Genomic DNA, 57,671 nt, shown 5'->3' with positions numbered 1-57,671 from the left:
TTAAGTAATAAAAAAAGTGTAGAAAGGTTTTATTTCTACGCTTTTTTTATTTGATATCAAATTTATTGCTATTCTAAATTTTTTATATAAGATTTTACAGCTTGCAATAGAAATTCTTCCTGTCCCATACCTGCATCCGCTGCCATTTGCACTACTTTTTGCTTGAATTCATAATCTGCATGAAAAGTTAATGGCTCTACATTACTTTTAAAGTAAACTCCCTCTACATGTGGAAGAATAGTACCTGATTTCATATGAGAATATAAGTATTTAATCTCTTCTTGAAACTGTATTGGATCAACTTGTAATACGAAAGGTTTAATTTCTAATTTAATAGTATCAGATGAAATACTCAATCGCATATTTGTGACACCTAGCTCTTTGTAAAATAAATTTATTAGATTATAAGTAATGGAATTAAATAGCTGAGGTTTTTTAAATGAAAAAGATAAATACCCTCGTTTGGTAATTACAGCTTGTTTATGGAAAGGTTCAAAGGAGTAATTATGTTCCTTATAAGTGGATAGAGGGAAAATTTCTTCGTCTTCTGTAAGAATCTTGCCGTCTGCTCCATTGATTTCTATTACCCTAGCTATTTTTCCGGTATGTTGATGTGTTAATAATTGATATAAATATATCTCTTCTTGTTGAATCTTAGTAATGAATGTTTTTCGCTCTTTTGTTTTAGTTTTTTCATAATCAAGCATAAAAATCTCTAGCTCTTCTTCATCGATAAGATAGACTTGTTTTCCACGTTTTTCTACCATTGTCGCGGGTAATTTTCCAGATTTGATGTATGTAAAGATAGTAGATGGTGCAACATTAAGAATTTCAGCTACTTCTTTCGTGCTAAGGCCTTTAACCTCATTTTTATTTTTTAAACGTTCAATGTCCTCTAAATAGAAAATCTTACTACCAAATTGCTTCCAGTTATCTTTATATACACATTCTATAAATCCATCTTTTTCTTTTTTTAAAATTGTTTGTACCGTTACTCCCAATAAGTCGGCTGCCTCTTTTGTCGTTACAGTAGGTTTGGTAATGAACAATAAATCTTGTGTCATGCAAGGACACCTCCATAACTATTGTTTGCTAGTAATTTAGATATGTATATATCATAACAGAATATGACTTACATTTAAAATAAGAAATAGAATTTATCAAAGTTCTTATAAGATTTTATAGTTTAATAAAGTTTTATAGTTAATTTAACAGTATATAAGTTTTTAAAGGGAATTGGTTAATTATTAAACAACATCTATTCACTAAAAAATTATAAAAAAACATAAGTATAGGCTAATAGAGAAGAATGTAGGATTCTTACAGAAAGAATATGAATTATCATTTGTATAATAGATAGAAGTGAAATAAAATAATACTTATAGGTAATAAAGTATATTATATTCATAATCTTCAATAGGAGAGGTGAATTCGAATTATGGGTAATAACAATACAAAAGAAAATGTACCTATTATAAACAATCAAAGTAAGTATATGGATACATATGTAGAGAATATAAGTGGTATCATTCCATTTCTGCATAACAATCGTTATGTAGATAAAGTGGAAGAGAAGATGGAGGTTGCAGAAAAAGAGGGAAAGAGTAAATATACGTATTTAAGTGATATAGAAGTCATTTATCATTTTGTACATTTACAAAAAGATATGGATGAAAAGAAGAATAGAAAAGAGGGTACGAAAAAGAGTTATGTATCCGAAATCTTGTCATTTTGTCAGTGCATGGTGCAGCATGCAGAGGAATTCGAATTGAATGGGGAAGAGGTACAGCAAAACGACTCTTTATTAAAAACATTGCAACCTTGGCATATTCGTAAATATAATGCTTGGTTGAAGCAGGTAGAGAACGGTAGAAAAGGAGATATGTACGCGGTCGCAACACTTGCGAAGAAAACAGTGCTCATTCGTTCTTTTCTAAAACATCTTCATGTATTTTCTTACATTGAAAAGCCTCTTCATGAAGAACTGCAGCGCGCTAATGTAAATGAACAGGATCGGCCAAATCGAGACCTATCCTATGATGAAGTGATGAAAATTTTAGGATTTTATAAAGAACAAGGGCATTTAGTAAACTATACAATTTTACTCGCTCTAGCGAGTACCGGTGCAAGAATTCAAGAATTGTGCACCGCGAGAGTGAAAGACTTACATTATGACGGAAAGTATTGGTTAAAAGTCACAGGAAAAGGGGATAAAGTACGTGAACTTTTCATTCCTGAGCATTTATTCCAATGTATTAGCGAAATGAGACGGAGAAGAGGATTCCAAACTGTATTGAATCGTGGAGATGAAAGTCCTGTATTTATCAATCAAAGAGGTAACTTTTATAATCCCAAAACGTTATCAAACCAGGTAACAGATATGATAAAAAAGACAAATTTAGAGTTTCTACAGTATCGTGAAAATCCTGTAACAGCACATACATTCCGTCATGCTTTTGCAATTATGGCAGTTGAACAAGGAAATGCGGATCTATATCATTTAATGCAAACACTTGGGCATGAAAATATTCAAACAACAAAGATCTATTTAGAGAAGCATATGAAACGAAAGAATAATGTGGGGACTTCATTTGCGGATATGTTGGTTTGAAATTTTAATATGAAAAAATGTTTAATTGTGTATTTTTTACATAATTAAATGCACATTATTTAACAAGTGAGAGGGTTTTAATTATATAGTACTCAAGAATTATACATTAAGAAATGGCCAAGATAAATCAATAAAGGTAGATTCCTGGCGTTCATTTAGAGAAGAAATGAATGTGTTAGGAATTCAGGATTCAGATGTGTTTCAAATTCAGTTAGTGGAATATGGTAAAGAGAGAACAAAAAAGAGTTCTCCTAAAAATAATAGAAGAAAATAGTTTACTTACGTATAAATATTATAATTAAGCACATGTTATATACAAATATAGTGGAGGTGCAATTATGAATATTCAAAGACACGAAAGTAATACAAATGAAATTCTTATTTCTGCCGCTGCAAGTGCTATTGAACAAATGAAGTATGAAATTGCCCGTGAATTAGGAGTTACACTAGGACCTGATACATCATCACGTGCAAATGGGTCTGTCGGTGGAGAAATTACAAAACGCTTAGTTTTAATGGCTGAAGAGCAATTATCTGGACAACAGAGATTACATTAAGTCAAAATAAAAAGGAAAAAATATCCATAAAACGGATTATTTTTCCTTTTATTTACACTAAATCCGAAAATTAGTTTTTATAACTTAAAAACGACCTTCCAGATTCCTTTATAAGAGGTTTTATTCAACGAGGGAATACAATAAGGGCTAATTTTAAAAAATTCATTACAAGTAGATTAAGGGCTGTTTAACATATTCTTATTATATTTTATTGTTTTTTAACTAGTTTATTAAAAACTTATAATTAGTGAAGTCATCGTTTTAATTTACCATTGATATTGATCGATAAATAGGGGGCACCATTTCCTACACGGTAGCCTTTAGAAAAAAGAAACAACCTTTTACTATAATTGACGTTGTATGAGCTTAGCTTGATAGCAATGTGGCGGTACCCCTACAAACAAAAAAAGATAAGATCCGGGAACACGATCTTATCTTTAGCACAAGGAGTAAACAAAAACACCCAGAGAAAAAATTTTAATTTATTTTTAATGTGAAATGGAACAATTGGTTTCCCTTTACTACCAATCTGTTTCATTTCCATTGCAATACCCCATCTTTCTTAATTGAATATGTTTTCTATTACCCGTTTCAAGCTTTTTCCCATACCTTTTACTGCCCATACTAGTTTAATGAACACTTTAAAGATAGCATCCCATACGTGTTCATTAATAAAAAATTCATATACTTTCTTTAACCACTCTTTCGGGGATTTACTCTTACGTTTAAACCTTTGCCAATGCGTTTCTTCACTAGTATTCATAACTACCCCTTCTTTCTTAATCGAATATGCTTTCTATTAGAAGTTTTAACACCTTTCTAATACCCCAAAACACCCAACCTATTAGTCTAAAGAAACCTCTGAAGATGAAATTCCATATGATATCGCTTATAATGAAGTCTATTACTTCCAGTAACCAGTTTCCAAAGGATTTACTCTTACGTTTAAACTTACTCCATCTTGACTCCTTATAAAAATACATCATCCCCCTCCTTTACGGAAGATACACATCTATTTTACGTTTATGAAGACCTCGTTTTGAGTTCTTTCTTAGATTTAGTTTTAATTTAAAAGTATGTTGTTTGATACACTTCTTGCAAACTACTGGATTGTTTGGCATACCATAGCATCCACACTCGTAACTGCTACAACATACTTCAGGTTTATAGTCTTTTTCTACTACCGTAAGGTCTTGACAGAAATCATATAACCGACCCTTTGTATCTTTTGTCTTTCTCCATCTTTGTTTCACCAAAACTCTATCTTTATTAATTTCCATTTTAGGAGGATTCTGTTGTATTAGCTTGATAGCGATGTGGTGGTACCCCTATTAGATTATGATAGTCGATATGCTTCCTATAGCCCAGAAAAGAACTAAAAACTCTAGTGAAATCCAAAGTACTTTTTCTCAGGTTTTTGAAATTCTTTTATTAAATAAAAAACAGTACTAATCGCTATAATGATGAAAAAAACGAGGTTTATCATATCTGACAATTTAATCACTCCTAATTTTAAATTAAATTCATTATATAACGATTCCTAAATTTTTAGTTAATTACCGGTGAGAATTAAGCAAAATTTAAACAAAAACACCTATATTAGGCTTTAGTTACAGGTTTTCCCCCTATAAAATCAACTATTTGTGCCCCAAACTATAGGGTACGCGAATTACTTTGATATTATCTTTGAAAGAACAAAATAACTCCTTTCGAAAAACAAATGAACTGATATTAATCAACTTCCAATAACGAATTTTATGTAAATAAGCTGTCCATATGGACAGCTTATTATATTTTTGCTTAGCGTATATTTTCGTTAAAATGTTGGTGGTACGCCTAGTGGAGCAAAATTAATACAGATATTTTTATATTGATGAAATTCATTTTTATTTTGAGCTCAACCGGTATTGTTAGCTTAATAGGGTTACGTGTGTACTATAAATAATAAGCTTCGTTAAAGTGCAGGGAAAAAGGAAGTGAAAAATATGGCTAAATACACTGAAGAGAAATTTATATATTTTACAACAAAATCAATTTATTTAGAATCAATTAAAGGGACCCAGGAAACATATTGGGATGAATATAGAAAACTACAAGACTGGCTGCAAGAACAGCAACTAAGTACCAGTTTTATTAGTTGGGTTGAAAAGAGGATGAAGAAATAGTTCTTAATTTATCCTTTAGAAGTATTCCTTTATATCATCATGATGAAAATGTATTTAATAAATAGGGTAAGTTAGGCATCCTGAGGGATGCTTTTTCTTTTGGCATAAGATCATACGCTTCTTCAAAATAAGCCCCATAGCTTCAATTACAGCCTCTTTAATATTGTCTGGAAGCTCATTTGGATTACTCCATCTCTCTACGTATAACTATAATTGGGTACAATGTTTAATTATCATTGGAATACCAGCTATCGCTCAAATGTTTTTTTCTAATATTTAAAAATATTCATATGGGATACATACTTCACTTCAATTACAATTTAATCATTATACTTTTTAACTATATGGCTTCAATTTAGAATGATGTATCACTAAAAAGTAAAAGAAAAGGCACCCCTGCTGCAAGGTACCTTTTCTAAGGGGTATAACTCATTAGCTAAGCGGCCGTTGGTTAAGTATACCGCCTAGACTATTACATGAGTTATGTTTTTATTATACATTGATCATATCAAAAATATTATCATTAGTGAAATTAACTTTTATTATTTTTTAATTTTAAAGCTGCCACCATAATAATTATGTTTATCAATTTTCATAACATCTACAAATAATCCTGGCTTATAAACTGATGTAATAGGTGTTACAAAGCTCCCATAAATATGCGCAGTACCAGAATCATAATTTATTTTTTATCTTTGTGAGATAGTTTTAGAGATAAAAACACTAGAAATGGAAACAGAAAGGATAAAAGCAATTTATATACGCCCTAATGTAAAGTATATATTGCATTTATTTTGTTTGTAATTTAATATATAGAATATAAGATAAAAGAAGTAAAGATTATCTTTACAAACGGGGTGTATTTAATGTCAGTAAGCAAAATAAAAATTGCTAGAACAGAAAAGGGGCTAACTCAACAAGAATTAGCTGGGCTTGTAAATGTTACCCGGCAAACCATTGGCCTTATTGAACTTAATAAATACAATCCATCTTTAAAGCTTTGTATTGATATAGCTAAATCACTCGATAAAACTTTAGATGAATTATTTTGGGAGGAAAAATAGAATGGAAAAATTTAAAGCTTTGTTTTCACTCAGTACACATTCAGATGAAAGAATTCAACAAATCGAAATGAAAATTTGGGCTCAATCTGGAATTGTGGTTTTATTGCTAGCCTTCTTAGATTTAATAATAAGGGGCGTATACTTACAAAGACCGTTTCTAGAATGGGCTACAGCTCTTGGTATCATTATCTGTTATATGGTATTCTTCTTTATTAGATCCATTTTAGCTGGTGTTTACGAACCAGAAATCGATAACAAGGAAAAATTAAAACAAAAATTAAAAGCTAAATTATCTTATACTCTTATTTTATCTTTTTCTGGTGTAGCCTACACTACATATCATAATCAATTACCTCAAGATATTGTTGGATGGATCTTAGTATGTATTAAGTTTATTCTACTTGTTACTATTTTGTTTGGTATTCAATATTTTATTACTGTATTAGCATGGAATAAATCCAATAAAATTTAATAAGTTTAGACAAAAAAGCTTATCTTTTAGTACATAATGATAAGCTTTTTATTATTTTCTTCATCTCTTTTTCGTTTTAGGGGATATTTTGTTTTGTTAGCTTGATAGCGATGTGGCGTGCCCCTAAATGCTTTGAAAATCCGTATTGAATTAACACTAAAAAGAATCCATTTTGAATAAAGATTAATCAAAATGGATTCCCATGTTAAAGTCTGAATGTAGGTTTTATAAAAACGCTTGATCAAAACTTATGAAAATATCAATTATAAAAGTTAACTTATTTGTACTAGAATTATTCTATTCTTCAAACCAAAACAGAGTCTCGATAGGCGCTTCTAAAACCTTTGCAATATCATAAGTAAGTTTGAATGAAGGGTTATATTTTCCGTTTTCGAGATTGCCAATTGTTTCTCTTCTAACCCCAACCTTATTAGCTAAATCTTCCTGAGACATATTTAACCTTACTCTATATTCTTTCATTCGAGTCTTAAGTGGCATCTTGCATTCCTTTCTTTTCTCTACGCTCAAATATTTCTAAATTAATTAAGAAGGTACCTAATGGTGCAAAAACTGCAATAATAACAAGTAAACGAATTATATGTAGATTTTCAAAAATAAAAATACTCAAAACTAGTATGATACCTAGTACCAATGCTACGAAAAAAGCTCTTGTAGCAGAGATGCGAACATGTAGTATAAAAAGCTCATCTGGTACCACTTTTGCATATGCAAAGAAGAAAAAGAAATTGAATAGGAGACCTGCCCACGTAATATCACCTAAAAATGAGAAAGGTGCCAAAAACCCTAAAAAACCGATAAATCCTAAATAAGCCATTTTATTTTTCATACAATCCTCCTACGTGATATATTTCGCTCTATATGTTAAAAATATATCACATAGTTTTGCAAATTGAAAGGACTTACAACATTACAAATTTGTTTTAAATTGACAGCAAAACCACAAAAAGATACGTGAAATTGCCGCTAACAGCACCCTTCAAAAGAATCGTTATAACAAAAAACTCACAATATTGATACAATATAATTATTAAATGAAATCAAGAGAAAACAAAATATAAATTTAGGAGGAGAAATACTTTGGAAATAGATCAAATAAAAAATATCCTAAGAAAAAGAGCAACTATCTTTCAAACAGGTGGAAAAAGGCCCGATTTATCTATAAATGAAAGTTGGATTGGAAAGATTCACTATTCATTACCAAATGAAACTTACCCAATTGACCGCTATGGAGAAAAAATGTATGCGATCATGATGCTTAATTTAACTCAAATACCTTTTCTTCCAGAAGTAGTAAAAGATTTGAAAGCCATCGCAGTATTTCTCTCTCCAAACTTTGCTAAAGATTTGTCCAACTTATCGAGGAATTTTTGTATTAGAGAATATGATTCTTTAGAGGAACTAGTACCCAATGAGATGTCACTTACGTTTCCAAATCTAAAACCTTTTCCCTTAATCCCTAGATTAGTAACTGATGAGTTTCCACAATGGGATACGGAAGATTTTCCAAACAACATTCAAGATAGAATTTTAGAACTTGAAAACACAATTGATATTGACTACTACGAGGATATTTTTGAAGAAAATTATTACATACATAAATTAGGTGGCTATGCTTCTTTTGCCCAATCAGGTATCCAATGGCCTGCGGATTATGAATATATTTTTCAAATAACAGATGACCCAAAAGCACATTTAAAGATTATTCATGGCGGCGGAATTTATTTTGCTAAAAATAGTAAAACAAATGATTGGATTGCACACTGTGATTTCTTATAGGAATAAGAAATAAAGTAACGTTTTCTTATGTGAAATCTTGCTTAGCTTATATTCTCGTTAAAATGTTGGCGGTATGTCTATAAAACTACACACTTTAATGGATTAAAAGGAAAAAGAGAATTTACAATGAAGAAATATGTCAAATTAGAGGTGTCAGCTAGACCACCTAGTCTCATTGGTTAAAAGAACTTGAATAAAGTTCTTTTTTTATTTCTAATTAATGCCAATAGTGACACTTCATACCTAGAATCGTTTCCTTATCCCTATAATGGTTCTTTCATTAATAATACTCTAGTTAATAAATATCTTGAAAATAAATTGTTAAATTTATCAATTTGATAACCTAATCCCACAGAGTAGTAAAGGATGAACAATTAGACATGCCCATAATACGATCTACGTAAAAAGGCGAAAAGCCTATCTCTTGTGTTGATAAAGCTGTAGAAATATAAAACAGAATATTCTGTTTTATATTTCTACAACTTCAAGATATTTACATATTTAGGAAACGAAGTTATGTTTGTGATGATATACAATAAATGGAGGGAAGGGATCTTATTATGTTTAAAAAAGTAGCATTAGGGATTTCGTCGTTAGCAATCACTACATTTGTAAGTTTAGGAATGGCAACAGAGGCATCTGCTGGTCCTGCAGCACCATTGTCTTCCTTAAATGTTGTACAAGTAGAGTCTGAGCAAGGTGGGGTAGAGACAATCAATACTAATAGCTTTAGTACAACAAGGAACCATGGAGGAAGTTACCTATATATTTACACAAAAGAAATTGGATATGGACAAAATCCGATTGCAAAAATGAATGGTTCAGCAGTAAAGAGTATTGGCTCAACTGTAATTGGCGGCAACCCAATTGTTGGTTGGTATTATAAGTGGGATGCATCTGGACATCAACAGGGGACATTTGAATATCAAAAAACCTCTATTAATTTCCCATTCAATACAATGCGCACTTCACTTTATATACAATAAATAACCAGGGGTAAATTATAGGAATAACTATTAAGGTACGAGTTCTAATGGGGTAGTTTATTCTTTGAATTGAATACTATTTCTATAATAATACTTTTCTATTGTTTTATGACTATGTTACCCATTTGTAAAAGTTCATAGTCATGATAGCTCTACGGATCTATATAAACATAGTTTTGGAGAATGGAAACCTTTAATTTTAAAAAAATACAGAATAAGAGGAGTTTTAGTATGAAAAAACAAAGTCTAGCTATAGCTACTATTCTATCATTAGGTTTAACTGTATTTGGTGGTACTACCTCTACATTTGCGATGACTGAGCCAAATGATAATGTGACGTTTCAATTTACATCAAAATATATAGGAAATATACCGTCAAAGCCCAAGGACTGTAATAATGTAGACAAATATAAGCTGTGTACAAACAAAGAAGAAGCTGATGCTTGGGGAAAAAAACAATTTAGTAAGTGGAGTAAAGAAGAGAAATCTGCCATAAGAGATTATACAAAAAATGCAAGGCCGTATAATGAATTCTTAAGAACGCATGCGGGTAAATTAGATTCTGATCTTACAATGAAGAAAAAAATTGAATCCTTAGATAAAGCATTAAATAGAAAAGAGGCAAAAATGAATGACAATATAAAAGTGTATCGAGGGGATGATGCATGGATTTTTGGAAAGGAGTATGATAATTCCATAATAAAAAATGGCAAGGTTGATAGGGAGAAATTCAAGGAAATACAAAAAAAATTCCAAGGAAAAACAATAACTGAGTTTGGATATATAAGTACTTCTATACTTATTGATGCCGGATATGCCAAAACAAGACCAGTTATGACAGAATTTAAGGTAGGCTCTGGGACTCATGGTGCTTATATGAATTCAGATGACTTGACTGCGTATCCAGGGCAATACGAATTGTTATTGCCAAGAAATACCGTCTATAAAATTGAAAAAATATATATAGCTATAGATAACAATACCCAAAAAGAACAAATAAAAGTGGAGGCTACAATTAAATAAATCTAATGAAGTTAAATTTTAAAAAATAAAGTGATTCAGAATAACTATATAAATCCGAATACGCAACGCATGTAAATAATCCAAATAAAAACCGTAAGGATTTCTAATCTTTACGGTTTTTAATCATCTTAGCCAAGAAGACTCCTTCCTCAAGGAGCGTGAAGGGTTTCAGCCCAGTGAGTAGGCGGGAGATGAATTGGCTTCGAACAAGGGATGGTAGGGATCCATCTTAATTGTTCGACATATATAAAATGTTACTTTGCTATCTATCGAATATATTTTAGATAAGTTTAATTTGATATTCTTGAAGCCAGCTATTTACTTGAAGTAGATAATCAATTAAACCTCTAGCTTCATTACCAGTAATGATTTCATCTGTACCTAGTGCAACTGAACGAACCTTTTCTACGTTAATAAGAGGTAGAATAGGAGAGGTATTATCGTTTAATACATCTAGCATCCATACACTAATTCCTTGTAAATAGGCGTTATCTTTTGTACTTGGATATGCACTTTTTTTACGATAACATACATCTGTGGGAAGAACAGTCTGGAAAGCTCGACGTAAAATTCCCTTTTCAATATTATCGATACTTTTTATTTCAAACGGTACATTCCAGAGATATTCAACCAGTCGATAGTCACAAAATGGAACACGTACTTCAAAACCTGTCATCATGCTAGTACGATCTTTTCTCTCTAACATAACATGATGAGATTTTTCATGAAGGGGTCCTACCACACATCCATCAACTTCAGAATTTTATAAGGCCCCAAAATAAGATTTTCACCTAGAAATATCAATTTTACTGTTTTTGGGGCGTTCGTTTTATGGATACAATTTTTTAGCTTGATGGTACAGGCGGGATATCTGATTATTAAACAATTTAAACCTGGCTACCGACCCTTGAAATTATTAAGGGGATAGAGAATGTAAATTGCCGCTGTTTCTCTGATAGATATCCCGTGTTCATTCATATAATTAAGTACGTCTAGTTTATACTGGGTAGAGTAGGATGTATATCGTTTTTCAAAAGCATATTTACCTGAAAATTTATATCGTCTAATCCACTCACGAAGTCAGCTAGGAGTAAGTTCTATAGATTTAGCAATTGTTTTTCCGCTTTCTGTACCATCTAAATAGCGTTTCACTGCTTGGATCTTCTCTGTTGAAGAAAATTTAGCCATAAAAAATGCACCTCCAATTGTTAGACTGTGTCTAACAATTGGGGTGCACTTCAAAAGAATTGAAGAGACTTTTCTAATTTTAAGAATGTTAATTCTTAAAACACCTATTTCATAACAAGGACGACAAAACAAACGCAATATTTAATTGTATTTTTTAAAACGAATAAATGTTTAACCTTTAGTAAAATCTAATAACCCACTACCTTCTAAACGTCTATCATAGCCAATATCTGTAGTACGTTTAATTAATTGTGCGTAAATTTCTGGTTCTGAAAATGTTCTTCCAAATTCATTTTCACATTGTCTAATTATTAATGCACTTCCTCCAGAAACATGAGGTGTAGCCATCGAAGTACCGCTTAATTTCGCATAACCACCATCGATATAAGTTGACCAAATTCCTTCTCCAGGAGCTACTAAATCAACATTTTTATTAGAGTTACTAAAACAAGCAATTTTTTTGTGTAAATCAATAGCACCAACTTCTACTACTTCTTGATAAGAACCAGGATACATTAATTCATCAGTAGATTCACTACAATCACCATTATTACCTGCAGCACACACAACTAAAACATCATTAGCAACTGCATTTTTTACAGCTTGATATAATCTAGAATCATTAAAAGCTCCACTCAGAGACATAGAAATTGCTCTAACTTTTTCTCCATTAGAACCTCTCCAATTTACTGCATAATCAATACCATTTGCAATCCAGTCCCAGGCTCCAGAACCACTTCCAGAAAGAACTTTAACAACAAGCAATTTTGCCAATGGTGCAACACCCACAACACCCTTATTATTTTCCATAGCAGCTATTGTTCCTGAAACATGCGTACCGTGACCGTTATTATCAGAGAAATTATTAGGATCATTATTATAATCCGTTGTAAAATTTCGTCCCCCTACAATACAATCTTTTAATTCAGGATGATCAATTTGACAGCCTGTATCCAAGACAGCTATTACAATATTCTTTCCTTTTTCACTTTTTTCCCATACTGATGGAGCATTAATAAGCTCTACTCCTTTAGGAATCTCACTTACATCTGTTGCAACTTCTAAAACATCAAAAGGAATTAAATTAGCATCATTTTTAGCATCATTTAAACCCATCAATATCACTCCTATCCAAAAATTAAAAATAGAAAACATCAAGATTTAAATTCTCCTAAAAGCAAATAAATATACCCTTTTATAAACAAAACTTAAAATAATCGTTTTTTTGTATATTAACATTTTATATTTTTCTCTTAATCAATAACTTTATATCAGTTCAACCTATAATCCTTAAATTTAACAACTAAAATACAAATTCAATATACTGTAAAAAAATCACCTCTTATAAAAATTAATCAATTATCAATTTTTATAAGAGGTGATTTTATGAACTATGAAACTAATCTATATAGAGTATGTCAACAATTTGGAGCTCCAATACCACCAAACGATACACCCATTACCTCTCCTCATAATCCTGTAGATATTCAAAATATGTGCAAAAACATTGGAAGATGGACTTATCTTTTTTCAGGATACAAAACACCTTATCATTTAGTAGAAGGTTATACAAGATTAGCTTGGATCCATTATTATGCTAACCATCCAGATAATTCATTAGGGGTAAAGCTCAGTAATAAACACTCTGTTTGGTTGATTACAATGAAAAATTAATTAATTTAAACATTGAGTCTGCACAGTTACAGGAGAAGAATCTGAAGTGACTTTATCATATAGCAAATAGGAAGTTTGCTGTCAGTTCAGAATTGTTAGATTCCATGGCAATGGATTATTGACCATTTATAAAATGGAAATGAATACTTTTACTAATACAATACATCATAAATAATCTTTTATCAGGATTTCTAGCAAAAAAGGTAGATTTTTTCGTTATGGGGTATTGTTTTCTGTTAGCTTGATGGCAATGGGCTGTACTCCTTTAACCCCCGAAGCATAGCTGTTTTAAATATATGTTAAGTGTGATTCTATTGTTGATTCTAAATATAAAGGTGAATAAAATTTGTTGCTTAGGCTCAAGATACTAGGAGTATTTGAATTAACATTATTAAAAAGGAGATGTTTAACATGAGTAAGTCTGATTGGGTTAGTACAAATCCTGCTGGAGAGGATCGCGGACCAATATTCGTACCTCAAGGGAAAGTTATATCTGGGATTGAGGTAAGAGAGGCAGCCGGATACGGTATTATTGATTTGCGTCTTTCTTATCGTGACTTTAATTCAGGTGATGCTGGTGAAACAGGTTGGTTGACTAATAATGAAAATGTGAACTGGGTAAGGCAAGATGATGTTTCAGAGCAAGAAATAGTAATTGGAATTAGGACTAAAGAACAAGCAGGGCATGGTATCATTGATATGCGACTTGTATACAAAAATGCAAGAAATGGTACGAAAAGCTATGGAAAATGGCTAACAGATAACAAGGAACAGGCAATGGAAAATGAAGTCACAATTTCCGAAGGATATGTAACTGGTATTGAAGGGAAAGAACAAGCAGGTTTCGGAATTGTGAATTTAAGAGTCATAAATAATGAATAAAAATCTCCTGTTTTTACAGGGGATTTTTTCTTTGCAGGAATTTCATTCTCATCATGGAATACTCTCGCTAGGAGGTGTCGTGACGTTATGACGGACAAAATTGTTTATTCTGCTAGTGAAGTATACAAACGACTAGGAATAAGTGATAGCACCCTTAGAAAGTACATGGAAGTATTGCAACGAGAGATTTGTTGTAAAAAAAGATAATCGTGGCAGACGCCAGTACACAGACAGTGACATTATGGTTATTGAGAAATTAATTGAATTGAGTAAGCATGACGGTATGACGCTAGAAAAGACTGAGGAAACGGATTTAGTGCCATTCTACATTAAACAGCAATTAGGGGTCACCATATCAAAAAAAGAAAATTGTACGTTTACTAAATTATTATTATATCCATGTTGATTTAAAATGATTTATACAAAATTTGAAATCGATAAAGCCCAATGATGTCAGTAAATGTGCAAGATATCAATGGGTTTTATTTGAATATTTAAAGATGTGTTTTACAAATTATAAAAGATATAAACTTAATTTTACCTTTTACAAATGAATCTTCCTAAAAGTGATATTTTTAATTACTGAAAGTACAATTCCCTCAAAGTAACATGGTGACTCCAAATACAACATAAAAGAAAAAAGGATTCTTTTAATAAGAATCCCTTTTGTTAGCTTGGACTAAATTCTCTTGAAATATTAATATGTTCACCAAATATATTCATGAGATTACTATTATTTTTAATCACTTGGCGCTTAAATGCCGCAAAGGCTGAACTAGAATCAAGTTTTTCGATAATCTCTAAAAAATATCTATCTTTCCGTTGTTGAGTTGCGCTTTTAATATAATTCCTTAACAAATCATAGAAATCTAACATTTCATCAACTAACGCTTCTCTAATATATGATGCTTCTATCGTTTTTAAATGGGTACTTCCATTATAAACTTTATGTAGCAATTCAACAGTCTGAACCGTTTTATTTTCTTGATCCATTGCTTCTATATATACTTTAGCAAAAGGAACTGGTTCCACCTTGAAATTCATTCTATTTTCCACATTATCTTGAGGATCTGTACAATTTAACATGTTATCATATTGTGCTAACTTTATATTGTTACAATGGGCACATGACCAAAAAAGGTTTTCCCATGAAAATTTCAAATCCTTATTCCCTTTATGAGGTATAAAATGCTCCACATTTACACTAATAGGATTCTTAGATTCACAAATATAACACTTATTATAAAAATCTTCTCTCAGTCTATCTAAAACTTTTTCAATTCTATAAGTACCATTGGATTTCGCTCTTTCTTCGGATAACTCTGTAGGCTCGGGCTGTGATTTATCAATTAATATCATTATTCTCACCACTCAAAATCATCTGCAAGTCAATTTCCGCCAATTTTAATTGTAACTCTTTTGTGTTTTCTTTTGGTACATTAGAGAAATCTTCTCGTAATTTTTCAAGTTTTAACATCTCTTCTTCTGACAATCCGTTTACATTTTCACTCAATCTTTGATATTCCTGTAGTTTTTCTTTAAATAAATATGAATATTGATCAATTTCAAAATATCCTTCAAGTATTGCTTGAAACGGAAATAATGCCAAATCATTTACCAATAAATCCTTTTCTAAATCATAAACTACAGCATTTTCAATTGAATTAATAACAAAAGGAGAATGAGTTGAAATTATAAACTGAATGTTAGGGAACAAATCAGTTAGTAATTTCAATACCTTTTTTTGTAAACTAATATGTAGATGAACGTCTATTTCATCTATTAATACTATTCCCTGTATATCATAAAGCGGTGCGTTAGCACTAAGCATTCTAATAATAAGCTCTGTAATTATATGTAATAAAGAAGAATAACCACTGGATAGTGTGTTTAATGTATATGCTTCTTTCCCAGGCTCTTCAATTATAAAATTATAGTTAACATAGTCAAACTTTAAAACCAACTCATTATTTTCAAATATCATTTGAAAACATCTTTCTAAATTATTAAACCATTTTTCGATATCTTTAGATATATGTAAGTCACCAGCTTGTTGTGCAAACATTTGCTGTGCCTTTAAATCTACTAAGTATTTTAAAAAGATACTATTGGCATTTGTTTTTATTTGTTTGGTTGGAATTAACTGTGTTTTTTCAATACCGTTTGGAATATCCATTTGAGAATTTCTATTAGCATTGAAATACGAAATGATATATTTACCGTTTTCATAATATTTATCAATATTTAGAAGTGTATTAAATGAAAGTTTTACTTTGCCTTCATATTTTTCTATATTATCTCTGTTATTTTGAATGTAACGTTCCTGTTCCTCAATTCTCATCAATAACCCTGAATCATTAGGATTATTTTGCAACTCTATTTTCAAGTTATTTAAAGTGTTTTTGTGAACAGCAATATATTCGTGATTACGACTAAGTTGTGTTATAGAGCTATTTTCTGATATCTCCAAGTATTGTAAGATACCTTCTAGTAATGAAGTTTTACCTGAACCATTTTTACCAGTTAAAATTAAGTGTTTTCTAGTTTCTTTAGAGAGTGGAATACTAACATTTTTTAAATGTCTTACTTTATTAATATTTAATTCCGTTACAAATATATCGGTCATAAAAATCTCCTTCCTTCTTCTCGAATCATATTAATAATATCATTAATTATTAATATGATCCGAGAAGAAGATATTTTTATTTATAAAAATGTTATAATATATAGTTTTCGTTATTTATAGATGTATATCCTTACAAATACCTTTTACTTTCATATTATAAAATACACACCCTCCAGTTAAAACACTTCAAAAGGTACACCTTTTGAAGTTTATTAAAATCTAGCTAATTTAGTGCTTCGAAAGGATCAAAATTGCATTTTTAAAGTGCTAAATAATTAATGGTTCCATTTCATTAGAATCAATTCCGGCTATATAACTAAAAAATGTGATATAATATCTATTGAACATATGAATAGGATAACAACTACCTGCTGTTGGCAAGTAGCAATTTATCTAATAAAAAGATCACTTGTTTCCAAGACAAGTGATCTTTTTATATACATTACCTGTAATATTTTTGAAATTGAATAGATATTTCAATCTGTGTAATTACAGTAGACTTGATTAAATTTATAACTAATACAAGGATAATACCGTCCATATTTCTTACTCATATACTGAGCTTACTTTTAGAGCTTTAGATAGTTTTTTTGTTTTTAAGATTATTTGATTTTTTATAGGCATAACATAAAATGTTGGTTCTATTGTTTCTTTATCCTTATTGAAAGGAGCGGTTATTAAGTAATTACCACTACTGCTAATTACAATTTGGTCTTGATTGTTTTGATTGAAGATTAAATATCTCCTTTGTCCTTCAGCAGATTCTACACCTAATCTAAAAGAAATGAACCCTAACACCAAAATAAAAATTAAAACTACAATTATTTTAAATGGTTTAAATGGTGATAAAATCACCTGTATATATTTTTGTACAATGAGAGGAAGAAAATCATATGCCAATGTAAATACATAAGTAATACACCAGATTGATATGTACCAGTTACTATATATATCTATTTTAAAGATCCACCCTATTAGAGGGCTGATAAATAATAAGATCATCAATGATAGAATTATTTTACTTTTAACTCCTTTTAACTTTAACAGTAATTCTGGTATAAGGAAAACATATCTTAAAAGAATATAAATAATTAAAGAAGCTGCTAACCAAGGGAATATTGTCAAAAAATAATGAGTTAAATCACTTGTATCTATTTTTAACAAAGAATAATCAGTTAAATCATAATAAGTATGATATCCATATTTAAATAAAGCAGCATATGCGTAGGCTAAAGCTGTAAATACTAACACTATAATAGCAGCTTGATTAAATGTGGTAAGAAGCATATTACATTCTTTTGAGTTAGTGTTTTCAGTTGATACAGAAGAAGTGTTTGAATTTCCTTGTTTACGCCTTTGAACATTTTGTGTTTGTGAAGAACGTTTCTTTTTTGCCAAGATATGACCTCCTATATATTTTTAAGTATTTATATCTATATATTATTATGTTTATATTAAACGGTCAAAACAAAGGACATAAATGTTTCTTTGATATACAAATAGAGATGGGTGCAGCAAATAAAACATTAACAATTCTTGAAGAGTGGATAAAACAATTACGATTAATTTGTTAAATTTCGTTATGTTTTCTAAATACGAAGCATTCCATACAACAGGAACTCTATGGAATCAAAAATAACAGAAGGTATTAAGTGATGACATAGAAATTCATATTGTAGAGATTCCAAAACTCATGCAACAGTAGCGTAATGAACAAGTAAATCCCTGGGAAGATTCCTTTGTTCGTTGGTTATTACTACTGCCAGCGAATGAAGATGAACACTTAACCCAAACATTGGAGGATATTACGATGAAACAAGACCCTATTTTACAAAAAGCAATGGATAAATGGGAACGTATGAGTCAAGATCCTTCTTTCCGACAAGCGTATGAAGCAAGGGAAAAAGCTTTCATGGATGAGGCCGCTAAGTTCGCTCATGTAAAGCAACAAGGGATTAAAAAAGTAATGGAAAAAGGGAGTAGAAGAAGGGAAAATGCAACTTATTCGTGGTATGCACAAAAATGGAATGCCAATAGAAGATATTGCAAGGTTTACAAATTTACGTATTGAAGAAATAAAAAAATTTACAATGATAAAAAAGATTCAAATAAAAATTAATATATCGCTATACCCCTAAATTGAGACGCAGAAAAACAGAAAGAAGCTTCAATGGTATATACACTTTATTGAAGCTTCTTTCTGTATATTTATTTGTTACTTTAGATAGTGAAACACAGCTCTGTCATTGCAGCATTTACATCTTTTATAATGAGTAGCATTTCTTCATATGGTGGAATAAATTCTTGTCCAAATTCTATTGTAAAAGCGTAAACTTTCTTTTTATTTGGATCAACAAAATTACGACTATAGGCGTAATCCTCTGCAGTTGCTGACGTTGCATATAGTTCAATACCTTGTTGGACGGTATAAGATTTGCCGCGTACAGCATGGAGAGCTTCATTCATTTTTGTGGCCAAATCAAAAAAAGTGTTTTGGTCTGTACTAGATATATATTCTCGATACACAGTATCATTTGTTTTTCCGCGTTTTCCATCAAAAATTGGATTTTGGAAGTTTTGTTTCGGATCCGTTTCTTGATTATCATCATCACCCCAAGGACATAATATTAATCCCCCATGAGAATGGATATCAACGTAATATTGAATATTAGGATAAGTATCTAAGAGATACTTAACATTTTTTGTTTCAGGTTCCGAAAAAGGTGCTGTTCCTTTATAAATCTCTTCTGCGGGATTATTCGATGTTCCGATTCCACTAGTCCACAGAAAATCAAAGTTACGATTAATATCTACTCCTAAATTATGACCACCAGTACTTGTATTTGGATTTCGATTTTTTCTCCACATTGTCTCTGCTGTCTGTGAATGATGTTTTCCATCTGGATTTACATCAGGGAACACGAAAATATCAAGTTTTTCCATAAAAGTGCGAACTTGAGCAAATGTATATGTTTTGTTTCCAAAGCTAAGTGAAGTTTGAGATTGATAAGCAGTAATTAACTGCCGTAAAAAATTGATGCATATATCAGAACCGCCCCATTCTCTGGCATGCACACTGCCTGTGAACAAAACTCCAGTTCTATTCGAATTCGTTCCAGCTTTTAAACGTATAGCATGCGATGTACGACCTTCCCATGTTTGGTTAGGAAGTTGAATCAAGGTTACTAAGTTTGGAAATTGATTGGCTAATTGCTGAAGAACAGTTTCTATCTCCTCTACTGTCATATATCCTCCTCGAACTGTTTCTTCTTCTAACATGAAATCAGAAGTAATGAATCTATTACTGGAGGATATTTCTCCTTGTCTTTCCTTGATAATGATGTTTAAATCATCAATAATGTCTACTTGATAACCAGCTTGTTTGACTTTGTCAATTTGATTATCTGATAAAATGCCTGGAACTTCATAATAGTCTGTGTCTATTTTCTTTGTTACTCGATATTGTAAATCTAAATTAAAACTCTTTAAATTGAGCATTTTTTCCTTTGAATTGCTACTTATCCGAACAGAATATAAATTCATACATTCATCTCCCAATTATATTTTTAATATAAAAATTAATTTACGCAAGTAGTATAGACGTTTATTACACCCAATAAACATCCAATATGTGTAATATTTAAATTGAATTGTAGACATACATTGGTTAACTTAAAAAAAATCATTATTTTTAGGTTTTATACATTACCAATGGCTAATTTTGTGTTGTTAGATTTTACTGTTTATGCTTTTATATGCTACCGTATGTTTATACTTTGTTACAGTAAGAATAAAATCGTATATATTAATTAATAAAAAAGAGTGACATGCTATCAACATGTACACTCTCCACTTACTAAAATTAGTACTAATTTTCTTTGAATTTTATAGTGGCCATTACTTGAGCATGATCAGATTGTGTTTCATTTTCAATATCATCACATTTTAAATGCCTGTCAAACACCTTATATTCACTTACTCGACCAATGTATTCTTTATTTTTCTCATTAAGTGCATTAGATACAAAAATAAAGTCTAGTACATTTCCTAATTTCCCATAATAATGTGTAGGCAATCTTTTTGTCCGCTTTGATTTGGTGCTATTACTAGCTACTTCCTAAACATTATTCCTCATTTACCAACCTGTTTATGCTTTTTTAAAAATTTGCAACAGAACCATTAGTTATTACTTATAGATTGAAGAGTAGGCGATGCTATAAGAAGTGAAGAAATTCTAACGCCATAGTTAAAACCTTGTGCACTACTATCGCATCCTCCATTTGTATGAACTCCCACGAGTGTTCCACCTGGTGAAAGTAATATCCCGGATCCGGAAGATCCCGGAAGTGTATCAAGAGAGTTGTATCCGATTCGTTCATCACCATCTTTTAGAAACGTTACTGGTCCAGCTTCTACTTGTTTCATTTCCCCATTGGGGTGTTGAATAATGCAAAGCATGTCGTTCAGCTTAGCATCTGTTTTTGCGATTTTGGTATGACCGAAAATTTGCCCTGGTTTTCCATCTAGCCTAACGATAGCGAAATCTAATCCTGCAAGACGATATTCTATTAATTCAAGAACTGCGAAAGATTGTACAGGTTTTGGCGTGTTAGAAGAATCAACTTGATAGTTAAAATTCAATTTCATATTTTTAGCAATTTCTTGAGATGAAATAGGGTTATTTGTTCCATTGATACGGGGTACAGTCCATCCATCAGGATTTTGATCAAAGCAATGACCAGCAGTTATAAATAGTTCCTCTGAAATAAGTGTACCAGAACCCCATCTTATTCCTGAAACATTTCCAGGATGTGTAAATTTTGATGCTAAGTCATCATTCCACTGGAGTTGTCCCACAGGCCCCTGATGAGCATCGACAAATTCTTTTGTTACACCTAGTGTACCATCGTATCGTTCAACAGGTTGAAAGTCATCTGCTCCACAAAAGCTTTCAACGCCCGCTGGTTTAACAAATGCCACCGGAAACCGAGGAAGCTCTTCCGTTTCTAAAGAATGAAATTCTGCGATATCTGGTTTACTAACTTTTTCTTTTCTATCCATACACAAATAACCCCCTTCTATTATTCAATGATATTTTCTACAATGAGTATGTTTATTATACGAGAAATTCTTCTTGACGCTTTATCTCCTAAAAAAATATTTATAATTCCATACGTATAGATTTATCGAAAATTATACATTAAGAGTTACTTATAGATTGAAGGGTAGGCGATACTATAAGAAGTGAAGAAATTCTAACGCCATAGTTAAAACCTTGTGCACTACTATCGCATCCTCCATTTGTATGAACTCCGACGAGTGTTCCATCTGGTGAAAGTAGTATCCCAGCTCCAGAAGTTAGCGGAAGCATATCAAGAGAGTTGTATCCGATTCGTTCATCACCATCTTGTAAAAACGTTACTGATCCAGCATCTACTTGTTTCATTTCTCCATTGGGGTGTTGAATAATGCAAAGCGTGTCGTTCAGCTTAGCATCTGTTTTTGCGATTTTGGTATGACCGAAAATTTGTCCTGATTTTCCATCTAGCCTAACGATAGCGAAATCTAATCCTGCAAGACGATATTCTATTAATTCAAGAACTGCGAAAGATTGTACAGGTTTTGGCGTGTTAGAGGGATCAACTTGATAGTTAAAATTTACTTTCATGTTTTTAGCAATTTCTTGAGATGAAATAGAATTATTTGTCCCATTGATACGTGGAACGGCCCAACCATTTTGTTGTTGGTCAAAACAATGGCCAACAGTTAAAAATAAATCATCTGAAATAAGTGTACCAGAATTGGATTTCATTCCAGAAACATTTCCAGGGTGTGTATACTTTGATGCTAAGTCATAATTCCATTGAAGTTGTCCTACAGGAGCCTGATGAGCATCGACAAATTCTTTTGTTACACCTAGTGTACCATCGTATCGTTCAACATGTTGATTTTCCTTTTCCATACCAATCACGCACCTTCTTTAGATTAGTAGTATCAATATGTCCAAGAGTTGTAGATTTATTGCAGTTGTTCTGAAGTTTTTGCACCAGAACCAAATATTACGTATAAAAAATAAAAAGCTGTGATTTGAAGAATTGATAAGGGCAATTCTTGATTTATTAATTGTTCATAGCATAAAAATTATAAAAAAAGAAAACATAAATTTTAGTTAGTGATATCGAAGTTTTAAAGAACAAAAAAGGAGACTTTGGTTATGAAAGAGGAAAATAATAAAAAATTAGGACTTGCCCTTTCCGGTGGGGGATTTAGAGCATCTTTCTATCATATTGGAGTACTCGCAAGGTTAGCTGATTTGGGGTTGCTTCGTTCTGTTGAAATAATTTCTACGGTTTCAGGTGGCTCTATTATTGGCGCGCTTTATTATCTTCATTTAAAAAAACTACTGGAAGAAAAGAGAGATGTTGAAATTAAAGATGAAGACTACCAGAAGATTGTTGCAAAAATTGAAGTTGATTTTCTAAAAGCAATCCAAAAGAATTTGCGTTTAAGAACCTTTCTTAATCCAATAAAAAATATAAAAATGATTCTTCCTAATTACTCACGAAGTGATCATATTGGAGAGCTTTATGATAAATTTTTATACAGAAAAGTTCTTGATGCAAATAACACCCAACCTATAAAAATGAAAGAGCTAATTATCAAACCCTGCTGTGAGAGTAATTCTTTTCACCCACTTAAGGATAATAAAAATAGAAGTGCAAAAGTACCAATACTTCTTATTAATGCAACCATCTTAAATAATGGTCATAACTGGTGTTTTAGTGCTTCGGATATGGGCGAAACACAGATTGACAAATTCAGAAAAAAATTTGATAAAAACTTTCGATTAAAAAAAATAACATCATATGAAGACATATACAAACACGAAGATTTTGAATTGGGTTTAGCCGTTGCCGCTTCAGCCTGTGTACCTGGAATTTTTGCTCCTCTTGCTATTAGTGACCTTTATGATGAGAAGGTACGATTACAATTAGTTGATGGTGGTGTCCACGATAATCAAGGGATTAGAGGATTACTAGATAAACGCTTAAATTGCACACATTTTATATTAAGTGATGCATCAGCACAATTAAAAGATGAAAGGGAGCCTAATGTACAGATATCCAATGTAATCAAACGTTCAAATGGTATACTAGCGGACAACCTACGAGAGCAACAGCTGTCCAATATAATTAAGGAACATTCAGATAATGTTGCCCTATTACATTTAAAGAAAGGATTGCCCGTAAAGGAAGTTTCCTACTTTGATGAGAGACACAACCTTAAAGAAGAATCGAAATTTTATAACACGGAACAACCTTGCGAGACTTTCGGGGTCAATACAGATGTTCAAAACCTTCTTTCTGGTATCAGAACAGATTTGGACTCTTTTTCAGAAGTAGAAGCTTTTTCTCTAATGCTTAACGGCTATAGAATAAGTCAATATGAATTGGATAAAGTAAATATAAAAAATTTTGTTACAAATACTGCATTAAAAGAGGAAAGATATCAATTTTTTAAGATTGATTCTTGGATTTCATCACCTGTTATGGATTCTTATTATAAAAATCTCCTTGAAACTGCAAGCAAACGATTTTTTAAGGCTATTAGAATAAATTTGTTGGTAAAGTTTATAACTATTTTATTGGTTGTACTTATATGTGGAACTATTATAAGTACTTTCGGTTCAAAGTTTATTTGCTGGGCAGATGAATCAATATCAAAAGGTCAATTATTATTATTGATTCTCTTTTTAATCACCCTCTTTATAGTATACAAAGGATTAAAATTTTTTTCACAAAGAATTCTTTCTGTATGGTTCTTGATAAATTTGTTACCATTTCTTCTTGTATCTTTAACAGGGTTTGTATTTATTGGACTTTATCTAATCACTTTTGATCGACTATTTCTATACTTAGGTAGTTTTAAAGTATTAAAAAAGGTAAAAATAAAGTGAAAAATATAAAGATAAATAGATATAGAAAAACCGGTTCTAATATTTGAAACCGGTTTTTCTATATCTATTTGAGCATTTTGCACGTTTCCCACTCCAAAAGCTATAGGACCTCTAAGGACATAAAAAATTCACCCCTAAATATAGAAATTTTTGAAGTGACCAAACTCCGAAAATCCTGAAGGAGGAATTCACTTTGTATATTCTACAAGAAAGTCTATGTTTCTTTAAAAAACTACAACATTGTATAGGTTTGATATCCTTTTCAAGCTCATTACTTTTAATGTTGAAATTGTACCTATTGCTTTTAAGTCGTTCTCATTCACATCACCAACTAATGATATTTTTGTAAAAAGTGGATTTAACCCCATCCTGATACAAATAACTAAACGCTAAAAAACCCTTTATCTCTTAACTGTTATTGAATAATTCTCCTATTATCATTTTGGTTTAACCATAATACACACCCTTAAATCCATTCATTTTTTATTCCAAATATCTAGAATAAATATAATTCAAATGAGCATGCTAATTGATGTTTGTTAATAAAAAGGAGGTATTTACAATGACTACTTATCGAATAGCACCTTATACAATTGAAACAGCAGACGGCAGAGACGAAAAAACACCACCAGGGGTGAAGATGATTAAAGCTCCTGAAGTTTGGGATGATAGTGAGCAAGGTAAAGGCATCGTAGTTGCTATTTTAGATACAGGATGCGATAAAAATCATCCTGATTTAAAAGATCGTATTCTTTTTGGAAAGAACACTACAGAACGCGGTAATGAATCGGATTTTTCTGATATTGCCGGACATGGTACTCATGTAGCAGGAACAATTGCAGCAAATGGAACAGGCATTTTTGGTGTTGCTCCTCAAGCAAGGCTTGCTATCTATAGAGTATTCACTCCAACTGCTATCCCAAATCGACCTACAGCCTTTAATAAAGATATCATAACAGCTATACATGACTGTATTAAATGGAATCAAGAGCATAGTAAAGAAGATCACATTCGTATTATAAATATGTCATTTGGAAGTCCCGATGATGATGATGCTCTTCATAAAGCTATAAAAGAAGCAGTTAAGAATGAAATTTTAATTATTTGTGCTGCTGGGAACGAAGGGGATAGCGGTAGCGGTGGAGATGGTAGCCCTGATAAAGATGAGTGTAGTTATCCAGCTAAATATCCAGAGGTTATATCCGTTGCAGCAGTTACATTAGATCGTAAATTCGTGGATTTCTCAAATACAAACATTGATAATGATTTAGCAGCTCCTGGATCCGGTATTTTATCGACTTATCCTAAAGATAAGGATAATAGAGACGGAATTAAAGATGGTTATGCTACACTTAGCGGAACTTCTATGGCAGCGCCGCACGTATCAGGTGCTTCAGCACTTATTATTAAACAGTGTGAAGATGATTTCAAACGCACTCTAACAGAAACTGAAATTTATGCTCAACTTATTAAACGTACAGTCTCATTAGGACTTGACCGTAGAGTCGAAGGTAACGGATTATTAGACTTAACAGAGGGTTATAGAACTTTCCCAAATACAAATCAATGATAAAAAGTTTAATTTGGTGGAAAAGCTTCTTCACAATAACGTGAAGTGGCTTTTCCATCTTTCTCTCTCTTAGATCCCCATAAACGAACAGCTCTATTGATATTACTATCTTCATATGTGATTTGAACTGTTCTTAATTCCTCTCCATCCACAAATTCACGATGTACCCAACATTCTTGAAATTTTAAATTCTCATCATATTTATGCATGTTATAATTGAAAATGGCTTCTTCTAGTTCTGGAAAGCCCAAACCTTTTTTCTCTAAAGCAATATACTCAAAGTCCCAAAACTTTCTAAAATGATAGATAAGCTCTTTTTGACTTTTCATTATAACTCCTCCACCTAATATTTTTTAAATTATTATGTATATTTTATATCTGTGACATGATTGATTTTTATATATTGTACATTATCATGTTGGTTCCTAAATCTTAATTCATTACAGACCATATCGTGGTAATGAATATAGCCCACTTCGGAATATACCTTGTTCTGTTTTTGGTATGAAATACTTACTTCCTTATTTTCAGCCATTGCACAACACACTATTTCATTTATATGTTCTAATTTTTGTTCATCTAAAATAGGCATTGGTACTTCATTTTGTTTTTCATACAATTCATTTAATCCTTTAAACTGTTCTTTTATTGCTGAAAATGGAACCCATCGCATCATACCTCTATCAATCATAATCTGTATTCCTCCTTATGCTTTATGTCCACCTATTTTTCCGTTTCTGTCCCTTTGCGTAGCACCTCTAACATAGCTATTACCTCTCATAATTGAATTTTTACCATGTTTATGCCGTATACTATCCATTGTTTTTGCTAATTTCCTTTTAGTATCTTTTTGAAGAGTATCTTCAAACAATGACATTTGAATTGCATCATCCCTGGTCAAATTTTTTAATGTAATATGTATTTGGCGCACCCGATGTCCAGAGTGAAACCTTTTTAATAGTTGCAATGAGGCCTCATAAACATCTTCTGTTAAGCATGACGGTTGATCTAATGTAATTGCTCGTTTAAATCCTCCGCCGATGTATTTGCTATAACCTATAGCAAGCTCAACAGTACGACAGCATTTATCCATAGAGCGTAAACGAAAACAAGTTTCTTCAATTTGCTCTAGAAGAAGTAAGTTTAATTTATTTGGGCTAGATGGGACAAAGGTTGGAATGCTCAGCGCGAGGTGTATCGAGGAAGGACTTTATCTTTATACTAAAGATTTAATTAATGAAAAATGGAGCATACATGAATTCGATATGAGGGAAGAAAATGATTTATCATGGGGAGTAGGGTGTAATGGAATTATTTATATATTACTAGAAAAAGGGAATTATATATATCAAGAGTATTTACGAAAAGTAAGAGGATATACAGAAAAAGGGCTACGTGTCTGGATGATAAAAGATTTATTAAAATCGAAGACTCTTTTTTTAGCGAAGAAGGACATGAATTTGGAGATTGGGAAGGAGAAATTCCAGCACTTTCTAAATTAAAAAATGGTTGGTTTCAACATCTATATGTATATTGCTTTGAACCACGACCAAAATTGTTTGTAATTGGTGCAGGAGAAGATGCCAAGCCACTTGTCTCCTTAACAAAAAAACAGGATTTTTTGTTACTATTTGTGATTGGAGAGAGGGATTATGCACACCGCTACGGTTTCCAGAAGCGGATAGGCATGTTGTCGGTTTTCCAAAAAAGATTCTATCTAGGTATTTTAGGGTCCCGATATCGTACCGCACGTTTGCTAGGAGGACTGTATAAACCTAAATGGATTTTCTCTCCTGCTGGTTTACCCATTGGATCCGAGGGACCAATGGAAATTGCTATAAGCATTATGGCAGAAATGATACAAATAATGAGGATGAAGAACGATGAAAATAGTGGGGATATATCTAGCAGCTGGAAAGAGTAGAAGAACAGGTCCAGGGTTACATAAGCTGTACCTTCCAACTGGAAATACATTACTTGGGAATAAAGCATTATATACATCACTTTCGTCCAATTTGAGTGATGTTATAGTAGTTTCAAATCAACCGTCTTGGTTGTTACATTATACACAAGTTGAAAGGGTTCATATTCTCTCTTGTGAAAAATCATGTCTGGGTCAATCTTACTTTCTCCATTGTGGTTTAGAAAAGGCAGAAAGTATGAATGCTGATGGAGTAGTAGTAATGCTTGCAGATCAACCCTTTATTACAGTTAAGCTTTTAAATTCATTAATAGATAGTTATGAGCACCTCCCACAGCTCGATTATGTAGCTGCTAGCTTTCAAGGTGCGCGCTCCATTTTCTTTGACAAGTCTTTTCAAGGTAAGATTACTGTATATAGCGATGCTAAATTATTTTATGATGTGGATACAATAGAGGATTATAATGTAATTAAGAATTCGCTACTATAAAGGATATCTATATGTTTAATTTCGAGTTTATACAATAATATCCAATAAAGCTCATGGTTTTCACATGACTCTAAGCTTTATTTTTGTCTTAATTAAAATTAGATTACTATAAATAATTGATTTATTAATATTAATTTTATAGTTTCTTGCTTCAATAAATACGTCAAAGTGAAAGTTTAGACTTTCTTGTCTAAATAGTTTAGAGATTCTTGTCCTTGTACAATAGCAGAGGAGGAGACAAAATAAACTTAAACTACAAATTTTAAATCCTTATGTTAACTATCAAAAGAGAGTTTAAATTCTAATTAAAGTATAATTCAAACTATATATTTATTACATAATAAATATCAAAATGAAGTGAATTTAATATAAATTTTAAATCACTATCTATTATCAATGAAAAAAATAAAAGTTCAGCAATTTTGTATTGCTGAACTTTTATTCCTTATTCTTTCCTATTCTGCCTAAACTATCTTTAATAGTTGTTTCCCCAAGTTGTGTATATAGCAAAGCTGTATCTTGACTGGTATGCCCAAGTTGTTGCATCACTTGCAATGAGTCTTTTTCTTCCATATATAATTTATTTGCTAATGTATGTCTTAATTTATGAGGAGACATTCTTTTTCCATATGCTTTAGTATATTTTTCTACTATATCTTGGATAGCCCTAACAGAAAGAGGCTGTGCAGTATGTTTATACCTCGATAAGAATACATTTTGTAATTCTTTCCCTGGAGCATATTTCCTATCTCTAATTTCCATATATTTTTCAAGATCACTCAATGCAATTGGGGTAATCCATACTGAATCTTCTTTATTTCCTTTGCGAATTACATCGATTAGTCTTTCTTTTAGGTTTATATCTTCCATACGGAGATCGGCCAATTCACTTACACGAATACCACTACCAAGAAAGAGGGAGAGAATAGCTACATCACGTTCTTTATCTCTTAGGAAATAGAATAATTGATGTTTTGTTAAAGATTTTTCATGTTCGTACTTAACATAATTCAGAAATTCTTGATCATCATCATTATGGAATATTTTAGATCTCATACGTTTTGCACGAGCATTTAATGTTTCTTTATCTTTATGTATTTCAATTTTAGCCATTACATTTCTATAAAAATAGCATTCTCCATCTTCATTCTCTGATAGGGAGGTGAGGTACTTAAATAAAGACTTTAAGGCCGAAATTTTTCTGTTAACAGAGGAATTCTGCATGTTTTGTTGTAGTTTTAAAAATCTCATAAAGTTCTCAACATCTTTTTTCTTTAAATTCTCCAAATCAGAGAAGGATATGTCTTTAATGGGCTTAAATTCGATAATTTGATCAGATAATAGCCAATTAAAGAAGACTCTAAAATCATATACATAATTCAGTAGGGTGGAGGGAGAGGCATCATGCAATTCTTTGTACTCCACAAATTCTTCTATGTAAAAGGGCATTTCTTTTAAATTCTCGTATAATTTTTTACGATGTACGGATTTTTGACGTTGTTTGCTGTAATCCATAAAAATCACCTCATATATAATATAACAGAAAAATAACACGAACACAAGTTCGCGTTAAATTCAATTTTTACACAAACTTATTTACATAATTAAATTATGAAATACAAAAATATGCTCAAAACTGAATGGTATAGTGTAGTTAGTCAAATGAAAATTATAGCTAACTAAGTGATAAATTTGTATAAGACCATAAAAATTTGTGCAAAAACTACATATAAATGTACATAAAATAAAACAATTTTTATATATAAATTCATACAAAAAATCAATATATGAAAACAGTTTAAAATTCGTTATCTAACATGAATTGGTTAATTTAATTATAATTATGAGGAGTTAATTAGATCAACATAAGAAAAAATCCTATATAGTAAAAGGTAATTTACTATGAATATTTTCAATGAATAGTTCAGTATTTAATGATTCCTATATAAAATATGAATTATATGGACACATACCAATATACAGAGATTCATGCTATCGAGCTCGAAATCCCTAAATACTGTATTAGATTTTTATTTATATATCTTATTGTTCGTAAAATTGGTATTTCGTGCGAAGTTGTGAATATTTATTTTTCCACCTCTTTATAAAAGTATCATATACCTTACCTTTCATCAGTCTAAATATCTTTTAGTTTCAGATACATTCAGCTATACATTATTAATATTGATTAAATGGTCGCTTATAGGATATAGCCAGTGTATAACATTTTAATACAAATCAGTTAACTTTAAATCCTTAAGACTAAATAGATGGTGTATTTTACAAAATATAATTGTTGTGATGTCGAAATAGAGCATTTCCTTTAATTCTTTTTATTGTACTTGATTTAGCTGAGCATTCCGCTAAATATTATTTAAATACAGATTTCAACATATAACTACTAAATTTCTCTTTCTATCTCAATGACATAAGTATTCTTTTTATTTTGAGATTTATTCACTTGTTTTTTACAAATACCTATGAGATGTGTTATGTAAACTGATTATAAGTAAGTTATTGTAATGTATGCTTTTGGCTTCATGTAAGTGCGAATCTGTACATCCGCATTCGCACTTACATGATATATGCCAATTTGATTTATATAACTGTGCTCCAGTATATATCGTTTAATCTTTTAATCATCAACTGGGATTGTAATGGTGTTTGTGCCAGATGCGTATATATCCTATCTTTTAACACTCTCACTACTAATATTAACTAGATCAATACTTTATTTTTTCAGATTCATATATTCTTCTAAAGTTAGTTTTTCTTTATATATATTTTCAGCAATATCTCCTACGTAACGTACATGCCAAGGCTCATAAGCATATCCAGTAATATTCTCCTTACCTTTTGGGTAACGAATGATAAACCCTGCACGATGTGCGTTATCTTTTAGCCATTTGCCTTCCTTCGTATTTGCAAAGGATAGCTCTAGTTCATTGTTCGCACTTTTAGATGAAACATCCATTGTTAGCCCTGTTTGATGTTCGCTATGCCCTGGCTTTGCAGAGAAGCGATCCGTATGCTCTTGCCCATTTTTTTTAACATTGCTGGCATACAGACCTTTTTGATACTCATAGGAACGAAATCCTGAAACAGCATTCAACTGTATACCATCTTGCTTAGCTAAAAGAAATAGTTTTTCTAACGCTTCCGCTGCTTCTTTACGAAGATGACTCTTTTCTACCGTTCCACTAAATGAGAACGGTACATTTGGTACAACTAAATCCTCTGGCTTATAGTCTTCGGGTAAACCATATTCCTTATTTACTACAGCCTGTATACTAGCAAAAGAGCTTGCTATCTTTCTTGAAGTCACATTTTGCTTTCTATTTTTTTCATTATTTATGGAGTTTTCACTAGTTTCATGGTTTGTCTTATATGGTTCTTTACCAATAGATACATTAGTGTAAACGATAAAGATACCTAATATTACTACTATACAAGTTAAGGTTCCTACTAATTTAAATCTCATCATACATTTCCTTCCTGCAACGCCTACTGTTATTCATTCATCATACTGTAACCATGTCAAATCCATATTAATTCCCTGTGAACTTTTCTTCATAGCGTATTTCCTAATAGATTGATAGTATATCTTCCCGTACTTTTGACACCATTAAAATATCAGTTCTATTCATACGTGTAGAAAAATAATCTGAATTTTTTTATAATAAGATAAGAAGTGTAGCATTCTATTATAGAAAGGTCTTGGTATAATGCTAGGTATTGATGTAAAAAAAACAAAAGAAGAGTTAATAATTTCATGGCAATTGGCGGAGGTTACAATCCCATTACGTGAGGTGCTTGAGGTTACCGAAGATGCTACCTATGCGGGAGTTGAAGAACCAACTGCAATCCGTATTGGAACAGCATACGGGACAACTGACCGTATATTAATTAGAACTGTAAAACAAAATTATGTATTATTTACTACAAACAAAGTGTCGATTTTAAAAGCTATTCTCGCTTAAATATGGTCATATAAATAGACTCAAACAAAGTTCGAATAAAGCAAAGGAGAGAAGTCATAGAATAGACTCCTCTCCTTTATTTAATTGAAATGAATATTATAATCCATACTCATTTCAGTATAGCTTTTATAACCTAAGAACATCTTTCTTTTTTGATTATGATATTACTAATCAAATTAAGACCAAATCCACACATCATCATTATTTTGAGTGCTATTGTTTACCTCATGCACTTTTTCGTAATCCTCTCTATGATAAATAGACGCGCAATAATCAGCTTTTTCTTTAGAACTAGGTAGAACAAATCAAAGACCTTTAGTAAGTATGTCTTTGAATTCTTTCACCTTCTCGTCTATCATATTAGGAGTTGGAAACGCCTTGGCAATGACAAGTAATTCTTTTGCAATTTCATATGTCAATAAATCTAGCTGTTTCTTTTCTTCTTTATTTTTATTACGCAATGGCTGATACACATCATTATATTGAAGTGTATAATTTTGAATTCGTTTAGATGTTTCTATCAAATTTTCTTGTTTCGTTTGGACCATCAGTTCATGAATTTTATCACTGTACCCCACTATTTCGTCAAAAGAACGTGTAAAAGTCTTCTTTTTTTGATAAGGTTCTTCATAGCTAAAGGGATATCCACGCAACTTGAAATTATACAAAGACAACACAAACCATTCCATCTTTTGATTTAGCTCTTTATAAAACGTTTCACTCGCTTCTTCTTCTTTTGATTTTATATGTTCGAATCGTTCATCATTTTTCTTCATGTCTGTATGTGCTGACTTGAAAGAAAACGAATAGAAGTCTGTTTTGTCTTTGACCACTACTGATCCATAATCAAAACTACATTTAAAATCTCCGCAATCGAAACTGGTATTCAAAGTCTGATTATCAATTTCTTTTTTCCAATCTGTTAACACTTTTACTTTTTCGTTATGTGACAAGTTATGAAAAGTTTCATTCCCAGTTATAACAAAATTAAGATATTGCATATCCTCAAGCGTTTCTCTATTCTCATAAGATAAACTACGGTCAGAATATGGATGTAAACTAATCTTTTTATCATAGCTGCGCAATTCTTCTTCTATTTTCGAAGTATCCATCTTTGCGCAACCCGTAATCAATAATAAAGTAATAGCTACTATGTACAGTTTTACTTTCTTCATAGAACACCCCTGATTTCTTTATGATAAATATTATTTATATAAAATAATAAAACACTTATATGTATTCTGTTTCTACTGTCCATATTCCCCTATCCAAGCGTTTTTTGGCATCGTTTTCTTTTCTAATATTACGATATATAGTTAAACATCTGACTTGTGTTATAGTAAACTGGCGATATTTACGCACACTAATGCTGTAACTTATTATGTAAAGAGATCAAACGATGACAGAAGAGAAATATAAAAATTTCTTCATCGTATGCCTCCCTCTCTTCTTGTTTTTCTTCCCTTACATCATAACGAGATTGGAATCATTGTTTGAAAAACTATAGATTTCTATGATTTAGCCAAGGTTTATGTATAAAACCATTGATTAACTCCTCTACTCTTTCAAACAGAATTTTTATGATATGTATGCAGGAATCCCCCATACATGTACCGAAACCCCAATAGGGAAACATTCCACTAATTACCATTTCTATTTCATACCATTACATTTTGGAGGTTAAACAGGATGAAAAAGATGAAAAAAAAGAAGTTACAAAAATCAGCACTTTCTTTTACCCTACTCTTTTCTTTAGGTGTTTCTTCTTTTCCGCTTACAACAACAATTCATGCGGATACACAAGTGACACAAACCGCAGAAAAGAAACCAGTCTCTTTAACGGAACGTACGTCTTTATTTTTTGACTATCTCCAGCAAGGTAAATATGCAGAGGCACTCCAGTTGACGTCTGCTGCTTTTCAATCCAAGTTTACGGCAAACATATTACAAAACTGGTGGACACAAAGTGGCGGGAGTATGATTACAAGCATGGGGACACCTGTTATTAAAGAACGAAACTTAGTCCACCAAACGGTTGAAATTCCAGGAGCTATCGAAGGAACTACTATTCCACTACTCCTTAAATTCACACCTGGTGGTAAAGTTGATGAAGTTGGCGTAAGGACGACACCAGATAAATCTTATACCATCCCGCATCCTAGCTATGACCAACCTGATTTCTACCAAGAACGCGAAATCGTCATTGGAAATGCTACATACCCGTTACCAGCCACATTAACGGTTCCAAAACATAAACCTGGCGAAAAAGTGCCTGTTGTTGTTCTTGTTCATGGTTCTGGTTCGCAAGATCGTGACAGTACAATTATGGGAACTAAAATCTTTAGAGACCTTGCAGCTGGTCTTTCATCAAGCGGTATCGCAGTGTTACGTTACGAGAAACGTTCCTTAGAACACGGTTTTAAAATGAGTGCAGAACCTGCTACATTAGACCGAGATACTACAGATGATGCCATATATGCAGCAAAATCAGCAGCGCAGCAGGAAGGCATTGACCCAGATAACATTTTTATTCTCGGACATAGCCAAGGAGCTGGCACCATGCCGCGCATACTAAGCAAAGCAACTTCATCACTTGTAAGAGGCAGTATTTTAATGGCACCTCCTGCACGTCCTTTTACTGACATGCTCCTTGATCAGTATCAGTACCTCGGGGCACCTAAGGAATATATTGATGAACTAAAAAAACAATTCGCTTATATCGAGGATCCTACTTTTGATCCAGATCACCCACCAGCTGGTTATAATTATCCTTTTCCACATTTCATGTACGATGTGACTCGTTGGCGTCCAGTTGAAGAAGCGAAATCACGAAAAGAGCCATTACTGATTCTGCAAGGCGCACGTGATTATCAAGTAACTGTAAAAGACGAGTTTACGAGATGGCAAGAAGGGCTTTCAAGCCGCAGTAATGTTCAGTTCAAAGAATATCCGAAATTGAATCACATCTTCACGGAGGGCGACGGGGAATTCAGTCACCCTAGTGAATACGAAGTCCCTTCCAATGTTCCTGCGTATGTCATCCAGGACATAGTTACATGGGTCAATGAGACAAAGAAATAAGAAAACAACAAAAGCCATCATGCAATCATCATTGCGTGATGGCTTTTTTGATATTAAAACATGTCATATCAGAAATTAATCGCTTCTATAGTAATGTATGTATTATTTTTGAGGTTTTCTTGCAAGTAAGTACATCCTAGACTTGATATTTTTACAGCGCTTATTTGCTTCATATCTTACTATTCCTGGTCCGTCAGTGCAACAATACAAGATTTATTTCGATATGTAAGAATGCATATTATTTCTCTTGGATGTTATGATATACTCTCTTTGTGAGCTTATACAAAATTTCTTTAGATTGGAAAACTAAAACCTCATTAACCCAAGTTGGGGGCGCCATTTGGCGTCTTTTTTTAGTTTTGCTCCATAGGCATTTAGCTTAGATATTGAAGTAACCCCAAAACAAAAAATAAGCTGACCTTTTGGAAATTTATGTATATCATTTTTGAATGCGGGAGTTCCATCTTTCAAAACTAACCTATTAAATAGGGTTAGATGTATAAACTATATTAATATCGGAATACTCTCGACTTGGGGTTCCGTAAATGCTTTCTCCTAATCATCCATATTGATAAATGACTTACTTCTAATCAATTTGCCTTTGTTGTTCTTCGTTTAAAAGGAGCTAGTTTTACATACGATAAAGCACTAAAAAACTGTGCACAAAAACCTGCATGGTAACAAGTTTTTGGCACAGTTCTATTATTTAATCCCTTTCATAAGTACCTGAATCTTTGGAGCCATGAAATATAAAATAACACTTAAAACAATGGATATTCCGCCAATTACACCGAAATAAATAATCTCTGTTTCAGGATTATATAATCGAACAAGCTGCGCATTGATAGCTTGTGCAGATGCACTCGTTAAGAACCATAAACTCATTGTTTGAGCAGAGAACGCTGCTGGTGCTAGCTTTGTAGTAATAGATAAGCCGACAGGTGATAAACAAAGTTCCCCGATTACGACTAGAAGGAAGCTAATGATTAACCAAATTGGGCTAACAAGGGATTCGGTACCATGGATATATGCAGGAATAATCATCACTAAGAATGATAAACCAGCAAATAATAAACCGATAGCAAATTTATTTGCTGTACTTGGTTGGCGTGAATTCAGCTTTACCCAAAGCCAAGCAAATACTGGTGCTAGTAAAACAATATATATAGGGTTTAAAGATTGGAACCATGAAGATTGAACCTCAAATCCTGCAAAGTTTAACTGCGTACGTTGATCAGCATAACTAGCTAAGATGATTGCTCCCTGCTCTTGAATCGCCCAAAACATTGTAGCAGCGATAAATAATGGTATGTAAGCAATTAAGCGAGATTTTTCAACTTCTGTCGTCTTTGGACTACGGTACATAAAGACAAAGTAGCCTGTTGGAATTAGAATACCTAAGATACTTACAAGTAAAGTAAATCGATCAATCGTTAAAATACCTGTTGGAATTGTTAACACACAAACTAGTGCAATTGCGATAATACCAATACTAAACTGTATAAGGACCTTTTTTCTTTCCTTGTCTGTTAAAGGATTTGGTACTTGCGTTCCTGCTAATCCTAGATTTTTCTTTTTCGTAAGAACATACATAATTAATCCAAATAGCATGCCAATTGCAGCCACACCAAAACCTAAGTGAAAGTTATACTTTTGACCGAGTGTTCCAATCACAAACGGAGATAATAGTGCTCCTAAATTAATACCCATATAGAAAATACTGAAACCTGAATCACGACGAGTATCTGTTTCACTATATAAATCACCAACAATACTAGATACATTCGGTTTTAATAACCCTGTTCCAAGTACTAAAAATACCATTGAGATAAATAGTGTACTAACCGTTCCTGGTAGAGCTAATATGAGATGACCGATCATTATTAAAACGCCACCCCAAAATATTGTTCTACTTGAACCTAATAGGCGGTCAGCAATCCACCCACCAATAATGCCTGACATGTAAACTAAAGAACCATAGATAGCCATAATGGATGCAGCTGTGGCGTGATCCATCCCTAAGCCACCTTTAGAAATGGAATAGTACATATAGTAAAGTAATATTGCTCTCATTCCGTAGTAAGAAAATCGCTCCCAAAATTCTGTAAAGAATAAAGTAAATAGTCCTTTGGGATGTCCAAAGAAACCATTTTGCGGAACGGTGCGAATAATATCGCTTTTGTTAAGCTTCTCCATAAAAATACACTCCTAATATACAGATGTAATGATGTTTATTAAGTATATAACAAAAAATAGAAAATTTAAACAAATATCAATTAGTTAAATGATTAGATTTTTTAGAAAAAATAAATTATATATTGTTTTTAGTGATGATTTCATTTAAATTATATAATATAGATATATTAATTAGAATGTTAATACTGTATAAATATAAATACAAATGTAGGAGGATTTATATATTGTCAATGAAAGTCGTTACGATTGAAGATATTTATCAAGAAATATTGGATGGAAAAAGGAAACGATTCCCTCCGAATACTTGGAAAGAAGATATGGATAATAAGCTCGCCCGCAGAGTAATCACATATTTATTACACAGTATCTTAAAATGGGATAAGGAAGACATCAGAAAAAAATGGAACACTCAATTACTTGTAAAATATAAATTGCGAGGATTACTTAAACATAGATACGAAAACAGCCCTTTTAAAGCAATAAATGATTTATACCCAAGTGAGTTTAAAGAGTGGGAGTTTGGTATGACTCCTTTAAATTTTTGGACGAAAGAAAAGGCATTAACGATTTTGAAATGGATGATTGAAGAAAAAAAAGGTTTATCGAACGAAAAGCTCTTACGCGTATACGGAAAAAAATGGTTGGAGAAAAACAAACTTAGTGCCCCTCTGGCTATGTACTGGAATAGTAGTCCGTTTGCAATGATTAACGATTTGTACCCTAGTCGTTTTAAAGAATGGGAATTTCTCATGACGCCCAATAACTTCTGGACAAAAGAAAAAGCATTAGAAGCATTGAAATGGACCATTGAAGAAAAAGAAAAATTATCGCCCGAACAAATACTGGATGTATACAGTATAAAATGGCTAAAGACTCACAGATTAGCGTCTCCATGTCAATTAATGTGGGGAAATAGTCCATTTAAAATGATAAACGACTTATATCCAGGTCGCTTTAAAGAATGGGAATTTAAAGTTACACCAGTTGGCTTTTGGTCCAAATGTAAAGCACTAGAAGCATTAAGATGGACCATTGAAGAGAAAGAAAAACTGGATGAAAAACAGCTATTAAACGTATTTAATCAACGATGGCTCATAAAACAAAAATTACGGACACCCTTACAACGCTATTGGAAAGGAAGCCCCTACGGGATGCTTATTGCTTTATATCCAAATCGTTTTTCTAAAGGTATGTTAAAAGGGTATTTTAATAATTAAAGTGGAAATGTAAGTATGCAGAGACGCCCTTTGGTGTCTCTTTTTGAAATCCTATGTAAGTACATTCTTATGTGCCTATCGCTTTATTTATTGAAGAAAGTGAACCTGTTATATTATTTCCCAATACATCTCGTCAAAGCCATACCAAGAAACCCAGCGCCCATCCCTATCAGCCACCCAGCTTGGGCGCTCCCAAACATAGATCCCACTCCCGCGCCAAGAAACGTACAGCCCACGAATACTAACGTTCGGTCGTTCCATACTTCATCCCCACCCTGTCTTTACAACATATGCTATATGCAAGCTAAACTTTCTAGCTTATGAACTGTTCATTTTCTCGACTATAAATATATGTTTCATATCCATTACTTACAGGTCCAAATGTCCTTTTTACATCAATTCTTCACTTAACTTCATTGGTTACTTTTTTCATCTCATAGGAGATTATTTCTCAACACATAACACATGGAATAATATTACCATTAATGGTAATATAAAGGTATCTTCAGTTGTTAACTGTTGTTCCCTTTTTGAAAGTCCTGTCAAAATACAGGACTTTTTAAATTTACTTCCTACTAAATTGGCTTTTTCGTTCATATCCTTTCACCTTTACATTGGACAATTAAACGATATTGGTGGAGATTCATCAGATTTTAAGTTCCTCTTTTCTTATTAAACTACATGCTTAAATATGTGGTTTTCAACTTAGATTCGAATAACAAAATGTTCACTTTTTCGATACATTTATGAAACATTCTTATAATATATTAATTATATTCTTTTTATAAATCGTATCGTTCAGTAGAAAAGTCCTAGTCCCCTCTAGGACTTTTTCTTTGCTTTTAGGACTCTTACTCAATTGAAGGGTCATTTTTTTGTTCAAATAAAATATCTATATAGAGATAACGACATTCAACTAAGTATTTGATAAATTCCGAAGAGGATATGCTGAAAAATAACGACTGTATATCCTTTTCATTAGTTTCTCTACCTGATAAACCTTACAAATTTGTAATACTATTGTCACCTTAATTGATAGTAAATTGGTTAATGTTGGTTTATTATACAGACTATTGACCATATTTAACGAATTTCCCGAAAGAATTCTCCTTCCTCAAGCGTGTGAAGGGCGTAGCCCAACGGTAGGTGGGAGATGAATTTCGGTTTGGCGTAGCCAAAAGGTTTTCCTTTTTATTTTGCCTCTGATATAAGCAGTCTTATAAATTATAAAGGCTGGTATATAAATGAAATTAGATAGTAATAACCATTCAGTATTCTTGTTATATTATCACCTTGTGTTGGTCGTGAAATACAGAAGAAATGTGTTTGATGATGATATGTCAGACTATGCAAAAGATATGTTTGTTCGACTATCTGAAAACTATAACATCACATTAGTTGAATGGAATCATGATGTAGACCATGTTCATATTTTGTTCAAGGCACACCCTAATACAGAAATGACAAAATTCATCAATGCTTATAAAAGTGCAAGTTCTCGACTTATTAAAAGAGACTTTCCACAAGTGAAAAAGAAACTTTGGAAAGAGATGTTTTGGGCAAGAAGTTTTTGCTTGCTAACTACTGGTGGTTCGCCAATAGACGTAGTAAAAACATATATTGAAAATCAAAGTGAAAAGTGAGGTGAAATGATATGACAAAGCAGAATAAAGCATTTAAATTCCGTTTGTATCCAACAGAAGACCAAGCACACCTTATGCGTAAAACCTTCGGTTGTGTACGTTTCGTGTATAACAGAATGTTAGCTGAACGGAAAGAAGCGTATGAAAAACATAAAGATGATAAGGATCAGCTAAAGAAACAAAAGCTTCCCACGCCTGCAAAATACAAAGCAGCATTTGAGTGGTTAAAAGAAGTGGATTCATTAGCTTTGGCAAATGCTCAACTAAACTTGCAAACTGCCTATAAAAATTTCTTTCGTGGTCAAAATGACTTCCCAACATTCAAAAGCAAAAAAGACAGAAAGTCTTATACAACGAATGTAGTGAACGGAAATATTATGTTGCTTAACAGTCATATCAAATTGCCAAAACTGAAAATGGTACGTATCAAACAGCATAGAGAAATACCACAAGGCCATATAATCAAGTCATGTACGATTTCTATGACACCTACTGGTAAATATTATGTGTCCATTTTGACTGAATACGAAAAAGAGATCGTACAAAAAGAAGTAGAAACAGTTGTTGGATTAGACTTTGCGATGGATCAATTATACGTCAGTTCTGAGGATGAGAGAGCCAATTATCCTAAGTTCTATCGTGAAATGCTAGACCGATTAGCAAATGCTCAACGAGTATTATCAAGACGTACAAAAGGTTCAGGGCGTTGGAATAAACAACGTATCCGTGTAGCTAAGCTGCATGAAAAAGTAGCAAACCAACGTAAGAACTTCCTTCATCATAAGTCTAAAGAGTTAGCTACTCATTTTGATGTTGTCGCTATTGAAGGTCTAAATATGAAGGGAATATCGCAAGCACTTCATTTTGGAAAAAGCGTTGCTGATAATGCTTGGGGTATGTTCACTTCTTTCTTAGCTTATAAACTAAATGAACAAGGCAAACAGCTTGTGAAAATAGACAAATGGTTTCCTTCCACAAAAACATGTAGCAGTTGTGGAAATGTGAAAAATATGTTATTGTCTGAGCGAGTTTATTCTTGTATATGCGGTGTAAATATCGATAGAGATTATAACGCAGCTATCAATATCAAAAATGAAGCAATACGCCTATTGGTGTTAGCATAGATAGCAATAAAATAACCCTTGGAACAAGGGAGTTAGCTCGGCTGTCTTAGGACGAATTCGTTAGCTACCAAAAGTAACGACTAACCGAGAAGCCCCCACTTCAAACAGTCCGTTAGGATCTTAAGTGGCGGGTAGTTCACTACAACATCATTGGTAGGTGTCACTTAATGGGAAGAAACTTATTACGCTATGGAATTATAAGTATAGCTTTTATTACCATCCCTATTGTATTTATACTTTTGGCGTCAGCTCATTTCATTCCAAAAGAATACAATGAGGAATGGCCAGAAGTAAAAAAGACTGCTGAACTAATAACTATCGGTTACTTCAAAAAAGAAAGAAATCTCGATATTGTAATCGAAACAATTAAACCATCAGAAGAATATAGAACACATGAAATTTATCTGCATGGACATGTCATAAACAATAAACATCAAAAAGTTTCTGTTATTGTTAATTTTAGTGATAACTATTCCATTAGAGATATAACTGAAAATAGTCTTAAAACAAGGAGTATTTAACTTATGTTAGATGCTCTTTTTTGCTTAACACTTTTGTTCAATTAAGTAATTACTTGGATTCTTCAGTGGATCACTCTCCCTTTTTCAAATAAATCGGCACTTCTAAAAAACAACTTCCTACGAACGTTGATTTTTGTCGAAAATATTTTTTAGAAAACTCTAGTTTTAAGAAGGTTTTACAAAATCTTACACAGAATTAGTCGTATACCGTATAAAATTGGTGATTTTTTACGATTCGTTTCATTTTATCTACCACGTTTAGACAAAATAGAAAAAACAAAGCAAAAAGGAGAGGTATAGTTTGAAAGGAAAACTTGGATTAACGATTGTAGGATTATTTGTCTTTATTTTTGGTCTTTTTGGTGTAAACATTGGAGATGGCGGAGTTGTAAAAGCTGCACATGGAGAAACTTTTGCTCCGAAATTAGAGTCGCATGGGGATTCATGGGCTCCTGCTTATGATCACGGAAGACCTCCTATTTCATCATACAACAAAGGAGATACTTGGGCTCCTTCCTTTACAAATACACATGGGGAAGGAATGGCTCCTAAAAAAGAGACTCATGCAGATTTAATCGCTCCTTCGCTAGAATCTCATGGTCATACTGGTGGTGCTCCTGCTTTAAACCGTGGGGGAACACCTGTTCCGATACAAGATACGCATGGACATTATCCAGCTCCAAAACTAGAAGCAGATGGGGACCATGGCGGGGCTCCTTCTAATACAGAACCTGGCGAAGGTATCTAAGTTCCCAAAAGGGGATCAAATTAAATTTCAAATGAATCGTATACCAAAAGAAATCTATTTTACGTAACAAATATGATGTATACGCATGTTTTCTAATGTGATACACTGTACCCGAGAGAAATCTCTACTACATAAGTGGTTTTCAAGTCTAAAAAATACACCTATTAACTAGGTGTATTTTTACAGAGTGTTGGGAAACCCTTTAGGGTTCCCAACACTCTGACAAAAGTACCTTATATAATATATGGTACTTTTGTATTTTATGTTTTAGAATTCCTCGATTTGAACTGTAAAATTGAAATATAATACAGATTACAAACCGTTTTATACGTATCTCAGTTGAACCTCAGAAGCACATCTTGTTTTAACTACTACTATTCTTCTCTAATTACATCTATAACGTTATCCTTTTTAATTTTCCGAAGCGGAATTAGTACCGATACATAACTAATCAAAAGTGCAGTTATAAATGTGATAAAGCTAGATTGATAAGGTATAATCCATTCAAACGACACCGTATTTGACAGTGCTACATAAAGAATATACGACAGCATACAGCCGAAAAAGATTCCTTGTATGCTTCCAAAGAAACCGTACAGAAGTCCTTCATATATAACCATCTTTTTCAAATCCTTCTGCGACATACCAATCGATTTTAAAGCAGCCAATTCTTTTCTTCTCATAATGATGCTGACTGTAATGGTATTTAAAATATTTACACAACCAATTAGTGTAATAACAGCTATAAATCCGTACCCTAATATTTTTATATAAAGTATATTGTCTGTATGGAAATTACTTTGAACAATATTATTTTGTACATCTATAGATGCATCTCCACCCAGTTTCTTTTGTATATCTAAAATTGTAGCATCAGCCCGAGATTGATTCTCTAAATCAATTTCAAAACCTTTTAATTTTTGTGGAGATGGTGTAATATATTCGGCTATTTGTTCACTAGTAATAAAAGTTATGGTATCCATCACTCTGCTCATATTAAAAATGTCCAATTCTACAATAGCAGCTATTTTTAAAGTTTCTAGTTTTTCTTCATTGTAGGAGATTTCCTCTGTAGATTTTCTTTCTTGCTGACTTGTTATTTGGATTTCATCCCCTACCTGAAAAGTGCTTAGAGAACCTATATATTTTTTACTTGTATTCATATCATTTGATGCAGCTTGTTTTACTAAAACAACCTCTTTTTCACGATTTAATTTTGAAATATCAATTCTTCCACTAGTTACATTTCCAGCTAGTTTCTTTAAACTATTCTCATCGTATGCTTTTATTTGTGTTTTCATAATTTCTACAGTTTGATTATTATATTTTACTTTTTGATACAGCGATTCATTTCCTTGTAATTCTTTAATTTGTTTATTTTTTGGTACTTTCGTATAAAAATTATTTGCCTGATATTGCTTGTACAGCTTCTCTACGTTATTAACTTTATAAATATTTTGACTCATACGATCTATGCTAGGCTTGTCTAAATTTGAATTAACGGTAACTGATATATCCGATTTTAGAGCTTGAATTTCCGGTTGTTTACGCTGAATGACAGTATCTATGAGAAACGTAAACGTGATATACAGTACACTACTTATAATAATAGACAAAATTGTAACTGTATATCTATTGGGATTCCTTTGGATATTTTTTAATGCCATACTTAACGGAAAAGATAGTGGTTTCTTTAATTTTGTTCTCTTTTTTTTCTTTATTTTTTCTTTTTTTATAGCTAATCGGCTACTTACGGCCAATAACGGTGAAATTCTACCTGCAAAAAAAGCAGGAAAATAGCTTGAAATATAAACTGTTATCAATGTAATTAAAGAACATACACATATAATTAACCAATCTAATTTAATTGTATATCCCATAGAGTTTTTAAGTATGTTTATCAGTACTTGATTAAGTAAAAAGACTACTAATATGCTGCACAAAATCCCAAAAAAGATAGCAATAATAGAAAGAAATGTTGCTTCTCTTATCACAATTTTCCTGATTTGTTTTTTTGTAGCCCCTATACTCCTCAATAGGCCAAACTGTTTCATTCGCTCTACTATACTAATTTGAAATGCATTGTAAATAATAACAATTGTAGAAATCACAACAATCCCAATACTAATAGCGGCTGCCGCCATTATCTCCACACTAGGCTTTAAGGCTTTCTTTAATTGGTCATTCACTCTTATATTTTCTTTATTCGTCAATAATTTAAATTGATTTTCAACTTCATCAAAGTTTGCGTACTTATGCAATTCAATCAATACGCTACCTTCACCAACTTTGAACTTATTTTTATATGTCAATAATTGACCGGTTTTATTTTCCTGAGTACTACTAGACTTATTTAGCAAACCAACAAGTTTATATTTTTTTTCATGAATAGTAAACATACCGCCTAATTTAAGATTGGGACCGAAGTAAGGCAGCATCCATTTTTCCAAAACAGCCTCGTTTTCATTTGAAGGCAGCTTACCTTCTACAGGAATACTGGACTTTAACAGCTTCAATGCTTGATGATCTGCATACATATAAGAGACAGCTATCTCATCAACATGGAGCACCTCTCCTGGAGTTATGATGCCATAAGAAGATATATTCGGATTACTTTTTATCATATTGAAAAGCTTTTGATTATAATTTTCAACTGAAATATTTGCAGAACCCATAGAACCTTTTTTAGCATTTTCAATTCCCGAATTGTATCCACTATTAAAAAAAAGTCCAATCGTTGTTATTAGCGCCAACGCTAGAATAATACCTGTTAATGTTAGCAAAGTACGTTTTATATTACTTCTGAGATATTTTTGACTTAACTGTTTGTAACTATGAATCAATACTCCTCCCCTCCACATTTTTCTTGATTTTGCACCAATTGTTTATCTGAAATAATCATGCCATCTGTAATGGTTATAATTCGATCAGAGTTTGATGCGATAGCAGGATCATGAGTAATTAAAATCACCGTCTGATTATATTTTTTAGCCGTTACTTTTAATAAATTCAGAACTTCTTTTGTATTTTTTGTATCTAGATTTCCGGTTGGTTCATCCGCTAAGATAATATCGGGTTTATTTATAAGAGATCTACCAATAGATACCCTTTGTTGTTGACCACCCGATAATTCAGAAGGCAAATGATCTCGTCTTTCATTTAACCCTAGAGTTCTTATAATTTCATCCAGGTAATGATCATCTACCTGTTCTTCGTCCAATAGAGCTGGCAAAGCAATATTTTCTTGTACATTCAAGACAGGAATTAAATTAAAAAACTGAAATATAAACCCAACTTTTCTTCGGCGAAAAATAGAGAGTTCATTATCTTTATAACTGTAGATATTTTCATCACCTATAAACACATTTCCCGAACTCGGACGATCCAGCCCTCCTAAAATATGCAATAAGGTACTTTTACCAGAACCTGATGCTCCAACTATGGTTACGAATTCTCCCCTATGAATGGAAAGATTAATTCCTTTTAACGCCTGTACTTGCGTTTCTCCTTCTCCATATGTTTTTACTACATTTTCTAATCTAACAACCTCCATACAACTCATCCTTTTCACAAATTAATTTTGGATCTCTACAAAATAGATTTTATCCTTATCGTACTCACCATTCTCGTCTTTCACTGCATACACTTTTGAAACGTATTCCACCACCTTATTTACCTTATTTTTATTTTTATAATCAAAATTTTCATTTGCAAACTGAATTAACGAAAGGCTTACTTCTTTTTCTTTTAATTGTTTATACGTTTCCTCATTAACAATTACTATCGGTGATGAAAAATAGCCAATCCAATTATTTTGTTCAATATGTTGAACAGGTATCATTTGTCCATTTAAATTTAAATTTCCATCCTTAACTTCCTCATCTTCCGCTTCTTTTCTATAAAATAAATTTTTTTCACTCGCTAATTCTTTTATTTCTTTTACTGAGGTTGAAGTTATTGAACTATCTTCTTTAGATAAGGGTGTTCTTACAATTCCTTTTTTTAAGAATTTTTCTGCTGTAGATTTTGTAATAACCGCGTATTGTTTCTTTCTAACAGATGACTTATCAAGTTCTTTGTCCATCTCTTCTTCGGTCATATTTTCTCCTTTTTCTTTCCATTCTTTCTTAATATCTTCTTTCTGTTCGGTAGTGAGTTCTTGTTTTATTAATTCTGTGACCAATTTATAACTATAATCTGCTGTTTGTACGTTTTGATCTTTATACAGATTTTTAACAGCAGATATATTTTCTTTCGATCCAGATACCATGATACCGTTTACTGGTTGTGAGGGACCATTTATATAACGATTTACAGCAAACCCTATACCTATAAAAATTGCTGTTACTGCTAGAAATCCTATTATCTTTTTCATTTTCTTCCTCCTCATATACTATGTTTAATCTGGGGTTAGAACAGTAGGTTTTTTCTTTATATAAACAGTGGCTAAAATGCTACAAGTCTTAATAAAGAATGATTACCTTCAGTATAGACGTCTTTAATTGTTAATTGAATAACGCTTGTCTTACTATATATACTTTAATCTTACAGTTTAGTAAGATTACTAAATCTAGCTTTTTATATACTCGTAACTCTGATCAAGATATACTTTAAAATTAAACGGCTTTTATACACTTATTTAAGTACACACATACTTTTCAAATTCTAAAAAATCCGCTACCATTCGGCTCTTATTCTCAATGATCTGTTTTTTAAAATTCATTTACATAATTAATGCGAATTCAAATTTCATTTAAGATTTTTGTATAAGATAACTTAAACAAAACATTACTGATTGTATAAAAACGTACAAATTCAACAAGACACTATTACAAGGTTTTTCAAAATATAAGCAAGTACATGTATGAATTACGTAAATATTCTGCTTTAAGTAATTGTTGTATCTCATTATGTACTGAAAAGCTTTAAGCCAATTTAGGTATTATGCTTATACTCAGAAAAGCCTCTAAAAGTCCATTTCCATACTAAACTATTTTAAATTAGCCAATCAACGTGTAAAATAACTGTCATAATCTAAAATACTGCCATAATCAAAGACAAATGAGGAGAGATACTGTGGATAAAGTATTATTCGTTGAAGACGATAACGATCTAGGAATGGCTATTGAGTTTACTCTAAAAGGAGAAGGACTTGAGGTTATAAGAGTTTCTACTGTACAAGATGCAAAAGACCAATACGAAAATAATAAATTTGACTTAGCTATATTGGATGTTGGACTCCCAGATGGAAATGGGTATGATTTATGTACCTATCTTAAAAGAAAAGGTGATATACCTATTATTTTTCTCACAGCACTGGATGAGGAGGCAAATGTAGTAATGGGCCTTGATATTGGTGGAGATGATTATATAACAAAACCCTTCAGGGTAAAAGAGCTATTATCTAGAGTAAAAGTACAATTAAGAAAAAAAATTAAAACAGCTTCTAATACTATATTGAGGTCTGAAAATATACAGCTTGAAGTTGAAGCAGCCAGGGCTTTTAAGCATGAGAAAAGTATAAATTTAACACATTTAGAATACAAACTCTTATTAACGTTAATGCTAAATCCTCATAAAGTGTTACAAAGAAATGAGATATTGAAAAAAATAGTAGATGAAAGTGAAGTGTTTTTCGATGAAAACACTCTTTCCGTTTATGTAAAAAGATTAAGAAGTAAAATTGAGGATATTCCCCAAAATCCTAACTATATAATCACACAAAGAGGTGTTGGATATTTTTGGAACAAAGACGTCAGTAAGGAGTAATTTAATGATAAATAGAGAAATAAAAATTAATATACTTACATTAGCATTAATCGCTTTTTTATTTATTATATATCAAGGTATCACAGTTCATATTCTATATGACCATTTAAAGAATGATTATATTACTATTTGGAGTGAAATTACCGGGAAACTAATTGCACAAAACCCAGAAAATGAATATGAAATAATACAAGCACTTACAAATGATACAGCGAATAAAAAAGAGTATTCCAGTGATGGAGAAATGCTATTAAATCAATATGGTCTATCTGCTGAATTAGACTCAAGACTTTTTCCTTATTTAAATAAACATATATCTCAAAACAATATATACATGTTCCTTGGAGCAATAGGGTTCAGCTTAATCCTAATTTTTCTAAATTACTTACAATATAAATCTTTTTTCTTAAAAATTAGAAATGTAACAGCTGCAGCGAATAAAATTATTGAAGGTGATTACACCATTGATATCAAGGAAAATAGAGAAGGAGATCTAGCTAAACTTGCTAATTCTTTTCATAAACTGAAAAATGTTATTAGAAAAAGTATGCATAATTTAACGGAAGAGAAACAATTTTTAATTCAAACTTTACAAGATATTTCTCATCAACTAAAAACACCACTCTCAACACTAACAGTGAACAATGATATCTTATTACAAGGTAAATTAAATGAACAGCAATATCATTTTTTACACAATAATGATGTTCAAATTTCAAGAATCAGCTTTTTAATACATAATTTATTAAAAGTTTCAAAAATAGATGCTAGGGCAATACTATTTGAAAAAGAAAACTCTGATATTATTGATACAATTTATGAGGTCATTGCTAGTTTGAACAGTAAATTAAATAAAAAAAATATGAACATACATTTAAAAACCAATGAAAAAATATCACTTTTCCATGACAGTATTTGGATGCAAGAAGCTTTATTAAATATTTTAAAGAATTCCATTGAACATTCAAATGATAATAGTTCTATTTATATTGAAGTCACAAACTCTCCTATTCATACTGAAATAATAATTCAAGATTTTGGTGAAGGTATTGCATCAGAAGATTTGCCATATATATTCGATAGATTTTACAAAACAAAAAATTCTAATAAAGAAGGCTCCATTGGAATTGGCTTAGCACTAGCGAAATCAATTATCGAAGCTCACGATGGATTTATTAAAGTAGAAAGTCAAAAACACTCATTCACAAAATTCACAATAACTTTTATGAAATATTAATAGTTCATAAAAGTTATTGTGAAACCCTAACCCTTGAGTATAATTTTTAAAAATTAATCATCTGTAAAAAAAAGAAATTCAATTAATTTTTCATAAATGACTGTAAAGAAATAACTTTTTCATTTTAGGGGTAATTAAAAATCTTAGCTTGATGGGCATAGAGTCACAATATCAGAAAAAGAAAACTGTGCGTTTGAACAGAATTCAGACTCAAAATATCCGATTTCTTGTACGCTAAGGGATCGGATATTTATTTTACTGTTTTATATGGTGTACAATTTCTCGCTTACGAGGTCTGTGTAGCAACCAAATCTTACGTTAAGTAATAGTGGGCTTCAAAAATAGTAATGGCTAATCCAGATTAACATCGATTCGATTTACAATTAAATATAACAATATGTTTAATGACTAAATAATACAAACGGTATGATGAGAATTTCTAGTCTTTTCATACCGTTTTAATTTGTCTTTAAGTTTCATATGGAATTCGTAGGAAGATGGCAGTATTCCTTTTATAAATAAGACTCAAAAGTTAACATATCTGATAAAGGAAATACTAATGTAACTCTAGTTCCTTTATTCACTTCAGATTCAATCCCAATTTTCAATCCTAATTTTGAACACAATTTTTCGCATAGATACAAGCCCATTCCTGTACTTTTGCTAAACTTTCTTCCATTCTCTCCAGTAAACCCTTTCTCAAAAACACTATTTATATCTTTAGTTACTATCCCTACTCCATTATCCTCTATAGTTAGTATTACTGAGTTAGTTTTCTTAATTGAGCATATACGTATCATTTGTTCTTTGTTATTTGAGTACTTTATAGAATTTCCTATTATTTGATTAATAATAAATTCAACCCATTTGCCATCACTATATATAATCTCATCAATATCCTGTATATCTAATTTTATTCTCTTATGAATAAAATCCCTATAGTTTCTTTTAATTACATTCCTTACTACATTATCAAGGTTGACTGGCTTGATAATATAGTCTTTATTAACGTTATTGCTTCGAGAATAATACAGAACCTGTTCTACAAACCCATCAATTCGATCCATTTGAGAGTCAATTTTATTCGTTACTTCATTTTGATTATTTTCAATTATAAGCTTTGTAGAAGCTATTGGTGTCTTAATTTCATGCACCCATGTCTCTATATATTCTCTGTAATCCAACTGCATATCTCTATAATACTTTACATTTTCATGCATATCTCTACTTACTTCTTTTAGTATAGCGTTAAGTTTTTCTCCATGTATAAAGTTTGTTTCCTTTACTACCTCTGGAAGCAAGTATTTTTTCTCCAAGTTTTCTAATATGCCATTAATCTCATTATAGTAATTTTTACATCTTATAAATTCTATAGCCATATATGAAATCAATGGAAAAAACCAAATACAAAAGACACAGAATATGATAATGAACGGAACATGCGCAATCAGCAATATACCTGCTAGTATGATATATACCAGTACATTAGATAGTATTACTACTATTTTATCTTTAATAAATTCACCTATATTCATGGCATTATATATCCTAAGCTTCTTCTTGTTGCAATCGGATTTTCTATACCTATCTCTTCAAGCTTTTTTCTTAATCTATTTATATTAACAGTTAAGGTGCTATCATCCACAAAATAATCAGATTTCCATAAAGTTTCTATAAGTGAATCTCTTTTTACAATATTCCCACGATTATTCATTAAGCATGAGAGTATTTTAACTTCATTTTTAGTTAATTCTACAGATTTGTCTTGATAAGTAACTGTTGCATTTGAAAGATTTAAAGTAAAATCCCTATACATTAAGATATGATTCATCTTGAAATCTCCAGATGTTCTTCTTAAAATGTTTGTTACTCTTGCTAATAGTATTTCTGTATTATAAGGCTTTGTTATAAAATCATCTGCTCCCAAATTCATACTTATCAGTTCATCTACATCACTATCTCTACTTGTAACCATGAAGATTGGAACATCTAAAGTTTTACGTATTTCTCTGCATATATAATAGCCATCGAACACAGGAAGATTTATGTCTAGTAATATAAGGTCTGCATTCTCACTTTCTATATATTCGATAATATGATTAAAATCTGTGGGAGCCTTTACTTCATATCCATACTTTATAAAAAAATTTTGTAATTCTTCTCTGATGATTTCATCATCTTCAATAAGAATGATTTTTTTCATGATTTTTCCCTTCCTATATAGAATATAAGGCTATTACATCTTGAGAAACAAGGTGTAATAGCCTTAATGAGCATTATAAAATTAAGTATTACTTTTTACAATATTTTTATAACCGACATATGTCGTGTAGAAATATCCTACATACACTACAAGAAATACTAAGCCAGTCATCAATGCTGGTAAAATCATGTCTATTTGTTGAAATGCGTTAATAAAATCATTGACTACATAAATTCCAACTACAGAATGAATTAGGGCAAGAATAACTGGAAGACTAAAGTATACGAAAGTTTGAATGAAAATCGTTTTATCGATCATTGTTCCGTTTGAGCCAATTCTCTTCAAAGATTTATATCGATCTATGCTATCACTGGCTTCTGATAATTGTTGAAGAGCTAATACAGCCATACTCGTTATTAAAAATACAATACCTATATATATCCCAATAAACAGTATGATAGTTTTCAATCCTTTACTTTCTGCTCGAACTTCATCCTTAGATATGCCTGATATATGAATAATATTTAATTTCGGGCCATTTTCGTTATAAAAGCCCCGTGCAACGTTATCATATTTTTTATTATATTCTTCTCTATTTCCATCTAAATAATTTACATTAAGTACGGATTCAGTAATTTTATAGCCTGATACAAACTCATCATTTATAACGATTGTGAAGAAATAAGGTTGCGTATCAGAAGTGTAAAGACTCTCTTGTATAATTTTATTATATTTTACAAGATATTCTTTTTCTTTAATATTCACCTTATTGCTATTTTTTAATCTTTCATTTATCGAATTAAGCAACCGCTTATCATTTGATAAAAGTAAAACTTCATTGTTATTTAAAGTGATTTCCTTTTCACCTTTAAGATTTAAAATTTTATTATAATCAGATACTTTAATGAAATCCATACCACTTTTTTTATAATCTTTACGTACTTCTGGTACTAAGTCCACCACTTCCATCCCTGTTGGATATACATTATAAGATACATATTTTTCGTTATTACTTATTTTAAAATTAGCTTTATTTAATACGTCTTCTATAGTGTAACTTTCATCCTTATTCTCCAATTTAATACTGGCATCAAATGGTGTTGTTTCTTTCGTTCTTTCGTCCATTATTCTGTTAAAGCTGATTCCTGTAGATAGAACCACCATTGTAAGGCATAACATTAAACATATTACAGACATGGATATAAAATTTGTATTAACCTTACTATTTATTTGTTTGATGATAAATATATTTAACCCTTTAAAATAGACTTTTTTATTCTTCTTTACAACATATAATATAAATCCAGATAAACTAAAGAAAAACAGCAATGTACCTAATATGCCAAGAATGATTGATACCATGAGCATAGGATTATTATAATTCAATCCGATTTTTAGTACAGTCACATATGCATATCCAAGTGATGCTACACACATAATAAATATGATTACATAGATAAGAGGATTTCTAAATTTTACATCTTCGTTTTTTTTACCTGCTGTTAACAAATCAATTATTTTGTATTTAGAAACAACATATACATTAAATAACATAACAAGCAAAAACATGATCCCAAAGTATAATACGCTTTTACCTATAGCACCTGTTGAAATTGCAAATTTATATTTATTGATGGGCAAGTCAAATAACTTTAATGCAAATGTAGATAATCCCTGTGATACTCCAATACCTATTATAAGCCCACTCACTAAAGATATAATACCAACTAGAAATGTCTCTGTTACTAATATTCTGGATATATTTCTTCTTCCCATACCTAAAGTCATATATATTCCTAATTCTTTTTTACGTTTTTTAATTAAGAAATTATTTGCATACAATATTAAACCACCTAATATTACGGATACAAATACTGACACATCTGAGATAGCGTTCATTACTGTAGGCACATACTTTCTATCTGCAGCGTTAATTTCCACAAATGCCTTTTGTGATTCTATGGAGTTAAAGCTATAAAATATACAAACAGCCAGTGTTAGTGTTAAGAAATATATGGCATAATCTTTAAAACTTTTCTTTACATTCCCAATAGCAATCTTAGAGTACATTATTATCATCACCTCCAAGAAGGGTTATAACTTCGATAATTTTAGTAAAGAATTCTTTTCTGGAATCATTCCCTCTGACCAACTCGGTAAATATTTTTCCATCTTTAATAAAAAGAATTCTACGGGCATAGCTTGCTGTAAATGCATCATGAGTAACGATAAGTATTGTAGCTTTTAAATCCTTATTTAGACTTTCAAATCTTTCAAGTAATAATCTAGCTGATTTAGAATCTAACGATCCTGTTGGTTCATCTGCAAGTACTAAAGATGGATCTGTTACGATAGCTCTTGCCGAACCAACCCTTTGTTTTTGTCCGCCTGACATTTGATAAGGGTATTTGCTTAATACTTGTTCAATGTCTAAATATTTTGCCACTGCTTGTATTTTCCCATCAATTTCTGAACTTTCCTCACCTTTTATAGTTAACGCTAGGGCAATATTTTCATAAGCGGTAAGAGTATCTAATAAATTAAAGTCCTGAAATATAAACCCTAATTCATTTTGTCTAAACTTATCTAGTGATTTTGATTTTAACCGCGTAATGTCACTATTATTTATCATTATTTTTCCCGTCGTAACATGATCAATCGTTGATATACAGTTAAGTAATGTAGTTTTGCCACTTCCTGAAGGCCCCATTATCCCAACAAATTCTCCCTCATCTACCTTAAAACTAATATTATCTATAGCCTTTGTTACGTTATCTTTATTACCATAATATTTTTCAATTTTTTCTACACTTAATATATTTCGCATTAATACTTCTCCTTTTTCATTATAAAAATTCTTTAACTCCCCTTCATTTTATATAATTTCATTACTAGTATCGGTGGAATTACATTTCATTAACATTACATTTTTGTTATATTGAGTGATATCTCTACATGTAAGTTATCAGAAATCGCAGTGGTATACGTAAGGTTTATTCGATGCCTTACCAAATGGACGGATAAGTTTTGGTGCAAAAATGATAAGACTTAAGTAATTAGTGGAAATAAACAAACTAGTTACGGCGTAACAACATCTCAATTTAAAAGATATGGATTTATATTCATTTCACAAAAAGATTTTGAAAACAGAAAAGGATTTGACCTTTAAGGCCAAATCCTTTTTATTATTTCGCAGCAAGTTTTTCTTTCACTTCTTCCAAATTTGGATTTATTTTTAAATACGGTACATGAAATTACCAATAATAAAAAATCCTTCAAATAGGAGCATATTACATTTTCTCATTCTGTGAGATAAATCTAATGATACAATAAAGTACAAGTCTCTATTGTAAAGAACTAGAAAACTCAATGTTCTGGTGCTGTAGTCGTACATAATTCCATTACAGTGAAGTTACAAAATAAAACATGAAAGCTCTGTTCACGATCTAATCGTCCAAAAATCATCAACGATAAACGCCTCCACTTTTCTCATATAACATCAAATAATATAATCAACAAATCTGTTAAAAAAAGAGAGGCGCATGCCCCACTTAAAATTGAAATCCAACCTTTTTACTATCACCTTTAGCTTTTTTCCTTACTTTAAATAGACTTAAGAAGCTTTTTATACCCGAGCTGAATACTATCTATATTGTATGACTTCATAATTTCATAATACCTTGTTTCGTTTGTTGTAGAATTGAAAAATGAATCTCTTCCATCTCTAGTAAGCTGATATTTTCCCTTTTCAGTAAACTCAGCTCGTATTTTATACTTTCCTTCTTCTACCTCAAAATAGTAATGAGCTTGCCCATTTTGTAATCTAGACACTATTTTTTCTTCAACTATTTCTTCATTTTCATTAATTAAATATAACTTTATTTCACCTATTTCAGGTGCGATTGTTTGTTCCTCAGGATCAATCCAACCATCCTCATTTTCATCAAACCAGATATAACCAGAAATAGTCCCTTTCTCTGGATCCCAAACCTTATCCATCTCTTCTGCGAATGCTAAATTTTTTGGTAAAAATAATGTAAAAATGAATAATAAAACTGACATACATGTTATAGATTTAATTGTTTTCATCAATATCATCACCCAATTCTATAATATTTAACAAGAATATATAAATATTAATACGATATACAATGTATTACAATACTGGTTTTATCACCTAATCTTTATTATAATTGTAATAACATAAGCTATTAATTAATAAGATAAATATCTAATTTAATGAATTACTAGATAAAAATTAATTCTCGTATGGTAATCCAAACTTTTTCCACTCGAAAAATCCGCCTTTTAAATTAACTACTTCCTTTATACCAGCTTTTTGTAAGATGCTAGCTGCTATAGCGGAACGCAAACCAGTTCGACATTGTAAAACTATTGGACAATCTTTCGGTACAGAATCTATCTTCTCAAATAGATTGCCTAACATAATATGTATTGCATCATGAAGGTGTCCTTCCTCCCACTCTTTTTTACTACGTACATCGATAACCTTAACACTTCTATCTTTTATATACCGATATAATTCAATTGATGTTTTTTCCTTGTAGCCTTCTAATATATCAAATTTTTTTATTACTTTTAAAGGTGCAAAAGCAACAATATTATCTAGCCCAATAGATTCAAAGTCCCTAATGACTTCCTCAACCTTAACCTTTTCCTCATCTAGAATTATTAAAGTCTCTGTTTTATAATCTAGTAACCATCCACACCAAGTTGTGAAAGAATTGTTATACGGTATGTTAATTGATTTCTCAATGTGACCAGAAGCAAAACTCTCTACATCCCTTATATCAACTATTTGCTGGACACTTCTCATAACTTCTTGAAGTTCTTCTACTGTATTAATAGCAGTAATCTTTCTCTTCTTACGAATTGGAGGACCATACTTATTTAAATTCTTCATTAATGAAAAATACTTTGGAGGCTCTGGCTGTCCCGTCAATAAAGT

General features: G+C 31.6%; 54 protein-coding genes and 6 pseudogenes. 28 read left to right on the top strand and 32 right to left on the bottom strand.

Annotated elements, in window-relative coordinates; genetic code table 11:
• Positions 1–68 precede the first annotated feature (68 nt).
• A complete protein-coding gene (locus AC1Q8L_RS28865) occupies positions 69–1,064 on the bottom strand; it encodes a helix-turn-helix domain-containing protein (RefSeq protein WP_097854122.1) in 996 nt (331 codons plus the stop codon).
• 374 nt (positions 1,065–1,438) lie between these two features.
• Between AC1Q8L_RS28865 and AC1Q8L_RS28860 the strand changes: the two genes are divergently transcribed.
• From AC1Q8L_RS28860 to AC1Q8L_RS28850, 3 genes are all read left to right on the top strand, one after another.
• Positions 1,439–2,611 carry a tyrosine-type recombinase/integrase gene (locus AC1Q8L_RS28860; RefSeq protein WP_098312127.1) on the top strand — a complete coding sequence of 391 codons (1,173 nt, stop codon included), beginning with the start codon at positions 1,439–1,441 and terminating at the stop codon, positions 2,609–2,611.
• 85 nt (positions 2,612–2,696) lie between these two features.
• Positions 2,697–2,885: a hypothetical protein gene (locus tag AC1Q8L_RS28855; protein WP_225988616.1), complete on the top strand. Its 189-nt coding sequence runs from the start codon at positions 2,697–2,699 to the stop codon at positions 2,883–2,885.
• 64 nt (positions 2,886–2,949) lie between these two features.
• A complete protein-coding gene (locus AC1Q8L_RS28850) occupies positions 2,950–3,168 on the top strand; it encodes an alpha/beta-type small acid-soluble spore protein (protein ID WP_327960375.1) in 219 nt (72 codons plus the stop codon).
• 562 nt (positions 3,169–3,730) lie between these two features.
• On the opposite strand, the gene AC1Q8L_RS28845 is transcribed toward AC1Q8L_RS28850, so the two are convergent.
• Complete coding sequence (locus AC1Q8L_RS28845) at positions 3,731–3,931, bottom strand: hypothetical protein (protein WP_001097658.1); 201 nt, start codon at positions 3,929–3,931, stop codon at positions 3,731–3,733.
• A 1,222-nt stretch (positions 3,932–5,153) separates the two neighbouring features.
• Between AC1Q8L_RS28845 and AC1Q8L_RS28840 the strand changes: the two genes are divergently transcribed.
• Together AC1Q8L_RS28840 and AC1Q8L_RS28835 are read left to right on the top strand one after the other, a co-directional pair.
• The gene (locus tag AC1Q8L_RS28840) at positions 5,154–5,333 is read left to right on the top strand and encodes a hypothetical protein (protein ID WP_098312125.1); all 180 of its coding nucleotides are present in this window, start codon (positions 5,154–5,156) and stop codon (positions 5,331–5,333) included.
• Between the two features lie 94 nt (positions 5,334–5,427).
• Positions 5,428–5,692, top strand: a pseudogene (locus tag AC1Q8L_RS28835) (hypothetical protein); the annotation flags it as partial.
• 183 nt (positions 5,693–5,875) lie between these two features.
• Here AC1Q8L_RS28835 and AC1Q8L_RS28830 read toward each other — a convergent pair.
• Positions 5,876–6,019, bottom strand: a complete 144-nt coding sequence (locus tag AC1Q8L_RS28830; RefSeq protein WP_098219107.1) for a DUF5065 family protein — start codon at positions 6,017–6,019, stop codon at positions 5,876–5,878.
• Between the two features lie 180 nt (positions 6,020–6,199).
• On the opposite strand from AC1Q8L_RS28830, the gene AC1Q8L_RS28825 reads away from it, so the two are divergent.
• Both AC1Q8L_RS28825 and AC1Q8L_RS28820 read left to right on the top strand, forming a co-directional pair.
• Positions 6,200–6,397 (top strand): helix-turn-helix transcriptional regulator, encoded by a 198-nt coding sequence (locus AC1Q8L_RS28825; protein ID WP_000116560.1) that lies wholly within the window; start codon positions 6,200–6,202, stop codon positions 6,395–6,397.
• A gap of 1 nt (position 6,398) precedes the next feature.
• Positions 6,399–6,869, top strand: coding sequence for a DUF6773 family protein (locus AC1Q8L_RS28820; RefSeq protein ID WP_000410444.1), 471 nt, complete (start codon positions 6,399–6,401; stop codon positions 6,867–6,869).
• A gap of 297 nt (positions 6,870–7,166) precedes the next feature.
• On the opposite strand, the gene AC1Q8L_RS28815 is transcribed toward AC1Q8L_RS28820, so the two are convergent.
• Both AC1Q8L_RS28815 and AC1Q8L_RS28810 read right to left on the bottom strand, forming a co-directional pair.
• A complete protein-coding gene (locus AC1Q8L_RS28815) occupies positions 7,167–7,367 on the bottom strand; it encodes a helix-turn-helix transcriptional regulator (protein ID WP_001128819.1) in 201 nt (66 codons plus the stop codon).
• Positions 7,357–7,716, bottom strand: coding sequence for a DUF3796 domain-containing protein (locus AC1Q8L_RS28810; RefSeq protein ID WP_000791800.1), 360 nt, complete (start codon positions 7,714–7,716; stop codon positions 7,357–7,359). Before AC1Q8L_RS28810 ends, AC1Q8L_RS28815 begins: the two co-directional genes overlap by 11 nt.
• A 251-nt stretch (positions 7,717–7,967) precedes the next feature.
• Here AC1Q8L_RS28810 and AC1Q8L_RS28805 point away from each other — a divergent pair, with 251 nt between their 5' ends.
• The 3 genes from AC1Q8L_RS28805 (at position 7,968) to AC1Q8L_RS28795 (ending at position 10,675) form a co-directional block, all read left to right on the top strand.
• Positions 7,968–8,666: a DUF1963 domain-containing protein gene (locus tag AC1Q8L_RS28805; protein ID WP_327960369.1), complete on the top strand. Its 699-nt coding sequence runs from the start codon at positions 7,968–7,970 to the stop codon at positions 8,664–8,666.
• A gap of 560 nt (positions 8,667–9,226) precedes the next feature.
• Complete coding sequence (locus AC1Q8L_RS28800) at positions 9,227–9,652, top strand: DUF4879 domain-containing protein (protein ID WP_000475218.1); 426 nt, start codon at positions 9,227–9,229, stop codon at positions 9,650–9,652.
• 231 nt (positions 9,653–9,883) lie between these two features.
• The gene (locus AC1Q8L_RS28795; RefSeq protein ID WP_000744855.1) at positions 9,884–10,675 is read left to right on the top strand and encodes an ADP-ribosyltransferase; all 792 of its coding nucleotides are present in this window, start codon (positions 9,884–9,886) and stop codon (positions 10,673–10,675) included.
• Positions 10,676–10,955: 280 nt separating this feature from the next.
• Here AC1Q8L_RS28795 and AC1Q8L_RS28790 read toward each other — a convergent pair.
• From AC1Q8L_RS28790 to AC1Q8L_RS28780, 3 genes and pseudogenes are all read right to left on the bottom strand, one after another.
• Positions 10,956–11,381, bottom strand: a pseudogene (locus AC1Q8L_RS28790) (asparagine synthase-related protein); the annotation flags it as partial.
• Between the two features lie 227 nt (positions 11,382–11,608).
• Positions 11,609–11,863 (bottom strand): annotated as a pseudogene (locus tag AC1Q8L_RS28785) (transposase); the annotation flags it as partial.
• Between the two features lie 171 nt (positions 11,864–12,034).
• On the bottom strand, positions 12,035–12,979 hold the full coding sequence (locus AC1Q8L_RS28780; protein WP_098312117.1) for a S8 family peptidase: 945 nt from the start codon (positions 12,977–12,979) through the stop codon (positions 12,035–12,037).
• 270 nt (positions 12,980–13,249) lie between these two features.
• Here AC1Q8L_RS28780 and AC1Q8L_RS28775 point away from each other — a divergent pair, with 270 nt between their 5' ends.
• The 3 genes and pseudogenes from AC1Q8L_RS28775 to AC1Q8L_RS28765 all read left to right on the top strand — a co-directional run.
• Positions 13,250–13,537, top strand: a complete 288-nt coding sequence (locus AC1Q8L_RS28775) for a hypothetical protein (protein ID WP_098312116.1) — start codon at positions 13,250–13,252, stop codon at positions 13,535–13,537.
• Between the two features lie 411 nt (positions 13,538–13,948).
• Positions 13,949–14,419 (top strand): hypothetical protein, encoded by a 471-nt coding sequence (locus AC1Q8L_RS28770; RefSeq protein WP_098312115.1) that lies wholly within the window; start codon positions 13,949–13,951, stop codon positions 14,417–14,419.
• 87 nt (positions 14,420–14,506) lie between these two features.
• Positions 14,507–14,762, top strand: a pseudogene (locus AC1Q8L_RS28765) (MerR family transcriptional regulator); the annotation flags it as partial.
• Between the two features lie 326 nt (positions 14,763–15,088).
• Here AC1Q8L_RS28765 and AC1Q8L_RS28760 read toward each other — a convergent pair.
• The 3 genes from AC1Q8L_RS28760 to AC1Q8L_RS28750 form a co-directional block, all read right to left on the bottom strand.
• Positions 15,089–15,778, bottom strand: a complete 690-nt coding sequence (locus tag AC1Q8L_RS28760; protein WP_098312114.1) for an HNH endonuclease — start codon at positions 15,776–15,778, stop codon at positions 15,089–15,091.
• Positions 15,765–17,045: an AAA family ATPase gene (locus tag AC1Q8L_RS28755; protein WP_098312113.1), complete on the bottom strand. Its 1,281-nt coding sequence runs from the start codon at positions 17,043–17,045 to the stop codon at positions 15,765–15,767. Before AC1Q8L_RS28755 ends, AC1Q8L_RS28760 begins: the two co-directional genes overlap by 14 nt.
• Before the next feature lie 546 nt (positions 17,046–17,591).
• Complete coding sequence (locus AC1Q8L_RS28750) at positions 17,592–18,443, bottom strand: hypothetical protein (RefSeq protein ID WP_327961606.1); 852 nt, start codon at positions 18,441–18,443, stop codon at positions 17,592–17,594.
• A 151-nt stretch (positions 18,444–18,594) separates the two neighbouring features.
• Between AC1Q8L_RS28750 and AC1Q8L_RS28745 the strand changes: the two are divergent.
• Positions 18,595–19,183: pseudogene (locus AC1Q8L_RS28745) on the top strand (Rpn family recombination-promoting nuclease/putative transposase); the annotation flags it as partial.
• A gap of 82 nt (positions 19,184–19,265) precedes the next feature.
• On the opposite strand, the gene AC1Q8L_RS28740 reads toward AC1Q8L_RS28745, so the two are convergent.
• The 4 genes from AC1Q8L_RS28740 to AC1Q8L_RS28725 all read right to left on the bottom strand — a co-directional run bounded on the left by AC1Q8L_RS28740 (position 19,266) and on the right by AC1Q8L_RS28725 (position 23,007).
• Positions 19,266–20,588, bottom strand: a complete 1,323-nt coding sequence (locus tag AC1Q8L_RS28740; protein WP_327961607.1) for a M14 family metallopeptidase — start codon at positions 20,586–20,588, stop codon at positions 19,266–19,268.
• Between the two features lie 325 nt (positions 20,589–20,913).
• Positions 20,914–21,120 (bottom strand): hypothetical protein, encoded by a 207-nt coding sequence (locus AC1Q8L_RS28735; RefSeq protein ID WP_257147320.1) that lies wholly within the window; start codon positions 21,118–21,120, stop codon positions 20,914–20,916.
• Positions 21,121–21,224: 104 nt separating this feature from the next.
• Positions 21,225–22,106, bottom strand: coding sequence for a trypsin-like serine peptidase (locus AC1Q8L_RS28730; RefSeq protein ID WP_098312109.1), 882 nt, complete (start codon positions 22,104–22,106; stop codon positions 21,225–21,227).
• Between the two features lie 139 nt (positions 22,107–22,245).
• The gene (locus AC1Q8L_RS28725; RefSeq protein ID WP_327961608.1) at positions 22,246–23,007 is read right to left on the bottom strand and encodes a trypsin-like serine peptidase; all 762 of its coding nucleotides are present in this window, start codon (positions 23,005–23,007) and stop codon (positions 22,246–22,248) included.
• Positions 23,008–23,259: 252 nt separating this feature from the next.
• Here AC1Q8L_RS28725 and AC1Q8L_RS28720 point away from each other — a divergent pair, with 252 nt between their 5' ends.
• Positions 23,260–25,002, top strand: a complete 1,743-nt coding sequence (locus AC1Q8L_RS28720) for a patatin-like phospholipase family protein (protein WP_431170247.1) — start codon at positions 23,260–23,262, stop codon at positions 25,000–25,002.
• Positions 25,003–25,564: 562 nt separating this feature from the next.
• Complete coding sequence (locus AC1Q8L_RS28715) at positions 25,565–26,572, top strand: S8 family peptidase (protein ID WP_431170248.1); 1,008 nt, start codon at positions 25,565–25,567, stop codon at positions 26,570–26,572.
• A 50-nt stretch (positions 26,573–26,622) separates the two neighbouring features.
• Here the strand turns inward: AC1Q8L_RS28715 and AC1Q8L_RS28710 are convergent.
• The 3 genes and pseudogenes from AC1Q8L_RS28710 to AC1Q8L_RS28700 form a co-directional block, all read right to left on the bottom strand.
• Positions 26,623–26,901 (bottom strand): annotated as a pseudogene (locus tag AC1Q8L_RS28710) (hypothetical protein); the annotation flags it as partial.
• Between the two features lie 32 nt (positions 26,902–26,933).
• Positions 26,934–27,263 (bottom strand): YolD-like family protein, encoded by a 330-nt coding sequence (locus AC1Q8L_RS28705; protein WP_492339548.1) that lies wholly within the window; start codon positions 27,261–27,263, stop codon positions 26,934–26,936.
• Positions 27,264–27,278: 15 nt separating this feature from the next.
• The gene (locus AC1Q8L_RS28700; RefSeq protein ID WP_489886341.1) at positions 27,279–27,665 is read right to left on the bottom strand and encodes a DinB/UmuC family translesion DNA polymerase; all 387 of its coding nucleotides are present in this window, start codon (positions 27,663–27,665) and stop codon (positions 27,279–27,281) included.
• An 85-nt stretch (positions 27,666–27,750) separates the two neighbouring features.
• Here AC1Q8L_RS28700 and AC1Q8L_RS28695 point away from each other — a divergent pair, with 85 nt between their 5' ends.
• From AC1Q8L_RS28695 to AC1Q8L_RS28685, 3 genes are all read left to right on the top strand, one after another.
• A complete protein-coding gene (locus tag AC1Q8L_RS28695) occupies positions 27,751–28,074 on the top strand; it encodes a hypothetical protein (RefSeq protein ID WP_327961292.1) in 324 nt (107 codons plus the stop codon).
• A gap of 185 nt (positions 28,075–28,259) precedes the next feature.
• Positions 28,260–28,496, top strand: coding sequence for an XdhC family protein (locus AC1Q8L_RS28690; RefSeq protein ID WP_431170314.1), 237 nt, complete (start codon positions 28,260–28,262; stop codon positions 28,494–28,496).
• A complete protein-coding gene (locus tag AC1Q8L_RS28685) occupies positions 28,456–28,983 on the top strand; it encodes an NTP transferase domain-containing protein (RefSeq protein ID WP_431170252.1) in 528 nt (175 codons plus the stop codon). The genes AC1Q8L_RS28690 and AC1Q8L_RS28685 overlap by 41 nt, the downstream gene beginning before the upstream one ends.
• A gap of 438 nt (positions 28,984–29,421) precedes the next feature.
• On the opposite strand, the gene xerS is transcribed toward AC1Q8L_RS28685, so the two are convergent.
• Both xerS and AC1Q8L_RS28675 read right to left on the bottom strand, forming a co-directional pair.
• Positions 29,422–30,498 carry a tyrosine recombinase XerS gene (gene xerS / locus AC1Q8L_RS28680; RefSeq protein ID WP_431170253.1) on the bottom strand — a complete coding sequence of 359 codons (1,077 nt, stop codon included), beginning with the start codon at positions 30,496–30,498 and terminating at the stop codon, positions 29,422–29,424.
• Between the two features lie 1,216 nt (positions 30,499–31,714).
• Entirely contained in the window at positions 31,715–32,464 is a 750-nt protein-coding gene (locus AC1Q8L_RS28675) for a M15 family metallopeptidase (RefSeq protein WP_033657586.1), read from the bottom strand.
• Positions 32,465–32,708: 244 nt separating this feature from the next.
• On the opposite strand from AC1Q8L_RS28675, the gene AC1Q8L_RS28670 reads away from it, so the two are divergent.
• Positions 32,709–32,963 carry a SunI/YnzG family protein gene (locus tag AC1Q8L_RS28670; protein ID WP_000900587.1) on the top strand — a complete coding sequence of 85 codons (255 nt, stop codon included), beginning with the start codon at positions 32,709–32,711 and terminating at the stop codon, positions 32,961–32,963.
• Between the two features lie 305 nt (positions 32,964–33,268).
• Here AC1Q8L_RS28670 and AC1Q8L_RS28665 read toward each other — a convergent pair whose 3' ends face one another.
• Positions 33,269–34,138, bottom strand: a complete 870-nt coding sequence (locus tag AC1Q8L_RS28665; protein ID WP_000756235.1) for a hypothetical protein — start codon at positions 34,136–34,138, stop codon at positions 33,269–33,271.
• 523 nt (positions 34,139–34,661) lie between these two features.
• On the opposite strand from AC1Q8L_RS28665, the gene AC1Q8L_RS28660 reads away from it, so the two are divergent.
• Positions 34,662–36,044, top strand: a complete 1,383-nt coding sequence (locus AC1Q8L_RS28660; RefSeq protein WP_141549881.1) for an alpha/beta hydrolase family protein — start codon at positions 34,662–34,664, stop codon at positions 36,042–36,044.
• A gap of 702 nt (positions 36,045–36,746) precedes the next feature.
• Here the strand turns inward: AC1Q8L_RS28660 and AC1Q8L_RS28655 are convergent.
• On the bottom strand, positions 36,747–38,240 hold the full coding sequence (locus tag AC1Q8L_RS28655; protein WP_071715014.1) for a peptide MFS transporter: 1,494 nt from the start codon (positions 38,238–38,240) through the stop codon (positions 36,747–36,749).
• Between the two features lie 224 nt (positions 38,241–38,464).
• Between AC1Q8L_RS28655 and AC1Q8L_RS28650 the strand changes: the two genes are divergently transcribed.
• Entirely contained in the window at positions 38,465–39,457 is a 993-nt protein-coding gene (locus AC1Q8L_RS28650) for a DUF4046 domain-containing protein (protein ID WP_098817468.1), read from the top strand.
• A gap of 444 nt (positions 39,458–39,901) precedes the next feature.
• Here the strand turns inward: AC1Q8L_RS28650 and AC1Q8L_RS28645 are convergent, their stop codons facing one another.
• Positions 39,902–40,054, bottom strand: a complete 153-nt coding sequence (locus tag AC1Q8L_RS28645; protein ID WP_176543756.1) for a hypothetical protein — start codon at positions 40,052–40,054, stop codon at positions 39,902–39,904.
• Positions 40,055–40,701: 647 nt separating this feature from the next.
• Here AC1Q8L_RS28645 and tnpA point away from each other — a divergent pair.
• From tnpA to AC1Q8L_RS28625, 4 genes are all read left to right on the top strand, one after another.
• Positions 40,702–41,100 (top strand): IS200/IS605 family transposase, encoded by a 399-nt coding sequence (gene tnpA / locus AC1Q8L_RS28640; protein ID WP_009327546.1) that lies wholly within the window; start codon positions 40,702–40,704, stop codon positions 41,098–41,100.
• A gap of 11 nt (positions 41,101–41,111) precedes the next feature.
• Positions 41,112–42,224 (top strand): RNA-guided endonuclease TnpB family protein, encoded by a 1,113-nt coding sequence (locus tag AC1Q8L_RS28635; protein ID WP_492339547.1) that lies wholly within the window; start codon positions 41,112–41,114, stop codon positions 42,222–42,224.
• A gap of 167 nt (positions 42,225–42,391) precedes the next feature.
• Positions 42,392–42,745: a hypothetical protein gene (locus AC1Q8L_RS28630; protein WP_000533251.1), complete on the top strand. Its 354-nt coding sequence runs from the start codon at positions 42,392–42,394 to the stop codon at positions 42,743–42,745.
• 301 nt (positions 42,746–43,046) lie between these two features.
• Entirely contained in the window at positions 43,047–43,493 is a 447-nt protein-coding gene (locus AC1Q8L_RS28625) for a hypothetical protein (RefSeq protein WP_025118729.1), read from the top strand.
• 374 nt (positions 43,494–43,867) lie between these two features.
• Here the strand turns inward: AC1Q8L_RS28625 and AC1Q8L_RS28620 are convergent, their stop codons facing one another.
• The 3 genes from AC1Q8L_RS28620 to AC1Q8L_RS28610 are packed head-to-tail and all read right to left on the bottom strand — an operon-like array spanning position 43,868 to position 47,868.
• Positions 43,868–46,336: an ABC transporter permease gene (locus AC1Q8L_RS28620; RefSeq protein ID WP_098817644.1), complete on the bottom strand. Its 2,469-nt coding sequence runs from the start codon at positions 46,334–46,336 to the stop codon at positions 43,868–43,870.
• Positions 46,333–47,046 (bottom strand): ABC transporter ATP-binding protein, encoded by a 714-nt coding sequence (locus AC1Q8L_RS28615; protein WP_098817645.1) that lies wholly within the window; start codon positions 47,044–47,046, stop codon positions 46,333–46,335. The genes AC1Q8L_RS28620 and AC1Q8L_RS28615 overlap by 4 nt, the downstream gene beginning before the upstream one ends.
• Before the next feature lie 21 nt (positions 47,047–47,067).
• Positions 47,068–47,868 carry a lipoprotein BA_5634 family protein gene (locus AC1Q8L_RS28610; protein WP_000720122.1) on the bottom strand — a complete coding sequence of 267 codons (801 nt, stop codon included), beginning with the start codon at positions 47,866–47,868 and terminating at the stop codon, positions 47,068–47,070.
• Between the two features lie 701 nt (positions 47,869–48,569).
• Between AC1Q8L_RS28610 and AC1Q8L_RS28605 the strand changes: the two genes are divergently transcribed.
• A complete protein-coding gene (locus tag AC1Q8L_RS28605; protein ID WP_000362056.1) occupies positions 48,570–49,262 on the top strand; it encodes a response regulator transcription factor in 693 nt (230 codons plus the stop codon).
• Between the two features lie 4 nt (positions 49,263–49,266).
• A complete protein-coding gene (locus tag AC1Q8L_RS28600) occupies positions 49,267–50,499 on the top strand; it encodes a sensor histidine kinase (RefSeq protein WP_000610351.1) in 1,233 nt (410 codons plus the stop codon).
• A 512-nt stretch (positions 50,500–51,011) separates the two neighbouring features.
• Here the strand turns inward: AC1Q8L_RS28600 and AC1Q8L_RS28595 are convergent.
• From AC1Q8L_RS28595 to AC1Q8L_RS28570, 6 genes are all read right to left on the bottom strand, one after another.
• Positions 51,012–52,034, bottom strand: coding sequence for a sensor histidine kinase (locus AC1Q8L_RS28595; protein WP_001020441.1), 1,023 nt, complete (start codon positions 52,032–52,034; stop codon positions 51,012–51,014).
• Positions 52,031–52,702 carry a response regulator transcription factor gene (locus AC1Q8L_RS28590; RefSeq protein ID WP_097853723.1) on the bottom strand — a complete coding sequence of 224 codons (672 nt, stop codon included), beginning with the start codon at positions 52,700–52,702 and terminating at the stop codon, positions 52,031–52,033. Before AC1Q8L_RS28590 ends, AC1Q8L_RS28595 begins: the two co-directional genes overlap by 4 nt.
• Before the next feature lie 81 nt (positions 52,703–52,783).
• Positions 52,784–54,772, bottom strand: coding sequence for an FtsX-like permease family protein (locus tag AC1Q8L_RS28585; protein ID WP_000286983.1), 1,989 nt, complete (start codon positions 54,770–54,772; stop codon positions 52,784–52,786).
• On the bottom strand, positions 54,762–55,529 hold the full coding sequence (locus tag AC1Q8L_RS28580; protein WP_492339546.1) for an ABC transporter ATP-binding protein: 768 nt from the start codon (positions 55,527–55,529) through the stop codon (positions 54,762–54,764). Before AC1Q8L_RS28580 ends, AC1Q8L_RS28585 begins: the two co-directional genes overlap by 11 nt.
• Positions 55,530–56,305: 776 nt before the next feature.
• A complete protein-coding gene (locus AC1Q8L_RS28575; RefSeq protein WP_000849082.1) occupies positions 56,306–56,791 on the bottom strand; it encodes an SdrD B-like domain-containing protein in 486 nt (161 codons plus the stop codon).
• A gap of 169 nt (positions 56,792–56,960) precedes the next feature.
• Positions 56,961–57,671, bottom strand: a 711-nt coding sequence (locus AC1Q8L_RS28570; RefSeq protein WP_492339545.1) for a rhodanese-like domain-containing protein, incomplete at its 5' end; no start/stop codon positions are given.

The organism is Bacillus sp. GW823-FHT06A11, from assembly GCF_058795355.1.
The sequence above is the reverse complement of the archived record's forward strand: the minus strand, read 5'-3'. Positions and strand labels throughout refer to the sequence as shown.

Coding starts and splice junctions, on each gene's coding strand:
- AC1Q8L_RS28860 (WP_098312127.1), top strand. CDS start 1,439: ATGGGTAATAACAATACAAAAGAAAATGTACCTATTATAAACAATCAA.
- AC1Q8L_RS28725 (WP_327961608.1), bottom strand. CDS start 23,007: ATGGAAAAGGAAAATCAACATGTTGAACGATACGATGGTACACTAGGT.
- AC1Q8L_RS28635 (WP_492339547.1), top strand. CDS start 41,112: ATGACAAAGCAGAATAAAGCATTTAAATTCCGTTTGTATCCAACAGAA.
- AC1Q8L_RS28815 (WP_001128819.1), bottom strand. CDS start 7,367: ATGCCACTTAAGACTCGAATGAAAGAATATAGAGTAAGGTTAAATATG.
- AC1Q8L_RS28810 (WP_000791800.1), bottom strand. CDS start 7,716: ATGAAAAATAAAATGGCTTATTTAGGATTTATCGGTTTTTTAGGGTTT.
- AC1Q8L_RS28695 (WP_327961292.1), top strand. CDS start 27,751: ATGCTCAGCGCGAGGTGTATCGAGGAAGGACTTTATCTTTATACTAAA.
- AC1Q8L_RS28585 (WP_000286983.1), bottom strand. CDS start 54,772: ATGTACTCTAAGATTGCTATTGGGAATGTAAAGAAAAGTTTTAAAGAT.
- AC1Q8L_RS28655 (WP_071715014.1), bottom strand. CDS start 38,240: ATGGAGAAGCTTAACAAAAGCGATATTATTCGCACCGTTCCGCAAAAT.
- AC1Q8L_RS28700 (WP_489886341.1), bottom strand. CDS start 27,665: ATGGATAAATGCTGTCGTACTGTTGAGCTTGCTATAGGTTATAGCAAA.
- AC1Q8L_RS28865 (WP_097854122.1), bottom strand. CDS start 1,064: ATGACACAAGATTTATTGTTCATTACCAAACCTACTGTAACGACAAAA.
- AC1Q8L_RS28690 (WP_431170314.1), top strand. CDS start 28,260: ATGTTGTCGGTTTTCCAAAAAAGATTCTATCTAGGTATTTTAGGGTCC.
- AC1Q8L_RS28800 (WP_000475218.1), top strand. CDS start 9,227: ATGTTTAAAAAAGTAGCATTAGGGATTTCGTCGTTAGCAATCACTACA.
- AC1Q8L_RS28630 (WP_000533251.1), top strand. CDS start 42,392: ATGGGAAGAAACTTATTACGCTATGGAATTATAAGTATAGCTTTTATT.
- AC1Q8L_RS28845 (WP_001097658.1), bottom strand. CDS start 3,931: ATGAATACTAGTGAAGAAACGCATTGGCAAAGGTTTAAACGTAAGAGT.
- AC1Q8L_RS28675 (WP_033657586.1), bottom strand. CDS start 32,464: ATGAGATTTAAATTAGTAGGAACCTTAACTTGTATAGTAGTAATATTA.
- AC1Q8L_RS28575 (WP_000849082.1), bottom strand. CDS start 56,791: ATGAAAACAATTAAATCTATAACATGTATGTCAGTTTTATTATTCATT.
- AC1Q8L_RS28770 (WP_098312115.1), top strand. CDS start 13,949: ATGAGTAAGTCTGATTGGGTTAGTACAAATCCTGCTGGAGAGGATCGC.
- AC1Q8L_RS28600 (WP_000610351.1), top strand. CDS start 49,267: ATGATAAATAGAGAAATAAAAATTAATATACTTACATTAGCATTAATC.
- AC1Q8L_RS28595 (WP_001020441.1), bottom strand. CDS start 52,034: ATGAATATAGGTGAATTTATTAAAGATAAAATAGTAGTAATACTATCT.
- AC1Q8L_RS28615 (WP_098817645.1), bottom strand. CDS start 47,046: ATGGAGGTTGTTAGATTAGAAAATGTAGTAAAAACATATGGAGAAGGA.
- AC1Q8L_RS28780 (WP_098312117.1), bottom strand. CDS start 12,979: ATGGGTTTAAATGATGCTAAAAATGATGCTAATTTAATTCCTTTTGAT.
- tnpA (WP_009327546.1), top strand. CDS start 40,702: ATGAAATTAGATAGTAATAACCATTCAGTATTCTTGTTATATTATCAC.
- AC1Q8L_RS28720 (WP_431170247.1), top strand. CDS start 23,260: ATGAAAGAGGAAAATAATAAAAAATTAGGACTTGCCCTTTCCGGTGGG.
- AC1Q8L_RS28715 (WP_431170248.1), top strand. CDS start 25,565: ATGACTACTTATCGAATAGCACCTTATACAATTGAAACAGCAGACGGC.
- AC1Q8L_RS28685 (WP_431170252.1), top strand. CDS start 28,456: ATGAAAATAGTGGGGATATATCTAGCAGCTGGAAAGAGTAGAAGAACA.
- AC1Q8L_RS28590 (WP_097853723.1), bottom strand. CDS start 52,702: ATGAAAAAAATCATTCTTATTGAAGATGATGAAATCATCAGAGAAGAA.
- AC1Q8L_RS28660 (WP_141549881.1), top strand. CDS start 34,662: ATGAAAAAAAAGAAGTTACAAAAATCAGCACTTTCTTTTACCCTACTC.
- AC1Q8L_RS28670 (WP_000900587.1), top strand. CDS start 32,709: ATGCTAGGTATTGATGTAAAAAAAACAAAAGAAGAGTTAATAATTTCA.
- AC1Q8L_RS28580 (WP_492339546.1), bottom strand. CDS start 55,529: ATGCGAAATATATTAAGTGTAGAAAAAATTGAAAAATATTATGGTAAT.
- AC1Q8L_RS28610 (WP_000720122.1), bottom strand. CDS start 47,868: ATGAAAAAGATAATAGGATTTCTAGCAGTAACAGCAATTTTTATAGGT.
- AC1Q8L_RS28755 (WP_098312113.1), bottom strand. CDS start 17,045: ATGACCGATATATTTGTAACGGAATTAAATATTAATAAAGTAAGACAT.
- AC1Q8L_RS28795 (WP_000744855.1), top strand. CDS start 9,884: ATGAAAAAACAAAGTCTAGCTATAGCTACTATTCTATCATTAGGTTTA.
- AC1Q8L_RS28760 (WP_098312114.1), bottom strand. CDS start 15,778: ATGATATTAATTGATAAATCACAGCCCGAGCCTACAGAGTTATCCGAA.
- AC1Q8L_RS28705 (WP_492339548.1), bottom strand. CDS start 27,263: ATGATTGATAGAGGTATGATGCGATGGGTTCCATTTTCAGCAATAAAA.
- AC1Q8L_RS28740 (WP_327961607.1), bottom strand. CDS start 20,588: ATGAATTTATATTCTGTTCGGATAAGTAGCAATTCAAAGGAAAAAATG.
- xerS (WP_431170253.1), bottom strand. CDS start 30,498: ATGGATTACAGCAAACAACGTCAAAAATCCGTACATCGTAAAAAATTA.
- AC1Q8L_RS28665 (WP_000756235.1), bottom strand. CDS start 34,138: ATGAAGAAAGTAAAACTGTACATAGTAGCTATTACTTTATTATTGATT.
- AC1Q8L_RS28730 (WP_098312109.1), bottom strand. CDS start 22,106: ATGGATAGAAAAGAAAAAGTTAGTAAACCAGATATCGCAGAATTTCAT.
- AC1Q8L_RS28850 (WP_327960375.1), top strand. CDS start 2,950: ATGAATATTCAAAGACACGAAAGTAATACAAATGAAATTCTTATTTCT.
- AC1Q8L_RS28840 (WP_098312125.1), top strand. CDS start 5,154: ATGGCTAAATACACTGAAGAGAAATTTATATATTTTACAACAAAATCA.
- AC1Q8L_RS28775 (WP_098312116.1), top strand. CDS start 13,250: ATGAACTATGAAACTAATCTATATAGAGTATGTCAACAATTTGGAGCT.
- AC1Q8L_RS28645 (WP_176543756.1), bottom strand. CDS start 40,054: ATGAACGAAAAAGCCAATTTAGTAGGAAGTAAATTTAAAAAGTCCTGT.
- AC1Q8L_RS28825 (WP_000116560.1), top strand. CDS start 6,200: ATGTCAGTAAGCAAAATAAAAATTGCTAGAACAGAAAAGGGGCTAACT.
- AC1Q8L_RS28820 (WP_000410444.1), top strand. CDS start 6,399: ATGGAAAAATTTAAAGCTTTGTTTTCACTCAGTACACATTCAGATGAA.